We start from the raw sequence: 57671 nt of genomic DNA, 5'->3' as shown, positions 1-57671 counted from the left end.
ATCAACCTGCGTGAAGGCTACCGCGCGCTGATCGGTGCCCTCGAACGCGACCCGAGCGCCCTGCAGCGCGAACCGCTGCGTTACGCCCTGGCCATGCTCGGCCTTGAGCGTCAGCTGGCCAAGCGCAACGACATGCTCGACGTGATCGGCAAGCGTCTGCCGCAGATCCAGTCCCAGGTCGAACACTTCGGCCCGGCCCACGAAAACGTGATCGCCGCCTGCGGGGCGCTGTATCAGGACACCCTGAGCACCCTGCGCCAACGCATCCAGGTGCACGGCGACATGCGCAACCTGCAACAACCGAGCAATGCCTCGAAAATTCGTGCCCTGCTACTGGCCGGCATCCGTTCGGCCCGCCTGTGGCGGCAATTGGGCGGTCATCGCTGGCAGCTGGTGATCAGCCGCCGCAAATTGCTCAAAGAGCTTTACCCGTTGATGCGTAACGAATAACCCGCATCGACAGCACCGAACTCAGCAATACGCGTAATACGCCGGTCAGTTGGCGACGGACCGGCGGATTTTTTCATGTATGATACGCGCCCCATTTCGTTGCCCGACTGTCCGAGAACACCCCATGCAGCTCTCTTCGCTCACTGCGGTTTCCCCTGTTGACGGCCGCTACGCCGGCAAAACCCAGGCCCTGCGCCCGATTTTCAGCGAGTACGGCCTGATCCGTGCCCGCGTTCTGGTTGAAGTGCGCTGGCTCCAGCGCCTGGCCGCTCACCCTGCCATCAGCGAAGTGCCGGCGTTCTCCGCCGAAGCCAACGCAGTGCTCAACACCCTGGCGGAAAATTTCTCTCTGGAGCACGCCGAGCGCGTCAAAGAGATCGAGCGCACCACCAACCACGACGTCAAGGCCATCGAATACCTGCTCAAAGAGCAAGCGGCCAAGCTGCCGGAACTGGCCAAGGTCAGCGAGTTCATCCACTTTGCCTGCACCAGCGAGGACATCAACAACCTGTCCCACGCCCTGATGCTGCGCGAAGGCCGTGATGACGTGATGCTGCCGTTGATGCGCCAGACCGCCAACGCCATCCGCGAACTGGCGATCCGCTTCGCCGACGTACCGATGCTGTCGCGCACCCACGGTCAACCGGCCTCGCCGACCACCCTGGGCAAAGAACTGGCGAACGTGGTTTACCGCCTGGAGCGCCAGATCGCTCAAGTCGCTGCCGTTCCGCTGCTGGGCAAGATCAACGGCGCTGTCGGCAACTACAACGCCCACTTGTCGGCCTACCCCGAGATCGACTGGGAAGCCAACGCCCGCGCCTTCATCGAAGACGAGCTGGGCCTGGGCTTCAACCCCTACACCACGCAGATCGAACCGCACGACTACATTGCCGAGCTGTTCGACGCGATCGCGCGCTTCAACACCATCCTGATCGACTTCGACCGCGACATCTGGGGCTATATCTCCCTGGGTTATTTCAAGCAGCGCACCATCGCTGGCGAAATCGGCTCGTCGACCATGCCGCACAAAGTCAACCCGATCGACTTCGAGAACTCCGAAGGCAACCTGGGCATCGCCAACGCACTGTTCCAACACCTGGCGAGCAAGCTGCCAATCTCCCGCTGGCAGCGCGACCTGACCGACTCCACCGTACTGCGCAACCTCGGTGTCGGCTTCGCCCACAGCGTGATCGCGTACGAAGCCAGCCTGAAAGGCATCAGCAAACTGGAGCTCAACGAGCAGAAGATTGCCGCTGACCTGAACGCTTGCTGGGAAGTGTTGGCCGAGCCGATCCAGACCGTGATGCGTCGCTACAACATCGAAAACCCGTACGAAAAACTGAAAGAACTGACCCGCGGCAAGGGCATCAGCCCTGAAGCGCTGCAGACTTTCATCGACGGCCTGGACATGCCAGCCGCCGCCAAGGCTGAGCTGAAACTGCTCACCCCGGCCAACTACATCGGCAACGCTGTAGAGCAAGCCAAGCGTATCTGATCGACCGCTCGACCCCTTTAAGACGCCCGGCCGCGCCGGGCGTTTTTATTCCCGTCTGAAAAGTGCATTTTTTCAATAGGTTACACATGAATCCTGATATTCCTCTTCAACTTCTGGGTGGCATCACGGCACGGGAATTCCTGCGCGACTACTGGCAGAAAAAGCCGCTGTTGATCCGTCAGGCCATTCCTGATTTCGAAAGCCCGATCGACGCCGACGAACTGGCCGGCCTGGCGCTGGAAGAAGAAGTCGAATCGCGACTGATCATCGAGAATGGCGAGCGCCCATGGGAACTGCGTCGCGGCCCGTTCGCCGAAGATGAATTCAGCAAGCTGCCTGAAACCGACTGGACCCTGCTGGTGCAAGCCGTGGATCAGTTCGTCCCGGAAGTCAGCGAACTGCTGGAAAACTTCCGCTTTCTGCCGAGCTGGCGCATCGACGACGTGATGATCAGCTACGCCGCGCCGGGTGGCAGCGTTGGTCCGCACTTCGACAACTACGACGTGTTCCTGCTGCAAGGCCACGGCAAGCGCAACTGGAAGATCGGCCAGATGTGCAACACCGAGAGCCCGATGCTGACCCACGCCGACCTGCGGATCCTCTCCGAATTCGAAGCCACCGACGAATGGGTGCTGGAACCGGGCGACATGCTCTACCTGCCGCCACGCCTGGCCCATTGCGGCGTCGCCGTTGATGAGTGCATGACCTACTCCGTCGGTTTCCGCGCACCAAGCGCCGCTGAAGTGCTGACCCACTTCACTGACTTCCTCAGCCAGTTCCTGTCGGACGAAGAACGCTACACCGACGCCGACGCCGTGCCGACTGCCGACCCTCACCAGATCCAGCGCGACGCACTCGACCGCTTGAAAGGCCTGCTGGCCGAGCACATGAGCGACGAGCGCCTGCTGCTGACCTGGTTCGGCCAGTTCATGACCGAGCCACGCTACCCGGAACTGGTGGTGGGCCCAGAAGACGTCGAAGAAGAGGACTTCATGTCCGCCCTGGAGCAAGGCGCGATCCTGATTCGCAACCCGAGCGCACGCCTGGCGTGGTCCGAAGTCGATGACGACCTGCTGCTGTTCGCCAGCGGCCAGAGCCGTTATCTGCCGGGCAAACTGCGCGAACTGCTGAAGATGATCTGCGCCGCCGACTCGCTGCACGCCGATAACCTTGGCGAATGGCTGAGCGACGAAGACGGCCGCGGCCTGCTGTGCGAACTGGTCAAGCAAGGAAGCCTGGGGTTTGCCGATGAATAAGATTCACGTACGTGTCGCAGACTGGCAAAAGGATAACGCCGAGATCCGGCGCATTCGTGAAGCGGTGTTCGTCGCCGAGCAATCCGTTCCGCCAGAACTGGAATGGGATGCCGATGACATCGATGCAGTGCATTTCCTCGCTTACGAAGGCGACTTTCCGATTGGCACCGCCCGCTTGCTGCCCGATGGGCACGTCGGCCGGGTGTCGGTACTCAAGGACTGGCGCGGCCTGAAAGTCGGCGATGCGCTGATGCAAGCGGTCATCGGTGAAGCCGAAGAGCGCGGCTTGAAGCAGCAGATGCTCAGCGCCCAGGTACAAGCCACGGCATTCTATGAGCGCCTGGGCTTTCACATGGTCAGTGAGGAGTTCCTGGAAGCCGGAATTCCGCATGTGGACATGGTTCGGCACTCAGCCTGATACCTTGTGGCGAGGGGGCTTGCCCCCTCGCCACAAAAGCTGCATGTAAACACCACAGAACGCCCCGATATCACACGATGCCGGGGCGTTTTGCTGTCTACCATTCAACTTGCCCCATCCCGGGCCGACAAACTGACAATATCAACACTTGTAGGAGCAGCCGGTCGACGCTCGATTGCTCGCGATGGTCGTCAACGATAATGCGTGAAGTCTGACACCCCGCGGCGCTCTCAAGTCCATCGCGAGCAATCGAGCGTCGACCGGCTGCTCCTACACAAATCACAATGGCGGAGATAACGGATATGTCCCTACGCACCCTGCTCACCACGCTGCTGGTGACCTGCAGTTTTTCGGTCTTGGCAGCCACCGAAATCGTGCCACTGAACTACCGCACCAGCGCAGATATGCTGCCCGTTGCGCAGGACTTCGTCGGCAAGGACGGCCAGGTCAGCGCCTACGGCAATCAGCTGATCGTCAACGCCGATCAGCGCAAGATCGACGAACTTAAAGCCCTTCTTTCGCAACTCGATACAGCACCCAAGCGCCTGCTGATCACTGTCGACACCAGCGACAACAACTTCCAGGGCGACCAGAGTTACTCGGTGAACGGTGCCAAGCCCAGCCAGACCCGCATCATCAACTACAGCACCGACAGTCGCGACGGCGGCATTCAGCAAGTGCAGGCCAGCGAAGGCGCACCAGCACTGATCCAGGTCGGCCAGAGCGTACCGATCACCAGCAGCCAGAGCGACTCCTATGGCGGCTACCGCAACCAGACTGAATACCGCAACGTCACCCAGGGCTTCTACGTCACCGCAAACGTCACCGGTGACATCGTTCACTTGTCGATCAGTACCAACCGTGACCGCATGAGCCAGGAACGTCCCGATGTAGTGAATGTACAAAGCACCGACACAACCGTCACCGGCCACCTCGGTGAGTGGATCCTGCTGGCCGGGGTCAATGGCCAGACCCAGGCCGACAAACAGGGCCTGACCCGCAGCTACTCGACCCAGAGCCGCAACGACATGACTTTGCGGGTGAAAGTCGACACCCTGGACTAAAGCACCAAAAACTGACTGACGAGTCGTATTAGACCAAAGATGTAGTGCCACAAAAAAAGCACTACAAAACGTTTGACGAGCCAAAAAAGCGAAGGCATGATGGCCTCGCTCCCGCTAATCAGAGGCCCTGGCAAGGGCCTTCGAGGCGATGTTCGCACCTACCCCCGCGAACCGCTTCGTGTCTGTACCGCCCACAAGGTGTGTTTGACGAGGTTGTCGACTGGAACGAAGTTGTCCCGAGGGACGGAAGCGTAATAGGTAACCCGGCACCACACTGATGTTCGCACCAAGGCCCACGACGCCCGAATGCGCCCGCAGTTCGCCTTTACCTGCTCACTTCCCCTCGAGCCGATCGTTCATCCCGTCGCCCTCCCCGCCGAATCCGACTTGACCGCTTAAGCTTCTGGTCAGCGAGCGCAGGAATTTTCCACCGCAGAACAACTTTTCATAAAGACGCGACGAGGTTTATCTCCCATGGCACTGACACGCGAACAGCAAATTGCAGCCCTCGAAAAAGACTGGGCTGAAAACCCGCGCTGGAAAGGCGTGACACGCACTTACTCCGCTGCTGACGTCGTCCGCCTGCGTGGCTCGGTTCAACCTGAGCACACCTTTGCAAAAATGGGCGCCGAGAAGCTGTGGAACCTGGTCACCCAGGGTGCCAAGCCGGCCTTCCGTCCTGAGAAAGATTTCGTCAACTGCATGGGCGCCCTGACCGGCGGCCAGGCTGTACAACAAGTCAAAGCCGGTATCCAGGCGATCTACCTGTCGGGCTGGCAAGTGGCTGCGGACAACAACTCCGCCGAATCGATGTACCCGGACCAGTCGCTGTACCCGGTGGACTCGGTTCCTACCGTGGTCAAGCGCATCAACAACTCGTTCCGTCGTGCCGACCAGATCCAGTGGAAAGCCGGCAAGAACCCGGGCGATGACGGCTACATCGACTACTTCGCACCGATCGTGGCTGACGCCGAAGCCGGTTTCGGCGGCGTTCTGAACGCTTACGAACTGATGAAGAGCATGATCGAAGCAGGCGCCGCCGGCGTTCACTTCGAAGACCAACTGGCTTCCGTGAAAAAATGCGGCCACATGGGCGGCAAGGTACTGGTTCCTACCCAGGAAGCCGTACAGAAGCTGACCGCTGCCCGTCTGGCAGCTGACGTTGCCGGTACTCCGACCATCATCCTGGCCCGTACCGACGCCAACGCCGCCGACCTGCTGACGTCCGACTGCGACCCGTACGACCAGCCGTTCGTGACTGGCGAACGTACCCAGGAAGGTTTCTACAAGGTGCGCGCCGGTCTCGACCAGGCCATCGCTCGCGGCCTGGCCTACGCTCCGTACGCCGACCTGATCTGGTGCGAAACCGCCAAGCCAGACCTGGACGAGGCGCGTCGCTTCGCTGAAGCGATCAAGAAGGAATACCCGGACCAACTGCTGTCGTACAACTGCTCGCCTTCCTTCAACTGGAAGAAAAACCTGGACGACGCGACCATCGCCAAGTTCCAGCGCGAACTGTCCGCCATGGGCTACAAGCACCAGTTCATCACCCTGGCCGGCATTCACAACATGTGGCACAGCATGTTCAACCTGGCGCACGACTACGCCCGCAACGACATGACTGCCTACGTGAAGCTGCAAGAGCAGGAATTCGCTGACGCCGCCAAGGGGTACACCTTCGTGGCGCACCAGCAGGAAGTGGGCACCGGCTACTTCGACGACATGACCACCGTGATCCAGGGTGGCTCGTCTTCGGTAACCGCACTGACCGGTTCGACTGAAGAAGAACAGTTCCACTGATCTGACTGACCTGAGTCAACAGCCGTTGCGGGCCTGATAGAAAGCTAACCGCAGCGCTGCACATCTGACGCCCCGACTGGTTCGGGGCGTTTTTTTGCCTGCGATTTCACAAACACTGCAAAACCCTGTGGGAGCGAGCTTGCTCGCGATAGCGACCCTTCAGACAAAGATGATGTGCCTGACACGCCGCCATCGCGAGCAAGCTCGCTCCCACAGGGGAAAGCGGCGACTTGAAAATCATTGATCAAGAGCGCCACCAGCGTCAGAAAAATCCGCTAAAACGCACTCCGCCGCTACTTGCAGTAACGCTCATATAAGACAACTTCCCGAGTATCCGAAGGACAAGCAGTTTAAAAACCACCACAAACAATATTGATTATCATTTAGCCTCAACTATGTTCGTTACATTCCCTACAAAACATAATTGACGAAATGCCGGCTAATGCCCGAGCCGCAAGGCCTGTGGGAGTTTTGAGGCTCGCTATGTCCTTATTCCTATAATAAATTTCGCTACAGGAATTTTACTTGCCGGGTGTTTAGCCATAAAATCAGCGGGATTGATTGCTGCGACATATCGTCACTGCTTTTGTTTCTTTTCAAGCTCAGAGACCTTTGCTCTCTGTTAAGGATTACCAGCATGCCCGAAGCGACAGGACTCATGGCCCATAACTGGGGCTTTGCCATTTTCCTTCTAGGCGTCGTCGGCCTCTGTGCCTTCATGCTGGGCGTCTCCAGCCTCCTTGGGTCAAAAGCCTGGGGCCGCAGCAAAAACGAACCGTTCGAGTCCGGCATGCTACCTACAGGTGGCGCCCGCTTGCGGCTCTCAGCCAAATTCTATCTGGTCGCGATGCTCTTCGTGATCTTCGATATCGAAGCCCTCTTTCTCTTTGCCTGGTCTGTGTCCGTCCGCGAAAGCGGCTGGACCGGATTCGTCGAAGCTCTCGTTTTCATAGCAATTCTGTTGGCAGGCCTTGTCTACCTATTCCGAGTGGGCGCCCTTGACTGGGCTCCGGAAGCTCGGCGCAAGCGGCAAGCGAAGCTGAAACAATGAGGCTTTGGCAATGCAATACAATCTCACCAGGATCGACCCCGATGCTCCTAACGAGCAGTATCCGATTGGCCAGCGGGAAACCGTTTCCGATCCGTTAGAAGATCAAGTCCACAAAAACATTTTCATGGGCAAGCTCGAAGACGTGCTTAACGGCACGATCAACTGGGGGCGCAAGAACTCCCTGTGGCCGTATAACTTCGGTCTTTCGTGCTGCTACGTGGAAATGACCACCGCCTTCACGGCGCCCCACGACATCGCGCGCTTTGGCGCCGAGGTTATCCGGGCATCGCCGCGTCAGGCGGATTTCATGGTTATCGCCGGTACCTGCTTCATCAAGATGGCGCCGATCATTCAGCGTCTCTACGAGCAAATGCTCGAGCCTAAATGGGTCATCTCCATGGGTTCGTGCGCCAACTCCGGTGGCATGTACGACATCTACTCCGTCGTTCAAGGGGTGGACAAGTTCCTGCCCGTGGACGTCTACGTGCCTGGCTGCCCGCCCCGCCCTGAAGCTTTCCTGCAAGGCCTGATGCTGTTGCAGGAGTCGATTGGCCAGGAGCGTCGCCCACTTTCCTGGGTCGTTGGCGATCAAGGCGTGTACCGCGCCGAGATGCCTTCCGAAAAGGAAAAGCGCCGCGAACAGCGTATTCAGGTAACCAACCTGCGCAGCCCCGACGAAGTCTGATCCAGATCTGCTTCTTAAAAAGAACGAGAACCTGGCTTCATTCTTTACGTTGACCGAAAGCGATAAATAACCATGACTACAGGCAGTGCTCTGTACATCCCGCCTTACAAGGCAGACGACCAGGATGTGGTCGTCGAACTGAACAACCGTTTTGGCCCGGAGGCGTTCACCGCCCAGCCGACCCGCACCGGCATGCCGGTGCTTTGGGTTGCCCGCGCCAGACTCGTCGAAGTGCTGACGTTCCTGCGTAACCTGCCCAAGCCGTACGTCATGCTCTATGACCTGCACGGCGTGGATGAGCGTCTGCGCACCAAGCGTCAAGGGCTGCCGAACGGCGTCGAGTTCTCCGTGTTCTATCACTTGATGTCGATCGAACGTAATAGTGACGTAATGATCAAGGTCGCCTTGTCCGAGAGCGACCTCAGCTTGCCGACCGTCACCAGCATCTGGCCGAACGCCAACTGGTACGAGCGTGAAGTCTGGGACATGTTCGGCATCGACTTCAAAGGCCACCCCCACCTGTCGCGCATCATGATGCCGCCGACCTGGGAAGGTCACCCGCTGCGCAAGGACTTCCCGGCCCGCGCCACCGAGTTCGACCCGTTCACCCTGAACCTGGCCAAGCAGCAGCTCGAGGAAGAGTCCGCGCGCTTCAAGCCGGAAGACTGGGGCATGAAGCGTTCCGGCCCGAACGAGGACTACATGTTCCTCAACCTCGGCCCGAACCACCCTTCCGCGCACGGTGCGTTCCGCATCATCCTGCAGCTGGACGGCGAAGAGATCGTCGACTGCGTACCGGACGTCGGCTACCACCACCGTGGTGCCGAGAAAATGGCCGAGCGTCAGTCCTGGCACAGCTTCATCCCGTACACCGACCGTATCGACTACCTCGGCGGCGTGATGAACAACCTGCCGTACGTGCTCTCGGTCGAGAAGCTGGCCGGCATCAAAGTGCCGGAGAAGGTCGACGTCATCCGCATCATGATGGCCGAGTTCTTCCGGATCACCAGCCACCTGCTGTTCCTGGGTACCTACATCCAGGACGTCGGTGCCATGACCCCGGTGTTCTTCACTTTCACCGACCGCCAGCGCGCGTACACGGTGATCGAAGCCATTACCGGTTTCCGCCTGCACCCGGCCTGGTACCGCATCGGTGGCGTTGCCCACGACCTGCCGCGCGGCTGGGAAAAACTGGTCAAGGATTTCGTCGAGTGGATGCCCAAGCGTCTGGACGAATACCAGAAAGCCGCACTGGACAACAGCATCCTGCGTGGCCGGACCATCGGCGTCGCCGACTACAACACCAAAGAGGCCCTGGAATGGGGGGTCACCGGTGCAGGCCTGCGTTCGACCGGTTGCGATTTCGACCTGCGTAAAGCGCGCCCGTACTCGGGCTACGAGAACTTCGAGTTCGAAGTGCCGCTGGCCGCCAATGGCGATGCCTACGACCGCTGCATCGTGCGTGTCGAGGAGATGCGCCAGAGCATCAGGATCATCGACCAGTGCCTGCGCAACATGCCGGAAGGCCCGTACAAGGCGGATCACCCGCTGACCACGCCGCCGCCGAAAGAGCGCACGCTGCAGCACATCGAAACCTTGATCACGCACTTCCTGCAAGTTTCGTGGGGCCCGGTCATGCCGGCCAACGAATCCTTCCAGATGATCGAAGCGACCAAGGGCATCAACAGTTATTACCTGACGAGCGATGGCGGCACCATGAGCTACCGCACCCGGATTCGTACCCCAAGCTTCCCGCACCTGCAGCAGATCCCTTCGGTGATCAAAGGCAGCATGGTCGCGGACTTGATTGCGTACCTGGGTAGTATCGATTTCGTTATGGCCGACGTGGACCGCTAAGCATGAACAGCACGCTTATCCAGACAGACCGTTTCACCTTGAGTGAAACCGAGCGCTCGGCCATCGAGCACGAGTTGCATCACTACGAAGACCCGCGCGCGGCGTCGATCGAAGCCCTGAAGATCGTCCAGAAGGAACGCGGCTGGGTGCCGGACGGCGCCTTGTACGCCATCGGCGAGATCCTCGGCATCCCGGCCAGCGACGTTGAAGGTGTGGCCACTTTCTATAGCCAGATCTTCCGTCAGCCGGTCGGCCGCCACATCATTCGCGTCTGCGACAGCATGGTCTGCTACATCGGCGGCCACGAGTCCGTGGTCAGCGAAATCCAGAGCAAGCTGGGCATCAGCCTGGGCCAGACCACCACCGATGGTCGTTTCACCCTGCTGCCGGTCTGCTGCCTCGGCAACTGCGACAAGGCGCCGGCGTTGATGATCGACGACGACACCTTCGGTGATGTGCAGCCAGCCGGCGTTGCCAAATTGCTCGAGGGCTACGTATGACCCTGACTTCCTTCGGTCCTGCCAACCGCATCAAGCGTTCGGCCGAGACTCACCCGCTCACCTGGCGTCTGCGTGACGACGGCGAAGCCGTCTGGCTCGACGAGTACCAGGCCAAGAACGGTTATGCCGCTGCGCGCAAGGCCTTCGCCGACATGGCCCAGGACGACATCGTCCAGACCGTGAAAGATTCCGGCCTCAAGGGTCGCGGCGGTGCAGGCTTCCCCACTGGCGTTAAGTGGGGCCTGATGCCCAAGGACGAATCCATCAACATCCGCTACCTGCTGTGCAACGCGGATGAAATGGAGCCGAACACCTGGAAAGACCGCATGCTGATGGAGCAACTGCCCCATCTGCTGATCGAAGGCATGCTGATCAGTGCCCGCGCCCTGAAAACCTACCGTGGCTACATCTTCCTGCGTGGCGAGTACACCACCGCCGCCAGGCACCTGAACCGTGCCGTGGAAGAAGCCAAGGCTGCTGGCCTGCTGGGCAAGAACATCCTGGGTTCGGGTTTTGATTTCGAGCTGTTCGTCCACACCGGCGCCGGGCGTTACATCTGCGGTGAAGAAACCGCGCTGATCAACTCCCTCGAAGGCCGCCGCGCCAACCCGCGCTCCAAGCCGCCCTTCCCGGCCGCCGTTGGCGTGTGGGGCAAGCCGACTTGCGTGAACAACGTCGAGACCCTGTGCAACGTCCCGGCAATCATTGCCGACGGCGTGGACTGGTACAAATCGCTGGCTCGCGAAGGCAGCGAAGACATGGGCACCAAGCTCATGGGCTTCTCCGGCAAGGTCAAGAATCCGGGCCTGTGGGAACTGCCGTTCGGCGTCACCGGTCGCGAGCTGTTCGAAGACTACGCCGGCGGCATGCGCGACGGTTACAAGCTCAAGTGCTGGCAGCCTGGCGGCGCCGGTACCGGCTTCCTGTTGCCGGAACACCTGGACGCACAAATGTACGCCGGCGGCATCGCCAAAGTCGGCACCCGTATGGGTACCGGCCTGGCCATGGCGGTGGACGACAGCGTCAACATGGTGTCTTTGCTGCGCAACATGGAAGAGTTCTTCTCCCGCGAGTCCTGTGGCTTCTGCACTCCGTGCCGTGACGGTCTGCCATGGAGCGTCAAGCTGCTGCGCGCGATCGAGAACGGTGAAGGGCAAGCCGGCGACATCGAGACCCTGCTGGGTCTGGTCGGTTTCCTCGGCCCGGGCAAGACCTTCTGTGCTCACGCACCGGGCGCCGTGGAGCCGTTGGGCAGCGCAATCAAATACTTCCGTCCAGAGTTCGAAGCCGGTATCGCGCCTGTCAGCGCCACCGTCCCGCCTCTGGCAAGGCCGATCCTGGTCGGCGCGTAAACGCTTAAAAAAGGCGAAGGGTCCGTGCCCTTCGCTTTTCGTGTGATGACGCCTTTAACGGCTGTGTTGATTCACGCGGATAACAAGATTCCATTAGCCACGCCCGCTGACACCGGGCCAACGAAGAACTTTGAACCATGGCCACTATCCACGTAGACGGCAAAGAGCTCGAAGTCGATGGGGCAGACAACCTGTTACAGGCATGTCTGTCGCTAGGCCTCGATATCCCTTATTTCTGCTGGCACCCTGCCCTTGGCAGCGTTGGCGCTTGCCGCCAGTGCGCGGTCAAGCAGTACACCGACGAGAACGACACCCGTGGTCGTATCGTCATGTCCTGCATGACCCCTGCCACCGACGGCACCTGGATCTCCATCGAAGATGAAGAGTCCAAGGCCTTCCGCGCCAGTGTTGTTGAATGGTTGATGACCAACCACCCTCACGACTGCCCGGTCTGTGAAGAAGGCGGTCACTGCCACCTGCAAGACATGACGGTCATGACCGGCCACAACGAACGCCGTTACCGCTTCACCAAGCGTACCCACCAGAACCAGCAACTGGGCCCATTCATTTCCCACGAAATGAACCGCTGCATCGCTTGCTACCGCTGCGTGCGCTTCTATAAGGATTACGCCGGCGGCACCGACCTCGGTGTATTCGGCGCCCACGACAACGTGTACTTCGGTCGCGTTGAAGACGGCACCCTGGAAAGCGAGTTCTCCGGCAACCTCACCGAGGTCTGCCCGACCGGTGTGTTCACCGACAAGACTCACTCCGAGCGCTACAACCGCAAGTGGGACATGCAGTTCTCGCCGAGCATCTGCCATGGCTGCTCCAGCGGTTGCAACATTTCCCCGGGCGAGCGTTACGGCGAACTGCGTCGCATCGAAAACCGCTACAACGGTTCGGTGAACCAGTACTTCCTGTGCGACCGTGGCCGTTTTGGCTATGGCTACGTCAACCGCGAAGACCGCCCGCGTCAGCCACTGCTGGCCAACGGCACCAAGCTGAGCCTCGACGAAGCGCTGGATAAAGCCGCCGACCTGCTGCGCGGCCGCAACATCGTCGGTATCGGTTCGCCCCGCGCCAGCCTCGAAAGCAACTATGCGTTGCGCGAACTGGTGGGCGCCGAGCACTTCTACTCCGGTATCGAAGCTGCCGAGCTGGAGCGCATCCGTCTGGTCCTGCAAGTGCTGAAAGACAGCCCGCTGCCAGTGCCGAACATGCGCGACATCGAAGACCACGACGCCGTGTTCGTTCTCGGTGAAGACCTGACCCAGACCGCTGCACGCATGGCCCTGTCCCTGCGTCAATCGGTCAAGGGCAAGGCCGAAGACATGGCCGACGCCATGCGCGTCCAGCCTTGGCTCGACGCCGCCGTGAAGAACATCGGCCAGCACGCGCTGAACCCGCTGTTCATCGCGAGCCTGGCTGAAACCAAGCTCGACGACATCGCCGAAGAATGCGTTCACGCAGCTCCCGACGACCTGGCCCGCATCGGTTTCGCCGTGGCTCACGCCCTCGACGCCAGCGCACCGGCCGTTGAAGGCCTGGACACTGAAGCCCTCGAGCTGGCCAAGCGCATCGCCGACGCCCTGCTCGCAGCCAAGCGCCCGCTGATCATCGCCGGTACTTCCCTGGGCTCCAAAGCCCTGATCGAAGCGGCCGCGAACATCGCCAAAGCGTTGAAGCTGCGCGAGAAGAACGGTTCCATCAGCCTGATCGTGCCAGAGGCCAACAGCCTCGGCCTGGCCATGCTCGGTGGCGAATCGGTTGACGCTGCGCTGCAAGCCGTGATCTCTGGTCGTGCCGACGCCATCGTCGTGCTGGAAAACGATCTGTACACCCGTACCGACAAGGCCCGTGTCGATGCCGCCCTGAGCGCCGCCAAAGTGCTGATCGTCGCCGACCATCAGAAGACTGCCACCAGCGATCGCGCGCACCTGGTTCTGCCAGCCGCCAGCTTCGCTGAAGGCGACGGTACCCTGGTCAGCCAGGAAGGCCGCGCCCAGCGCTTCTTCCAGGTGTTCGATCCGAAGTACATGGACGCGAGCATCCTGGTTCACGAAGGCTGGCGCTGGCTGCATGCCCTGCGCGCGACCCTGCTGAACCAGCCGATCGACTGGACCCAACTGGACCACGTCACCGCCGCCGTCGCTTCCAGCACTTCGATCCTGAACCGCATCGTCGATGCCGCACCGTCCGCCTCGTTCCGCATCAAGGGCATGAAACTGGCCCGTGAACCGCTGCGTTACTCCGGTCGTACCGCCATGCGTGCCGACATCAACGTGCACGAACCGCGCACCCCGCAGGACAAGGACACCGCGTTCGCCTTCTCCATGGAAGGTTACTCGGGCTCGGCCGAACCGCGTCAGCAAGTGCCGTTCGCCTGGTCTCCGGGCTGGAACTCGCCGCAAGCCTGGAACAAGTTCCAGGACGAAGTCGGTGGTCACATCCGCGCTGGCGACCCGGGCACCCGCCTGATCGAAACCAGCGGTGACTCACTGAACTGGTTCGCCAGTGTTCCGCGCGCGTTCAACCCGACCCAGGGCACCTGGCAGGTTGTGCCGTTCTTCCACCTGTTCGGCAGCGAAGAGAACTCTTCGAAAGCCGCTCCGGTGCAGGAACGCATCCCCGCTGCTTATGTTGCACTGGCCAAGTCTGAAGCCGACCGTTTGGGTGTCAACGACGGCGCCATGCTGAGCTTGAACGTCGCCGGCCAGACCCTGCGTCTGCCGCTGCGCATCAACGAAGAGCTGGGCGCCGGTCTGGTGGCATTGCCTGCGGGCATCGCCGGCATTCCGCCAGCCATCTTTGGCCAATCCGTCGACGGTCTGCAGGAGGCAGCGCAATGACCTTGTTCACTCCTGAGGTGATCGACATCATCATCGCGGTCCTCAAGGCCGTGGTGATTCTGCTCGCCGTGGTGGTTTGCGGCGCCCTGCTGAGCTGGGTCGAGCGTCGTCTGCTCGCCCTCTGGCAGGACCGTTACGGTCCAAACCGCGTCGGCCCGTTCGGTGCGTTCCAGATCGCCGCCGACATGATCAAGATGTTCTTCAAGGAAGACTGGACCCCGCCGTTCGCCGACAAAGTGATCTTCACTTTGGCGCCGGTCGTGGCCATGAGCGCCTTGCTGATTGCCTTCGCGATCATCCCGATCACCCCGACCTGGGGTGTCGCGGACATCAACATCGGCATCCTGTTCTTCTTCGCCATGGCCGGTCTGTCGGTCTACGCGGTGCTGTTCGCCGGCTGGTCGAGCAATAACAAGTTCGCCCTGTTGGGCAGTTTGCGGGCCTCGGCACAAACCGTGTCGTACGAAGTGTTCATGGGCCTGTCGCTGATGGGCATCGTGATCCAGGTCGGCTCGTTCAACATGCGCGACATCGTTGAATATCAAGCGCAGAACCTGTGGTTCGTCATTCCGCAGATCTTCGGTTTCCTGACCTTCTTCATCGCTGGCGTCGCCGTGACTCACCGTCACCCGTTCGACCAGCCGGAAGCGGAACAGGAACTGGCCGACGGTTACCACATTGAATACGCCGGCATGAAATGGGGCATGTTCTTCGTCGGCGAGTACATCGGCATCGTGTTGATTTCAGCGCTGCTGGTGACCTTGTTCTTCGGTGGCTGGCACGGTCCGTTCGGCATCCTGCCGCAGATCCCGTTCATCTGGTTCGCGTTGAAAACCGCGTTCTTCATCATGTTCTTCATCCTGCTGCGCGCCTCGATTCCGCGCCCACGGTATGACCAAGTGATGGATTTCAGCTGGAAGTTCTGCCTGCCACTGACCCTCGTCAACATGCTGGTGACCGCTGCGATCGTGTTGCTCAACACGCCCGCCGTCGCGGCTCAGTGAGGATAGAATCATGAAGTACATTTTTGACATCGTGCATGGCTTCTACACCCAGCTTCGCAGCCTGGTGATGATTTTCGGCCACGCCTTCCGCAAGCGCGACACGCTGCAGTACCCGGAAGAACCGGTCTACCTGCCGCCGCGCTACCGTGGGCGTATCGTGCTGACCCGCGACCCCGACGGCGAAGAGCGTTGCGTAGCGTGCAACCTGTGCGCCGTGGCCTGCCCGGTCGGTTGCATCTCGCTGCAGAAAGCTGAAACCGAAGACGGTCGCTGGTACCCGGACTTCTTCCGCATCAACTTCTCGCGCTGCATCTTTTGCGGCCTCTGCGAGGAAGCCTGCCCGACCACCGCGATCCAGCTGACGCCGGATTTCGAAATGGCCGAGTTCAAACGTCAGGACCTGGTTTACGAGAAAGAAGATCTACTGATCTCCGGCCCCGGCAAAAACCCTGATTACAACTTCTATCGTGTTGCTGGTATGGCGATTGCCGGGAAGCCGAAAGGCTCCGCGCAGAATGAAGCCCAGCCGATCAACGTGAAGAGCTTGCTGCCTTAAGGAAGAAAGATGGAATTCGCTTTCTATTTCGCATCGGGTATCGCTGTGGTGTCCACGCTTCGCGTGATCACCAACACCAACCCTGTGCACGCCCTGCTCTACCTGATCATTTCGCTGATCGCCGTGGCGATGACGTTCTTCGCCCTCGGCGCACCGTTCGCCGGTGTCCTGGAAGTGATCGCCTACGCTGGCGCCATCATGGTGCTGTTCGTGTTCGTGGTGATGATGCTGAACCTGGGCCCGGCCTCGGTTCAGCAAGAGCGCGTCTGGCTCAAGCCCGGCATTTGGGGCGGCCCGGTCCTCCTCGCCGCGCTGCTGCTGGTGGAACTGCTGTACGTGCTGTTCTCCCACCAGACCGGTGAAGCCATCGGCCACACCACCGTAGACGCCAAGGCCGTGGGCATCAGCCTGTTCGGTCCTTACCTGCTGGTGGTCGAACTCGCCTCGATGCTGCTGCTCGCCGCAGCCGTCACGGCGTTCCACTTGGGCCGCAACGAAGCCAAGGAGCAATGACGATGCCTGCTATCCCTATGGAGCATGGTCTGGCGGTCGCCGGCATCCTGTTCTGCCTCGGCCTGGTCGGCCTGATGGTCCGCCGCAACATCCTCTTCGTGCTGATGAGCCTGGAGGTCATGATGAATGCCTCCGCTTTGGCGTTCATCGTTGCCGGTAGCCGCTGGGCGCAGCCGGATGGACAGATCATGTTCATCCTGGTGATCAGCCTGGCAGCCGCCGAGGCCAGTATTGGCCTGGCGATCCTGCTGCAACTGTATCGCCGCTTCCACACGCTCGATATCGACGCTGCCAGTGAGATGCGCGGATGAACCTACTCTTTCTGACTTTCGTATTCCCTCTCATTGGTTTCCTGCTGCTGTCGTTTTCACGCGGCCGCATTTCGGAAAACCTGGCCGCGCTGATCGGCGTCGGCTCCATCGGTCTGTCGGCGATCGTTACCGCCTACGTGATCTGGCAGTTCAACGTCGCCCCGCCGGAAGGCGGCCACTACACCCAGGTGTTGTGGCAGTGGATGGCGGTGGAAGGCTTCACGCCGAACTTCGCCCTGTACCTGGACGGCCTGTCGCTGACCATGCTCGGCGTGGTGGTTGGCGTCGGCTTCCTGATCCACCTGTTCGCGTCCTGGTACATGCGCGGTGAAGACGGCTACTCGCGCTTCTTCGCGTACACCAACCTGTTCATCGCCAGCATGCTGTTCCTGGTGCTGGGCGATAACCTGTTGTTCCTGTACTTCGGCTGGGAAGGCGTGGGCCTGTGCTCGTACCTGTTGATCGGTTTCTACTACAGCAACCGTAACAACGGTAACGCCGCACTCAAGGCCTTCATCGTGACCCGTATCGGTGACGTGTTCATGGCCATCGGCCTGTTCATTCTGTTTGCCCAGCTGGGTACGCTGAACGTTCAGGAACTGCTGGTGCTGGCGCCGCAGAAATTCCAGGCCGGCGACTTCTGGATGGTCATGGCCACCCTGATGCTGCTGGGCGGCGCTGTCGGTAAATCCGCGCAACTGCCGCTGCAAACCTGGCTGGCGGACGCGATGGCCGGCCCGACTCCGGTTTCGGCACTGATCCACGCCGCAACCATGGTGACCGCGGGCGTCTACCTGATCGCCCGTACCCACGGCCTGTTCACCCTGGCGCCGGAAATCCTGCATCTGGTAGGTATCGTCGGTGGCGTGACCCTGGTCCTGGCTGGTTTTGCAGCCCTGGTTCAGACCGACATCAAGCGTATCCTCGCCTACTCGACCATGAGCCAGATCGGCTACATGTTCCTGGCCCTGGGCGTTGGTGCCTGGGATGGCGCGATCTTCCACCTGATGACCCACGCCTTCTTCAAGGCCCTGCTGTTCCTTGCGTCCGGTTCGGTGATCGTTGCCTGCCACCACGAGCAGAATATCTTCAAGATGGGCGGTCTGTGGAAAAAGCTGCCACTGGCCTACGCCAGCTTCATCGTCGGCGGCGCGGCCCTGGCGGCCCTGCCACTGGTCACCGCGGGCTTCTACTCCAAGGACGAAATCCTCTGGGAAGCGTTCGCCAGCGGCAACAACGGTCTGCTTTACGCCGGTCTGGTCGGCGCGTTCATGACTTCGCTGTACACCTTCCGCCTGATCTTCATCGCGTTCCACGGTGAAGTGAAGACCGAAGCCCACGCCGGTCACGGCATCGCCCACTGGCTGCCACTGTCGGTGCTGATCGTATTGTCCACCGCCATCGGTGCGATGATCGTTCCACCGCTGCACGGCGTACTGCCGCAAAGCGTCGGCCATGCCGGCGGCGAAGCCAAGCACAGCCTGGAAATCGCTTCGGGCGCCATCGCCCTGTCCGGTATCCTGCTGGCCGCGCTGCTGTTCCTCGGCAAGCGTCGCTTCGTCACCGCCATCGCCAACAGCGGCATCGGCCGTTTCCTTTCGGCCTGGTGGTTCGCTGCCTGGGGCTTCGACTGGATCTACGACAAACTGTTCGTCAAGCCGTACCTGGCGATCAGCCACATCCTGCGCAAAGACCCGCTCGACCAGACCATCGGTCTGATCCCGCGCATGGCCAAAGGCGGTCACACCGCCCTGAGCCGTACCGAGACCGGTCAACTGCGTTGGTATGCCGCCTCGATGGCTGCTGGTGCCGTGCTGGTCATCGGCGCCGTCGTGCTGGTAGCGGTCTGATATGAACCTTGCGAATTTGCGAAAGGAAACGAACCCGTCATGATTCTGCCTTGGCTAATCCTGATCCCCTTCATCGGCGGCCTGCTGTGCTGGATGGGTGAGCGCTTCGGCTCTACCCTCCCGCGCTGGATTGCGCTGATCACCATGTCCCTGTTGCTCTCCCTCGGCCTCTGGCTGTGGGCCAACGGTGATTATTCATTTGCACCAAAGCCTGGCGCCGATCCGACCTGGGCGCTTGAGTTCAAGCACGTCTGGATCCAGCGCTTCGGCATCAACGTGCACCTGGCCCTCGACGGCCTGTCGCTGTTGATGATCATGCTGACCGGCCTGCTGGGTGTGCTCTCGGTACTCTGTTCGTGGAAAGAGATCCAGCGTCACGTGGGCTTCTTCCACCTGAACCTGATGTGGATCCTGGGCGGTGTCGTCGGCGTGTTCCTCGCCCTCGACCTGTTCATGTTCTTCTTCTTCTGGGAAATGATGCTGGTGCCGATGTACTTCCTCATCGCGCTCTGGGGTCACAGTTCTTCGGACGGCAAGAAAACCCGGATCTACGCGGCGACCAAGTTCTTCATCTTCACTCAGGCTTCCGGCCTGATCATGCTGGTGGCGATCCTGGGTCTGGTACTGGTCAACTTCAACGACACCGGCGTGATTACCTTCAACTACGCCGATCTGTTGAAGACGAAGATGTCGATGACCACCGAGTACATCCTGATGCTCGGTTTCTTCATCGCCTTCGCGGTCAAGCTGCCGGTCGTACCGTTCCACTCCTGGTTGCCTGACGCTCACGCCCAGGCGCCGACCGCAGGTTCCGTCGACCTCGCCGGTATCTTGCTGAAGACCGCTGCTTACGGCCTGCTGCGTTTCGCCCTGCCGCTGTTCCCGAATGCTTCGGCCGAGTTCGCGCCGTTTGCGATGGCCCTGGGTCTGATCGGGATCTTCTACGGTGCGTTCCTGGCGTTCGCGCAAACCGACATCAAGCGTCTGATCGCCTTCTCGTCCGTTTCCCACATGGGCTTCGTACTGATCGGCATCTATTCGGGCAGCCAACTGGCGCTGCAGGGTGCGGTGATGCAGATGTTGGCCCACGGCCTGTCCGCGGCGGCACTCTTTATCCTGAGTGGCCAGCTGTACGAACGCACCCACACCCGCGACATGCGCGAGATGGGTGGCCTGTGGTCGAAGATCGCCTACCTGCCGGCCCTCAGCCTGTTCTTCGCAGCCGCGTCCCTGGGCTTGCCGGCGACCGGTAACTTCGTCGGTGAGTTCCTGATCCTGATCGGCACCTTCCCGATCGCTCCATGGGTCACCATCATCGCCACGTCCGGTCTGGTGTTCGGTTCGGTCTACTCGCTGATCATGATCCACCGCGCCTACTTCGGTCCGGCCAAATCGGACGCGGTGTTGCATGGCATGGACGGTCGCGAACTGGTCATGGTGGTCGGTCTGGCCGCGCTGCTGATTTACATCGGCGTGTACCCACAACCGTTCCTCGATACTTCTGCCGCTACGATGCATGGCGTGCAGCAGTGGCTCGGCACCGCCTTCACTCAACTCGCTTCGGCCCGGTAAGAGCGCTATGGAATTCACGACTCAACACTTTATCGCGCTAGCGCCGCTGTTGATTACCAGCGCCACGATTATCGTGGTGATGCTGGCGATCGCCTGGCGCCGCAACCACTCCCAGACCTTCCTGCTGTCCGTGGCGGGTCTGAACCTGGCTTTGCTGTCGATCCTGCCGGCCCTGAAAGTCGCGCCCCTGGCCGTGACGCCGTTGCTGCAGATCGACACCTTCGCCTGCCTGTACATGGCGTTGATCCTGGTCGCCACCCTCGCCTGTGTCACCCTCGCCCACGCCTACCTTGGCGATGGCGGCACGGGTTACCCGGGCAACCGTGAAGAACTGTACCTGCTGATCCTGATGGCCGCCGCCGGTGGCCTGGTGCTGGTCAGCGCGCAGCACCTGGCCGGCTTGTTCGTCGGCCTGGAACTGCTGTCGGTGCCGGTCTACGGTCTGGTGGCCTATGCCTTCTTCAACAAGCGCTCGCTGGAAGCCGGTATCAAGTACATGGTGCTGTCGGCGGCCGGTTCCGCGTTCCTGTTGTTCGGCATGGCCCTGCTCTACGCTGACGCCGGTTCCCTGAGCTTTGTCGGTATCGGCCAGGCGCTGGCGGCTACTGGCCTGCCAAGCTCGCTGGCACAACTGGGCCTGGGCATGATGCTGATCGGCCTGGCGTTCAAGCTGTCGCTGGTGCCCTTCCACCTCTGGACTCCAGACGTCTACGAAGGTGCTCCGGCACCGGTCGCCGCGTTCCTGGCGACCGCTTCGAAAGTGGCGGTGTTCGCGGTGATGGTGCGTCTGTTCCAGATCTCGCCAGCGGCGAGCAGCGGCGTGCTGAGCAACGTGCTGACCATCATCGCCATCGCGTCGATCCTGTTCGGTAACCTGCTGGCCCTGACCCAGAGCAACCTCAAGCGTCTGCTGGGTTACTCGTCCATCGCCCACTTCGGTTACCTGCTGATCGCCCTGGTGGCGAGCAAAGGCCTGGCCGTGGAAGCCATCGGCGTGTACCTGGTCACCTACGTGATCACCAGCCTCGGCGCGTTCGGCGTGATCACCCTGATGTCTTCGCCGTACAAAGGCCGTGACGCAGATGCCCTGTACGAATACCGCGGCCTGTTCTGGCGCCGTCCGTACCTGACCGCCGTACTCACCGTGATGATGCTGTCCCTGGCCGGTATCCCCCTGACCGCGGGCTTCATCGGCAAGTTCTACATCATCGCCACCGGTGTCGAGTCGCATCAGTGGTGGCTGGTCGGCTCGCTGGTTCTGGGCAGCGCCATCGGCGTGTTCTACTACCTGCGTGTCATGGTCACCCTGTACCTGATCGAACCGAACCTGCGTCGCGTCGACGCTCAAATGCACTGGGAACAACGTGCAGGTGGCGTGATGCTGCTGGCCATCGCCCTGGTCGCGTTCTTCCTGGGCGTGTATCCGCAGCCTCTGCTGAACCTGGTTCAGCAATCGGGTCTGGCGGGTTGATCGCTTAGAGTCATTCGGTAGTAAACGGAAACGGCACCTTCGGGTGCCGTTTTTGCGTTTGGGAATTCAAAAGCAAAGATCGCAGCCTGCGGCAGCTCCTACACAAGTAGCGTTCACCCAATCAATTGCGGTTGTACACCTCTCAGGTAGGAGCTGCCGCAGACTGCGATCTTTTGATTCTCTGGCCAACAATGTTGTCCTGATGAGAGTTGTTGAACTTGAAAAGTCTGTTGCCTGGGATGACCTCTTCGCGAGCAGGCTCGCTTGTATGCTAGGACTTGAAGGGAGGTGGAGGGACAAGGCTCGACTCTGACTGTTAGCGCAGTACAGATCCGTGGGAGATTTCGCCCCTCCTCTTTTCACCCAAGCGCCGATAAAGAATGCATCTGGCTAGACCGATGATAGAACAAGCCTGCGCCTCATTAAGTCCCAAGCGTATCAAGTTACGCACCGGCACGTAGAGGGCTGCTTCCATTGACGCCAGACGACGCAACGAAGCTTGTGACGCACCCAGCGGTCCAGCTCCTCAAGTGGCCGTTTGCTTTGGCTCAGCTTGAAGTAGCTCGCCCAACCGCGCAGCACGGGGTTTATCCGTTCGATAATATTCGCCATCTTGTGGCCCCGCGCTTTACGTAACAGGTCTCTGAGTCGGTCGCGCAAGCGACCCAGGCCCATCGTCGCCACTCTCAATCTCGGTTGCTGATGCCAGCTCATCCCGTAACCCAAGTAATCACACACCCAAGACCCGGCAACTCAGCTCTTATCCCGGTTCAGCGTCAGTTTCCGGCGCTGATTCAGGAAGCGCTCAACACTCCTTATCACTCGTTCGCCAGCACGAGGGCTGCGCACATAGATGTTCGCATCGTCGGCATAACAGAAAAAACGATCGCCCCGTCGTTCCTCTACGAGCAGCTAAAACCACAGAACGCGGACTTCCTCAGAGTTGTCGCAATCCCGGTCCCTTGTGAAAAAGCATCGTACTGCCAAACAAGGTGAGCAATGAGCCGGGCCGTGATGGTAGCGCTCTGCCCGGATATCTGCCGAAAGTTTGCTCGTTTATACCGCTCGTCGATACTGTCAACATTGACAGGTAGACGTTGTATTTCCTCTTCTATTCAATTGGCCTAGAACGTTGTAGTAGCAGTTTGAACGAGGGTCGTTATAAAGGGTCGGGTAGCAGACTACGAGATCCCTGACTCTCGCAAACTTTAAATTAATTCGGACAGGACATTTTAATCATGAATGGTACAAACTCGAATGTAACGCAAGCCGATATTCCTGGTGGTGCATACCCTACGACAGCAGGGGCCGCCAAGACCATTAGCTACTTGTTGTTCGAACAGCAACAATTTCAAGGCAAGGAGAATGCCGTTGCCCGGCTTTATAACAACCGGCGGCAGGTATCAGAATTTCTGATCACCCTTGAAGCCCGAGATGAGCACGGACAGGTTACCGTCGTTCCCGATGGAACTCTGGTTGAGATCGTTCCTTTCTCCACTCTTCAAGGGCGCTGGCCTGCAGCAACTGGCCCTCATGAAAAGGGCTATTTACCTTTTGATGAAAGTTTTACTTTTGATGAGACTGATTCAGCAGAATCGCAAGCGTTGCGTTGTTCTCCGGGGGAGGTTTTTCCGAATAATTTTTTGCCTATGACGAAACCGGAGCTGCACACTATTCAATCTTCGGAGGCATCACTGATCCAACGAAAAACATTTAAACGATACCTGACCAATGATGGAAATCCAGGGGGGATTCAAGATCGTTTCTCTGTGCGTGTCCGCTTGCCTGGCAGTAGTGCTTACTACACAAGTAACAATGAAGATATCCCTTATGGTGGTACTGGGCAGAATGGGCGTTTTTATAGCTCCGTCTATCTGAGGTCGGTGGCGCAACCTTATTACACTTATGGAAATGGCGGGCTAGTAGAAGATATTGAAGAAGTGCGTTACCACAACGAATTCTGGTACACCTATAACCATTACATTGGATTCAAGTTACCAGGCACGACAAGGCCTATTGCGATGAAGCATGTGGAATTCGCTTCTGAGTGGAATCGCTGGAGTGTATATGATATTCGCCACGGGTCAGGGAAAGCTTATTATTCCCTTTTGGTCGGGATTCGCTCACCGGAATATCCGAATGGCCTAAGTTTCGGGTATCCAGGCAACTGGAACGATCAAGCGATACAGTGGCTGAAAGAAAATGGATATATCAAGCCTAGCTCCGACCGATTGGTTCTCGTGGTTTCGGGAGTGGTACCTACAGCGAATACGTACACAGACAGCTCAACTTCTGTAATCACCACTTATGACGTATATGGCAATTCCCAAAAAATTAAAACAAGTGCAAGACTGCTTGACCCGGCAAACGACAGCACGAAGTACGAACTTAGAATTGAAGAAGCTCCTGCGATTGAGTCTCAATATTTTATTGGGTAGTGAGCCGTTATCTGTTTCAGTCAGGGCAACTTCTTACGAAGGTCAAGTTAAATGTCTAAACAAAAAATCAACTCTTCCAACTCTTGGCTAAGCAAATTCGAAATAGGTTTGGCCTCCTCGTCACCCCAACTATACCCCAATGCCCGCCAACAACTACTGGTGACATTGAGTGTTGACCCCAGGACAGGGCAGACCATTTCTGAAGAAGAGCTGGAGAGTCTGCGCATTACGACACGCAAGAATGATCTTTTCCCATTGTTACCGGGTAGTGATGACGGCGGCGAGTGGTTCTATAACGAGAGAAAGAATCTATACCACCCTTATCCAGCGACCGTTTCTCATCCATCGCCCGATCAGGAAAGGTCGGGTGAGATCGATTTTTTTCAAAAAGACTTCTATGTCATGAGTCGTGCTCCGGCGGGCACTTCGGTCCGGCTATATGCCCAAATTACCCGACAAACAACAGACGGACCTGTCACTTACAATACTGCAATCGACCCTACCTATAAAAGTTATGTCGATATCAGGACTGCTGAGATCCCCAGGTTTAATACCCCCGAAAACTATAGCTTTAATCGGGACCTGGTCGCGGGCAACCCAAACGGTGATTTGTTTACCTGGGAATATCAACTGGCTGGAAAGAATGTGCAGATGCCCGTGGTTGAACTGCTCTCGGTTTCGAGTATGAACCCGGCGGGAATGATTCAGTGGGTTGATCGCGACGACAGAGTCACGCGAGCTTCCCATGTGGGTTACGCCGCACCGGGAGAGTCGGATTTTAATTACAACACGGCGATTGTACTTGGCCAGGAGTTCTCCCCCACCGTCAAGGTTGCCCGTCCTAGAGCGGGTCATGTGATCGTGGTGCTGCAAGGGGGGAACAATATCCCCTACCACAGTCAAAGTGCGATCAACCAGGGAGGCCCCTGTCGGTTGCATGCCATCGACATGTACGGCAATGAGCATGTGTTGAACATCGCATTTAAAGATCTGACGCCTGCCGGCCGCTTGGAGTTGGTGCTGTTCTAACTTAGATAACCCATTGGCAGCGTCTCATCATCAGGAGTTTCGAACATGGATAGTGCTTCTTCAACCCGTTTGGCAACCGGTGGTCTCTACACTCAAGCCGGTAATTTCTTGAGCCACGTCAGCAACGGCATTGATGCCCGTACCGGTCAAATGACGCTGCACATCGCCCTGCCGGAAATCCAGGCTAATCATCTGGCCGGCCCTTCAGTGTCGTTCAGATTGCTGTTCAGCCCGTTGTCTTCTCATACAGATTATGGATTCGGACGTGGATGGATGTTGGCGATGTCTGAACTGGACCTGCCTGCCGGGCGTTTGCATTTGGCGACAGGGGAAAGCTTCTGCCTCGACCGCCAGGCTTCTGCTTTCACAGACCAGGGTCAGTTGGTATTCACCGACCAAAAGCTATTGAACTTTCGCGTGCTGCAGGAAGGGCCGGACGGTCGCCGTTTTCGCGTCGAGTACAAGGATGGCGAGACGCAATGGCTGGTCATGCAGGACAACAGTGGCTTGGCTTTGCCACAAGAAATACGCTCTGCCGAGGGGCGTCAGGTATTTCTGGACTGGCTGCCCCATGGCAGTGGACGTTATGTCCTGTCCGAAATTCGCGATGAACAGCGCGCAGTGCTGCGAGTTGTCCGGGACGTCGTCGACGAGTCTCAGATTCAACTCTTTCCAGATGAGGCCGGAAAAAGCGTCTATACGCTCTACTTGAGTGGTGATCAGCTCAGCACGATGATCCTGCCGGACAACGATAGCCGGTGGACTTTCAGCTATGAGCAGTTCGACGGGTTGTTGTTTCCCGTCAGAATGACCGGACCGTTGGGCAGCGAGGATGAGGTGTGGTACGCCACGGGCACGGAAGGCCATCAACTTCCGCCGGGCGCACCTTTAGCGTCCCTCCCCCGGGTGACAGCTCACCGCCATGATCCTGGGGCCGGCCAACCAGCGGTTTCGCGAACCTATACCTGGTTGGGCAGCACTAATTTCCTGGGCTATGGAGCCGACCTGCCAGGAGGCTGGCGTGATGGGGAGGACAATCTCTACCGCACCGAATCTTATACCTATAGCGGGCTGGAGACATTGCACAGCGATACCGGCCAAGTACTGTCGGAGATTGAGCGTACCTGGAACCGTTTCCATCTGCTGACTCAAGAGCGTGTGATGCGTGTCGGCAAGACGGTTACGATCACCACGGACTATGGCGATGATCCCGCCCTGGGCTGGGAGGCTCAACCGGCATGGTGCCAGCTACCGATTCAAGTCACGACCCGTTATGAGGACGCGCAGGGTGCTCGAGAAGAAATATCTCGTACTACTTACGACGATTACGGCAACACGCTTGAGCAGTGCCATGCCGATGGCCGAATCGAGCGTTGGGTTTATTATCCGTTGGGCAGCGTAGGCGGCGTGGCGGATACCGGGATGTTTGTCCGCTGGCTGCAAAGCCATACCTTGACACCGACGCCCATGGCGTCTGGCGACACAGGCGGCGCGCCAATAACGCAAACGCAGTACTGTTATGAACCGCTGCCGCGTCGCCGACCCGATGATCGTCTGCTGTGGGTCGTCGTTTCAGAAGAAGCGTTTACTATCACCGTCGACGGCCCGAACCCGATTGGTCGCACCACCCAGTGTTATGAAACAGCTATCGACAGTCCGTTCTTTGCCCAAGTGACTCAAGCACAGACGACACACAAAGAATTCATCACCACCACCGATTACAGCCGGACCCTGACCGCCACGGCGCTGACGACCCAAACCAGGATAACCGGCCATGACGGTACCAGTGCGTCGACCGATTACGTCACCCGGGACAGTCTCTCGGGGCTGACGCTGAGCGATCGCGAAGAGAGCGTGGAAACCGTTTATGAATATGACGCCTTGGGGCGGGTGGTTCGCAGCACGGTTGCTCCCGGCACCGATTATGAAGCCAGCGCCACGTGTCGCTATGTGCTGGCGGGCCGTTATCGCCAGCAGGCCGTCATGGCGGAAGAAACCGACCTGACTGGCCAGCAGCGGCGTATCTATCTCGACGGCGCAGGACGCAGGGTGCGGGAGGAGCGGCGCGACGACTTGGTCACCGGCCAGGAGTTTCGGGAAACCTGGCGTGGCCTTTACAACCCCGAGGGACAACTGCTCCAGGAAACCGTCCAGGACTGGTTCCCCGGGCTGGAACGGCCGTTGAGCCTCACCACCGCCTATGAGTTCGACGGTTGGGGGCAAGTGAGCAAGATCAGACGGCCCAATGGCACGCTCGAACACAGCCAGGCCAACCCTGTCACGCTTATAAGCGACGTCTGGCGAGAAAGCCGTGATGGCGTCGCCGCTGCCAAGACTCGGATCTTACGCAACGTTGCCGGCGACGTGCTCAATATGACCCTGCTTGCTCCCGACAATGAAATACTGCGCAATGAGGCCTGGACCCATGATGGGTTGCATCGCCCCATATCCCATGAAGTCAGCGTGCCGGGTGAGGCTTGCGTGCATACGCAAACCCGGTATGACGTGTACGGGCGTGTGATCAGTCGTCTGTTGGAGGACGATAGCGAAGTGATTTGGGAATATGCCCAGCACAGCGATGCCGATCATCCGGTAAGCGTTACGTTGACGCCTGTCGGTTGTACACCCTTGTCACTCGGGGAGCAGAGCTTTGATGGTATCGGTCGTCCAGTGCGCCGAACAATCGGCGACCGGCAAGAGTGTCTCAACTACCGCAAAGATCAGAAACTGCCCGCTTCTCGCACCAGCAGCAGTGGCCGCACTATGGCGTACAGCTACGAGCCGTTGCTTGAGAATCAGTTGATTCAACTGTCGCCCGGTGATGGCAGCCAGGGCAGTAGCTACCAGTATGACTTCAAGTCGGGCCAGATGACGCAAGCGCTGGGGCCATTAGGCAAGCTGACCTGGCAGTACTCCAACAATGGACGTTTACTCTCCGAGCACTTGAGCCTGAACAGCGAGGAGCACAGTGTTTACTGGCTTTGCTCGCTGGAGGGGCGGCTGGAGACGTTTACTGATTGCAATGGTACTGAACACCACACGGTTTACGACGCCTGCGGCCGTCCGGAACGCCAGACACTGGGTTCTATTGAACTGCAGACCACCTATGACACTTTCGGCCGCGTCAGCCAGTACTTAACTCAGGATCAAGGACACGCCCTCAAGCAAACCATCCAGTACGATGAGTTTGACCGGGAAGTTTCACGAACTTGGATCAGCAGTACCCCCGCCTCTCAACGACAACTGACCCAGACACTGACATGGACTGGCCGCGACCAAATGGCGAGCCGCCGCTGGGAAGAAGAAAACCGCCTGCTCAGCGAAGAAGTATTTCGCTATGATGCTCGCGCCAGGCTGATCGAGGTCACGGTGACTGGCCCTGAAGGGCCCAAAGACCCACGCACCGGCCAACCCATCAACAAACAAGCCTTTTCCCTCAACGCCCTGGATGGTTACGAGCAAGTCATCACGACCTATATGGACGGCAATTGCGATCAGATGGACTTCACTTACGATGCCGCCGCCCCTGACCGCCCCATTACCATCACCCATACCTACCCGGCTCTCCAGACACTGATGTTGGAGTATGACGCCGATGGGCGATTGTTGCGCGACGGCCTCGGTCGCGCGCTGCAGTGGGACGAAGAGGGACGGCTCAGTCGAGTCACCGGCGACACCGGTCAACGCGATTATCAATACGACCCCATGGGTCGAATCACCCAGACCACGCAAAACGGGGCCGAGACGCTCTGGTTCTATCATGGTGATCGGCTGATAAGCACCCGAGGCCCAGGCTTGGGCGACACCTTGTCGTTATTGCGTCATGAGGCGTCCATGTTTGCTCAGAACAAAGTGTCCCAGGCCGTACGCGAGGTAATGCTGACAGGTTGCGATGGCCAAGGCACGGTCCGGGTTGAAAACGATCAGCAGACTAGTCGGGTGAACTACACCGCTCACGGGGCGGATGATGGCAGCGGCAAAAGCCTGGTGGGTTACGCCGGCGAGCCACGTGGCCTGGTAGAGGCTGGCTATTTGCTGGGCAGCTATAGGCCCTACGATCCTAACCTCATGCTATTCCTCGCACCCGACAATGAAAGCCCCTTTGGTGCTGGCGGGCTCAACCGTTACGCTTATTGCGCGGGTGATCCGCTCAATCGGATCGACCCGGACGGACACAGCTTCTGGAAATGGCTCGTGGCTGGGATTGGGTTAGCGGTTGGCATACTCGCGACGGCGGCTTCTTTTGGCGCTGCAGCGTCCGCCGTGGCCGGGATGATGGCTGGTGGATTGGCCACTCTGACGTCCAGCGGTGCATTGGCAGTGACGTCGGTGGCACTGGGTGTGGTGGCGACCACCACCGGGGTTGCCTCGTTTATTCTGGAGGCCACGGGTAATGCAGATGCGGCGTCCATACTGGGGATGGTGTCCCTTGCCACAGGATTAGCTTCAGGAGTCACAGCATTGGCGCCTGCCGCCTCGAAGACTCTCTCGAAGTTAGGTCAGTTCGTGGGGCGTTGGCAGAAAAAACTGCAGTCGGCAGGTGGTGTGCCCAGGCTGGGTGGGCAGGCAGGCAGGCTCAGGACCGGGCCGAGTGCAACCTTAAGCGGAATGCCGGAGCATGTGCTGGGGAACATCGGCAGGCACTTGCCTGGTAGGGACCTGGTCAACTTTTCTGTTACCTCACAACAAATGAACCAGGCAGCCAACGCTTCCTCTCGCCCCGCACTGCACGCGTTACCGGTCGCCCCCGAAGGTGCTCCGAATTACGTCAATGCAGTAAGACGTATCTGGGCCGGGGACGAACCTGGGGTTTTCCCCTCCAGTCTTCGCCAGCAGGGCATCAATCCTAGAGCGGTTGTCGAGGCAGTTCCTCCTCCTCGTCGGGCTGACGGCACGGCTGATTATGTCAGCTTCGAATGGATGCGGGCTTCTCGTCGTGATCGCGATTACCTGAATGCGCTTAATGAACGAAACTCTTGGTATTTACTTGAGCGTGCAGCACGACAACAATCAAGAGGCCGTCGTTACAGCTTCTGATTAAAGGCATGGCACCGATCACTTCTCTAACCTTCCCCAGTCGCTTCCTAATCAGCGACTAGGGGGGGAATCCCTGAATACAGCGGAACGACTGCGTACGGCTTCGCATCATTCGCTTGACATATCCGATTGGCAGTGACCGTGCAGTCTTTAATAAACGCGGCAATAGCTAATTTGATCTTGGCAACGGTCTCCGGTGGCCCCCTGTGAAAGCTTGGTGGGCGAACAAAGGGGGCAGCGGAATAGCCATTTCATTAGTGACCGAGGATACCCTCAGATTTTGTGTACGACACAAAACCTGAGGGCGAGCTTGCTCGCGATGACGGTGGTACAGCCCCCTCCAAAACGGCACCTTCCGGTGCCGTTCGCCTTTCAAATTACAATCACTTTACTTACGCGCCGCCTCCCACGATTTCAGCAGTTCGTTGTAGCTCACGGTCTCGCCCTTAGGCTTCTCGTTCGCCAGTTTCGGCTTCGGTGCGCCCGGCTGGTCGAACCAGTATTGCGCGTCGCGCTCGGGGTTCATTTTCGGCGCGCAGGTGGCTTGTGCCTTCGAGCGTTCCAGACGGGTCATGATCGCGTCCTGATCCTTGGCCAGGCCGTCCAGCGCTTGTTGCGGGGTTTTCTCGCCGCTCGCTGCTTCGGCGATGTGGCTCCACCACAGTTGCGCCAGGCGTGGGTAGTCCGGCACGTTGGTCCCGGTCGGGGTCCATTGCACGCGGGCCGGGCTGCGGTAGAACTCCACCAGGCCACCGAGTTTCGGCGCCAGGTCGGTCATGGCTTGCGAGTTGATGTCCGATTCGCGGATCGGCGTCAGGCCGACGATGGTTTTCTTCAGCGACACGGTTTTCGAGGTCACGAACTGCGCGTAGAGCCAGGCCGCGAGTTTTTGCTTCTCAGGCGTGGACTTCATGAAGGTCCAGGAGCCGGCGTCCTGATAACCGAGTTTCATGCCCTCCTCCCAATACGGACCTTTCGGCGAAGGCGCCATGCGCCATTTCGGCGTGCCGTCGGCGTTCATCACCGCCAGGCCCGGTTTGGTCATGTCGGCAGTGAACGCGGTGTACCAGAAGATCTGCTGGGCGATGTTGCCCTGGGAGGGCACGGGACCCGATTCGGAGAAGGTCATGCCCGCCGCTTCCGGTGGCGCGTATTTTTTCATCCAGTCAACGTATTTGGTGGTCGCATACACTGCTGCCGGGCCGTTGGTGTCGCCACCACGGGTCACGCTGGAGCCGACCGGATGACAATCCTCGACGCGGATGCCCCACTCGTCCACCGGCAAGCCGTTGGGGATGCCTTTATCGCCAGCACCGGCCATGGAGAACCAGGCATCGGTGAAGCGCCAGCCCAGGGACGGGTCTTTCTTGCCGTAGTCCATGTGCCCGTAGACGCGTTTGCCGTCGATTTCCTTGACGTCTTCGCTGAAGAATTTGGCGATGTCTTCATAGGCTGACCAGTTCACCGGCACGCCGAGCTCGTAACCGTACTTTTCCTTGAACCTGGCTTTCAGTTCCGGACGCTCGAACCAGTCGGCGCGGAACCAGTAGAGGTTGGCGAACTGCTGGTCAGGCAGTTGATAGATCTTGCCGTCCGGTGCGGTGGTGAAGGAAATACCGATGAAATCCTTGATGTCCAGGGTCGGCGAGGTGAAGTCCTTGCCTTCATTGGCCATCAGGTCGGTGATCGATTCGGTCTTGCCATAGCGGAAGTGCGTGCCGATCAGGTCCGAGTCGTTGACCCAACCGTCATAGATGCTCTTGTCCGATTGCATCACGGTCTGCAGTTTTTCCACCACGTCGCCTTCCTGCAGCAAGTCGTGGGTCAGCTTGATCCCGGTGATCTCGGTGAAGGCCTTGGCCAGCACCTTGGACTCGTATTCGTGGGTGGCGATGGTTTCCGACACCACCTTGATGTTCATCCCGCGAAATGGCTCCGCCGCCTTGATGAACCACTTCAGCTCTTCCAGTTGTTGTTCGGCCGTGAGAGTGGACGGTTTGAATTCACTGCCGATCCATTTTTTCGCGGCATCTTCGTAGGCATCGGCCCAGGCCGAAGCGCTCAAACCGCTGAGTGCCAGCATGGCTGCCAATGAAATGCTATGTCGCAGCTTATTGTTTTTGTCGAACATAGAGACCTCCTGTTTAAGTTTCGGAGCAACATTGCCGAGCGATTCGACTAGCCCCAACGCATCACAGCCAACAGCCACACCAGGGACATCGCGAAGGCGACCCAGATGCTCCAGTCGGTGACGCCGATTACCAGCAAGTGCAGGTAGGCGCTGCCGAGAAGACCGATAAACAAGCGATCGCCACGGGTGGTGGCAATCGGCAGAAAACCACGCCGAAGGATGCTCGGCGAACGTAATTCCCAAGTGGTCATGACCACCAGGACCAGGGCAATCACGCTGAAGAATGCCGCCGTGGGGGTGGTCCAGCTCATCCATTCCATCATCAGTTCCTCATACCCGGCCCAGGGCAAAGCCCTTGGCCACGTGGTTGCGCACGAACCAGATCACCAGCATGCCCGGCAGGATGGTCAACACCCCCGCCGCCGCCAGCACGCCCCAGTCGATACCGGATGCGGAGACCGTGCGGGTCATCACCGCGGCGATCGGTTTGGCGTTCACCGACGTGAGGGTTCGCGCCAACAGCAGTTCGACCCAGGAAAACATGAAGCAGAAGAACGCTGTGACGCCTATGCCGGAGCCAATCAGCGGGATGAAAATCTTCACGAAGAACTTGGGAAAACTGTAGCCATCGATGTAGGCGGTTTCGTCGATTTCCTTGGGCACGCCGGACATGAAGCCTTCGAGAATCCAAACGGCCAGCGGCACGTTGAACAGGCAATGGGCCAGGGCCACGGCGATGTGAGTGTCGAACAGCCCGATCGAGGAATACAGCTGGAAGAACGGCAACAGGAACACCGCCGGCGGCGCCATGCGGTTGGTCAGCAGCCAGAAGAACAGGTGCTTGTCGCCGAGGAATCGGTAACGCGAAAACGCATAGGCCGCCGGTAGCGCCACGGTCAGGGAAATGATCGTGTTCAGGCTCACGTAGTACGCCGAGTTGATGTAGCCGGTGTACCAGCTCGGATCGGTGAAGATCACCTTGTAGTTGGCCAGGGTGAAATCCTGTGGGAAAAGCGTCAGGCCGCCGAGGATTTCGGTGTTGCTCTTGAAGGACATGTTCAGCAGCCAGTAGATCGGCACCAGCAGGAACAGGATGTAGATCAGCAGCGGAATAAGCTTTCTCTTGCTCATGGCCGGGCCTCAGCGGTTGGCGTCGGAATGAGTCATGGCGGTATAGAACAGCCAAGACACCAACAGGATGATCAGGAAGTACACCAGCGAGAAGGCCGCTGCCGGCCCCAGGTCGAATTGCCCTACGGCCATCTGGGTCAAGGTCTGACTGAGGAAGGTCGTGGCATTGCCAGGACCGCCGCCTGTGAGCACGAAGGGTTCGGTGTAGATCATGAAACTGTCCATGAAGCGCAGCATCACCGCGATCAGCAGCACGCTCTTGAGCTTGGGCAACTGGATATGCCGGAACACCGCCCAGGCCGAGGCACGGTCGATCCGCGCCGCCTGGTAATACACATCCGGAATCGCTCGCAGGCCAGAGAAGCACAACAGCGCCACCAGCGAGGTCCAGTGCCAGACGTCCATGATCAGTACCGTGACCCAGGCGTCCATGGTGTTCGCCGCATAGTTGTAGCTGATGCCCATGGCCTTGAGACTCGCCCCCAGCAGGCCGATATCGGCGCGGCCGAAGATCTGCCAGATGGTGCCGACCACGTTCCATGGGATCAGCAACGGGATCGCCAGCACGATCAGCACCACCGAAGACCAGCGGCCCTTGGTCGGCATGGTCAGGGCAATGGCGATGCCCAGTGGAATTTCGATCAGCAGCACACAGGCGGAATAGATGAACTGACGCAGCAACGAGTCATGCAGCCTCGGGTCGAGCAGTACCTGCTTGTACCAGTCGGCACCGACGAAATAGCGGCTGGACTGGTCGAAAATATCCTGCACCGAATAGTTGACCACGGTCATCATCGGGACCACCGCACTGAACGCCACCAGCAGAAACACCGGCAACACCAGCCACCAGGCCTTGTTGTTCTGCACCTTGTTCATGGCTGCACCCCTTGGTTGGCATTGGCCTCGAGCAGAAATTCATCGGCGTAGACCATCAGCCACTGCGCCGGAAAGCTGATGTAGGCCGTGCCTTGCGGCACCGGTTTGTCTTCGGCCAGGCGCACTTTCAGGGGCGCGCCATCGAGGTCGAGGCTCATGATCTTGTAAGTACCCAGGTCTTCGACGTGTACGACCTGTGCCCGCAACGCGTCATCAAAGGCTTCGTCCCACACATGGACGAACTCCGGACGAATGCCGACCTTCAGGGTTTTCCACTCCGATTCAGCAATACGCTGCTGCATCGCCACGGACAGCGGCAGATGGGTCGAGGCAAAACCGACACCGCCCGGTTGCGGCTGCACGTCGATCAGGTTCATCCCCGGACTGCCAATGAAGTAGCCGACAAAGGTGTGGCTCGGGCGCTCGAACAATTCCCTTGGCGTGCCGAACTGCACGATCTGCCCGCCGTACATCACCGCAATCTTGTCGGCGAAGGTCGAGGCCTCCAGCTGATCGTGGGTGACGTAGACCATGGTGATGTTGAACTGCTCGTGGATCTGCTTGAGCTTGCGTCGCAGCTTCCACTTCAGGTGCGGGTCGATCACCGTCAGCGGCTCGTCGAACAGGATCGCCGACACGTCATCGCGCACCAGCCCGCGGCCCATGGAGACTTTCTGTTTTTCGTCGGCGGTGAGGTTGCGAGCTTTCTTGTACAGCAGTGCCTGGAGGTCGAGGACTTCAGCGATTTCCTGCACTTTGCTGTAAATTTTCGCTTCCACCATGCCTTGATTGCGCAACGGGAAAGCCAGGTTGTCGAACACCGTCATGGTGTCGTAGACCACCGGAAACTGGAAAACCTGGGCGATGTTGCGCTTCTCCGGGGTCAGGTCGTTGACCGCTTTGCCGTCGAACAGCACATGGCCCTGGGACGGGCTGAGCAGCCCGGAAATGATGTTGAGCAAGGTCGACTTGCCGCAACCCGATGGTCCGAGCAAGGCGTAGGCGCCGCCCTGCTCCCAGATGTGATCCATCTCGCGGATCGCATAGTCCTCTGGTCCCGTCGGGGTCTTGGTGTAGCTGTGGGCGAGGTTCTGCAAACGGATTTCGGCCATCAGGCAACCCTCGTGACACGCCGGCCCGGCGCCTGGACGAGGCGCCCCTGCGTATCGAACACAAACAGTTTATGGGTCGGGATGTAGATGCGGATCGGCGCATCGACGTCGTACTCGTGAACGCCTGGCAAGTGCAGCACCAGCAGGAAGTGCTCGTTGCGCACGTGCAGGAAGGTTTCCGAACCGCTGATTTCCGCGACTTCGACGGTCACCGCCAATTCCAGGTCATCGTCGTTGCTCGGCACCAGCGAGATATGGCTGGGCCGCACACCAAAGCGGAACTCGCCCTCGCCCACCGGGCGCAGATCGACGTTCAGCGGGAAGTGCACGAAGTTGGCGAAACTCACTTCGTTGCCGGCAATGCGCCCCGGCATCAAATTGATCGGCGGCTCGGAGAACAGCTCGGCCGCCAGCACCGATTGCGGTTGGTGATAAACCGACGAGGACTGGCCGCTCTGGATCACCCGGCCTTCATGAAGAATGGTCGTGGTACCGCCCAGAGCCAGGGCTTCATTGGGTTCGGTGGTGGCGTAGATGGCAATGGTGTGGCGCGCCTTGAACAGCTCGCGCATTTCCTGGCGCAGCTCTTCGCGCAACTTGTAGTCGAGGTTGACCAGTGGCTCGTCGAACAGGATCAGCTCGGCGTCCTTGACCAGCGCCCGGGCCATCGCCGTGCGCTGTTGCTGGCCGCCGGAGAGCTCGAGGGGATGGCGCTGGAGGAATTTCTCGATGCGCAGCATCTTCGCGGTTTCCAGCACCTTGCTCTGGATCAGCTCGCTGGATACACCGGCCTGGCGCAGCGGCGAGGCGATGTTCTCGAAGACGGTCATCGTCGGATAGTTGATGAACTGCTGATAGACCATCGACACGTTACGCAGGCGCACCGGGCGCTGGGTGACATCGACGCCGTTCATCAGGATGCGGCCGCTGTCGGGCTTGTCCAGACCGGCCATCAAGCGCATCAGGCTGGTTTTGCCGGACAAGGTTCGACCCAGCAAAACGTTGAAGGAACCGGGTTCAAAACTCAGGTTGGCATCGTCGATCCAGATCTGGCCCTCGACGGTGCGGCTGACGTGCTCCAGGGTGAGTGACATGGCTCGGCCTTTTTATTATTGGAGTCAAGCAACCGGAGCTCTAAAGCGACAAACATGCCAGAAATCACAAGCTGTTGATTCAACTTGAAATTATTGAAAAACACAGTCAATCGACGTTCGTTGCTGAACACAAATGAACAATCAGAAATGAACAATTGAACAGTTCACCCATTGACAGTGAACAATAGTGAACAACACTCTACGGACTGTTCACGACCCCCCTGTAGGAGCGAGCTTGCTCCGGGCGGCGTTCAGACGATGTACTTGAGAGCGACGCGTTTATGCAGGCAGCCCTCATCTCCGTTAACGTCCATCGCGAGCAAGCTCGCTCCTACAGGGACCGTGTTTAGTTGAAGCCACCATAACAACAATAAAAGCTTGCCCAGAGATCGACTGCCATGGTCGCACCCGCATCGCCGTTGTCCCACGACGCTATCATCCAGGACTCCTGGTCCCGTTGCCGCGCGTTCGGCCTCAGTCATCAGAGCACGCCCGCATTCGACCAATTGCCGGCCGCGGGCATCGCGCAACTGCTGGAGAGCCAGCATTCACTGGTGCAAACCACCCATCAGGAAGTGCTGCCCTACTACGAGAACATCCTGAGCAACTCCAATTGCCTGATCATGCTCGCCGACCATCAGGGCCAGGTGCTCACGTCGTGGGGAACCCAGCGCTTTATCGAACCCAAACTGGCCCGGGGATTCAGCGCCGGCGCCAGCTGGATGGAACGCTGCACCGGCACCAACGCCATTGGCACCGCCCTGGCCTGTGAACAAGCGGTGCACATCGAGCACGATGAACATTTCCTCAAGGCCAACCGCTTCATGACCGGCTCCGCCGCGCCGATATTCGATGCCGAGCGCAAGGTGATCGCGGTGCTGGACGTGTCCAGTGACAGTTACCTGCCGCCCTCCCACACCCTGGGCATGGTCAAGATGATGAGCCAGACCGTGGAAAACCGGCTGATCCTCAACCTGTTCCATGGCCAGCATTTCCAGCTGACGTTCAATACCGGCCTGAACAACTTCGACAGTCAGTGGGCTGGCTTGCTGATCTTCGATGAAACCGGCCAGGTGCTGTCGGCCAATCGCCGGGCCGACAATCTGCTGGGCATCAGCCTGTCGCGGGTCAGTATCGAGAGCCTGTTCAGGGTCTCGCTGCTGGAACTGCTCAACCAGCCGGAAGGCCTGCCCTTCGCCCTGCAAACCTCTGGGCGCAACCGCTTCCAGTGCCTGTTGAAGCGGCCCAAACAGGCATCAATTCAACCTCGAGTGTTCACCGAGCCGGTTGTAGCTGCACCCGCAGCCATCAGCCTCAACACCCTGCATTTCGGCGACAGCCGCGTGGAAAAAGCCGTACGCCAGGCCGAACGCCTGCTGGAAAAAGACATCCCGCTGTTGATCCACGGCGAAACCGGGGTCGGCAAGGAAGTCTTCGTCAAAGCCCTGCACCACGCCAGCTCGCGCAGCAAACAAGCGCTCATCGCCGTCAACTGTGCAGCGATCCCCGCCGAACTGGTGGAATCCGAGTTGTTCGGTTATGAGAAAGGCGCGTTCACCGGGGCCAACCAGAAGGGCAGCATCGGCCTGATCCGCAAGGCCGACAAAGGCACGCTGTTCCTCGACGAAATCGGTGACATGCCACTGCCAACGCAAGCGCGCCTGTTGCGCGTGTTGCAGGAGCGTTGCGTGCAGCCGGTGGGCAGCAGCGAGTTGTTCCCTGTGGACTTGCGCATCATTTCAGCGACCAATCGCTCGTTGCGCGAACAGGTACAACTGGGGCGGTTTCGTGAAGACCTGTATTACCGCATCGGCGGCCTGACCCTGGAACTGCCACCATTAAGAGAACGCAGCGACAAAGAAGCGCTTTTTAAACGCCTGTGGGAACAGCATCGCGAACCCAGCCAATGGGCTGGGCTGAGCCGCGAGGTATTGGAGCTGTTCGACCGCCACCCGTGGCCGGGAAATTTGCGCCAGGTCAGCAGTGTGATGCAGGTGGCACTGGCGATGGCCGAGGAACAGCCGATAAGGCCGGAGCATTTGCCGGATGATTTTTTTGTCGATCTGGAGATGGAGCCGGTCGATACGCCGGAACCGTTGGCCGTGGATCTGAATGATGCCGAGGATTTGAATCGGCAGTTGCAGGCAGTTGGGGGGAATATTTCGTATCTGGCGCGGCGGTTAGGGGTGAGCAGGAATACCCTTTACAAACGATTGCGCCAGGCTGAATGACAGGTAAGCCGCACTGGCAGTGTCTGGCTTGAGACCATCGCGAGCAGGCTCGCTCCCACAGGGGATCTGCGTCGCACACAAAATTCAAACATTACGAAAATCCAATGTGGGAGCGAGCCTGCTCGCGATGGCGTCAGCCCTGTCAACACAAGTCTGGAGTCCAACTCCATAAACAAAACCCGCACAAGGCGGGTTTTGTTTTTAAGCATTACAGCAATCAGTCAGCCAGACGCCAGGTCGTGCCGCCCTTGCCGTCTTCCAGCACCACGCCCATGGCGGTGAGCTGGTCGCGGATGCGGTCGGATTCGGCCCAGTCCTTGCCGGCACGTGCCGCCAGGCGCGCTGCAATCAGCGCCTCGACTTCGGCTGCATCCACACGGCCTTCGGCGCCGGCCTGCAGGAAGTCATCGGCTTCGAGCTGCAACACACCCAGCACGCTGGCCAATTCCTTCAGACGGGCTGCCAGGCCGGCCGCTGCATCGAGATCACTCTCGCGCAGGCGGTTGATCTCGCGGACCATTTCGAACAACACCGCGCAAGCTTCCGGCGTGCCGAAGTCGTCGTTCATCACCTGGGTGAAGCGCTCGACGAAGGCTTCGCCGCCCGCCGGCGCCACGCTCGGCAGACCTTTCAACGCATGGTAGAAACGCTCCAGGGCGCCCTTGGCGTCCTTGAGGTTGTCTTCCGAGTAGTTGATGGCGCTGCGGTAGTGGCTCGACACCAGCAGGTAACGCACGACTTCCGGGTGGTACTTGTCGAGCACGTCGCGAATGGTGAAGAAGTTGTTCAAGGACTTGGACATCTTCTCGCCATTGATGCGGATCATGCCGCAATGCATCCACGCGTTGGCGTAGGTCTTGCCGGTGGCCGCTTCGCTCTGGGCGATTTCGTTTTCGTGGTGCGGGAACTCGAGGTCGCTGCCGCCGCCATGAATGTCGAAAGTCTCGCCGAGGCAGCAGGTGGACATCACCGAGCACTCGATGTGCCAGCCCGGACGCCCGGCGCCCCATGGTGATTCCCAACTCGGCTCGCCCGGTTTTGCGGCTTTCCACAATACGAAGTCCAGCGGATCCTGCTTGGACTCGTCGACTTCGATCCGTGCGCCGATGCGCAGGTCTTCGATCTTCTTGCGCGACAGCTTGCCGTAGCCCATGAACTTGCCGACGCGGTAGTACACGTCGCCATTGCCCGGGGCATAGGCGTAGCCCTTGTCGATCAGGGTCTGGATCATCGCGTGCATGCCCGGGATATGATCGGTGGCACGCGGCTCCATGTCCGGCTTCTTGATGTTCAGGCGCGCTTCATCTTCGTGCATCGCCTCGATCATGCGCTCGGTCAGCGCTTCGAACGACTCGCCGTTCTCGCGGGCCCGGTTGATGATCTTGTCGTCGATGTCGGTGATGTTGCGCACGTAGGTCAGGTCGTAGCCGCTGAAGCGCAACCAGCGCGTCACCAGGTCGAACGCGACCATGCTGCGGCCGTGGCCCAGGTGGCAGTAGTCGTACACGGTCATGCCGCACACGTACATGCGCACCTTGTTGCCATCGAGCGGCTTGAAGACTTCTTTGCTCTTGGTGAGCGTGTTGTAGATCGTAAGCACGTTTAATCCTTGAATCACTGGCCCCACGAATCACGCAAGGTCACGGTACGGTTGAATACCGGCTGACCTGGTTTCGAGTCCTTGATATCCGCGACGAAGTAACCTTCGCGCTCGAACTGGAAACGGTCTTCCGGCTGTGCATTGCCCAGCGAGGGTTCAGCACGACAACCAGTGAGAACTTGCAGCGAGTCAGGGTTGATGTTGTCCAGGAAACTGGCGCTGTCTTCAGCTTTCTCAGGATTGGCCGAGCGGAACAGACGATCGTACAGGCGCACTTCGCATTCGACGCTGGCCGCAGCCGGCACCCAGTGCACCACGCCTTTGACCTTGCGGCCTTCAGGGTTCTTGCCCAGGGTGTCCGGATCGTACGAGCAGCGCAGTTCGACGATATTGCCATCGGCGTCCTTGATCGCTTCGTCGGCACGGATCACGTAGCTGCCGCGCAGACGCACTTCGCCGTTCGGCTCCAGGCGCTTGTAGCCTTTTGGCGGCTCTTCCATGAAGTCTTCACGGTCGATATAGATCTCACGGGCGAATGGCAGAACGCGCATGCCCATGTCTTCTTTCGGATGGCACGGCAGTTCGAGGTTCTCGACCTGGCCTTCCGGGTAGTTGGTGATCACGACTTTCAGCGGACGCAACACGCACATGGCGCGCGGGGCGCTATGGTCGAGGTCGTCGCGGATGCTGAATTCGAGCATGCCGAAGTCGACCACGCCGTCGGAACGGTTGGTGCCGATCATTTCGCAGAAGTTGCGGATCGATTTCGGCGTGTAGCCACGGCGGCGGAAGCCCGACAGCGTGGACATGCGCGGGTCGTCCCAGCCATTGACGTGACCTTCGTCCACAAGCTGCTTGAGCTTGCGCTTGCTGGTGATGGTGTAGTTCAGGTTCAGGCGGCTGAACTCGTACTGGCGCGGGTGCGCCGGCACCGGCAGGTTGTCGAGGAACCAGTCGTACAGCGGACGATGGCTTTCGAACTCCAGGGTGCAGATCGAGTGGGTAATGCCTTCGATGGCGTCCGACTGACCGTGGGTGAAGTCGTAGTTCGGATAAATGCACCACTTGTCACCGGTCTGGTGGTGATGGGCATGTCGGATGCGGTACATGATCGGGTCGCGCAGGTTCATGTTCGGCGAGGCCATGTCGATCTTGGCCCGCAGCACGCGTGCGCCGTCCTTGAACTCGCCAGCCTTCATGCGGGCGAACAGGTCGAGGTTCTCTTCAACCGAGCGGTCGCGGAACGGACTGTTCTTGCCCGGCTCGGTCAGGCTGCCACGGTATTCCTTGGCCTGCTCAGGGGTCAGGTCGTCGACATAGGCCTTGCCGGCCTTGATCAGCTCTACCGCCCAGTCATGCAACTGGTCGAAATACTGCGAGGCGTAGCGCACTTCACCGGACCACTCGAAGCCCAGCCATTTGACGTCGCTTTCGATCGCGTCGATGTATTCCTGGTCTTCCTTGGCCGGGTTGGTGTCGTCGAAACGCAGGTGCGTGACGCCGCCGAACTCCTGGGCCAGGCCGAAGTTCACACAGATCGACTTGGCGTGACCGATGTGCAGGTAGCCGTTGGGTTCAGGCGGGAAACGGGTGACGATTTGCGTGTGCTTGCCCGAGTCCAGGTCTGCCTGGATGATCGGCCGCAGGAAGTTGACCGGCACGGCTGGGCCGGTCTTGGCATTCGAGGTAGGGTCGACAGTGGGCTTGCTCATAGGATCCTTGAACGTACAAGTGCGTGGCCGTAATGAAGGCCGGACAAAACAAAGCCGCTATCATAGCCGATGCCGTCAAGTACCTGACAGAGCGCACTCTGTAAACCGTCGCATTTAATAGGCCGCAAATGAAAAAACAGCCTCGAAATTCGCGTCTGGCAGGCTAAACTGCGCACCTTGGCCAAAACAGGCTGAACCGGTGGCGGGACATGAGGTTCCAACACCACGAATTCCTTATAAAGAGTAACGATCATGACCCAAGTCAAACTGACTACCAACCATGGCGACATCGTCCTTGAACTGAACGCCGACAAAGCCCCGATCACCGTGGCCAACTTCGTCGAATACGTCAAAGCCGGTCACTACGAAAACACCGTTTTCCACCGCGTCATCGGTAACTTCATGATCCAGGGCGGCGGTTTCGAGCCAGGCATGAAAGAAAAGAAAGACAAGCGTCCAAGCATCCAGAACGAAGCTGACAACGGCCTTTCCAACGACAAGTACACCGTTGCCATGGCCCGCACCATGGAGCCGCATTCGGCTTCCGCGCAGTTCTTCATCAACGTGGCGGACAACAGCTTCCTCAACCACAGCGGCAAGAACGTGCAGGGCTGGGGCTACGCGGTATTCGGCAAAGTGACCGCCGGCACCGACGTTGTCGACAAGATCAAAGGCGTGGCCACCACGTCCAAGTCCGGCCACCAGGACGTTCCGGCAGACGACGTGATCATCGAGAAAGCCGAGATCATTGAGTGATATTGCTGATTTCAGACTTGCATCTGGAAGAGGAGCGCCCGGACATCACCCGGGCGTTTCTGGATTTGCTCGCCGGACGCGCCCGCTCGGCAAGTGCGTTGTACATTCTGGGCGACTTCTTCGAGGTGTGGATTGGCGACGACGCCATGACACCCTTCCAGCGTTCCATCTGCCAGGCCCTGCGCGACCTCAGCGACAGCGGCACGGCCATTTTTCTGATGCACGGCAATCGCGACTTCCTGCTCGGCAAGGCGTTCTGCAAACAGGCCGGCTGCACCTTGTTGAAAGATCCGAGTGTCGTGCAACTCAACGGCGAGCCGGTGCTGCTGATGCACGGCGACAGCCTCTGCACCCGTGACGTGGGTTATATGAAGTTGCGGCGTTACCTGCGCAACCCGATCACCCTGTTCATCCTGCGGCACTTACCGCTGAGCACCCGGCATAAACTGGCGCGCAAGTTGCGCAGTGAAAGTCGAAGCCAGGTACGGATGAAGGCCAATGACATCGTCGATGTCACACCCGAAGAGATCCCGCGGATCATGCAGCAATACGGCGTGAAGACCTTGATCCACGGGCATACCCACCGTCCCGCGATTCATAAGTTGCAGCTTGGCGAGCAAGCGGCCAGGCGCATTGTGCTGGGGGATTGGGATCGTCAAGGGTGGGCGTTGCAGGTGGATGAGCAGGGGTTTGCGCTGGCGCCCTTTGATTTCACGCCGCCACCGCAGTTGGCAGCCCCCGCGAACTGAAGGCTGCAGGAGATCCCTGTGGGAGCGAGCTTGCTCGCGATAGCGGATTAACATTCAACATCTTTGTTGACTGATCCACCGCCATCGCGAGCAAGCTCGCTCCCACATGGGTTCCACGGTGTTTGTCAGTGCCCTGCGGAGGCCGCAGGCCCGGCCTTGGCCGTAAACGGCGGCTTGGCCAGCCACACGATCAGGATCAGCCCCATGAACATCCAGCCCAGCAAGGTGAAGTAATCCACCGTGGACATGATGTACGCCTGGCTGATCACCGTCTGCTCCAGCTGCGTATAGGCCTTGGCCCCTGCCCCGCCCAGGTTGGTCAGTGCTTCGCGGGTCGCCGGATCGAACGGGGTGATGCTTTCGGTCAGGTAGGCGTGGTGCTGGTCGGCGCGGCGAATCCAGATCCAGGTGGTCAACGACGCCGCAAAGCTGCCGCCCAGGGTCCGCAAGAACGTCGCCAGCCCCGAGCCGTCGGCGATCTGGCTCGGCGGCAGGTCCGACAGCAGGATGGTCAGGGTCGGCATGAAGAACAGCGCCACGCCGATCCCCATGAACAACTGCACCATGGCGATATGCTGGAAGTCGACTTCATTGGTGAAGCCTGCGCGCATGAAACAGCTCAGGCCGATGGCCAGGAACGCCCCGCCCGCCAGCACGCGCATGTCGAATCGCGGCGCGTACTTGCCGACAAACGGCGACAGCAGCACCGGCAGGATCCCCAGCGGTGCCACGGCAAAACCGGCCCAGGTCGCGGTGTAGCCCAAGCGTGTCTGCAGCCACTGCGGCAGGATCAGGTTGATCCCGAAGAACCCGGCGTACCCCAGAATCAACACGATGGTGCCGTAACGGAAGTTGCGATGGGCAAACAGGCGCAGGTTGACCACCGGATGTTCGTCGGTCATTTCCCAGATCACGAAGAACGCCAGGGCCACCACCGAAATCACCGAACCGATCACGATGAAAGCGGACTCGAACCAGTCGGCATCGTTGCCCTTATCGAGCACGATCTGCAGCGCCCCGACTCCGATGATCAGCGCGATCAAACCCACGTAATCCATCGGTTGGCGGCTGGTGACCACCGGGCGTTTTTTCATCTGTTGGGTCACCACCCAAGCGGCGAACAGGCCGATCGGCACGTTGATGAAAAAAATCCACGGCCAGCTGTAGCTGTCGGTGATCCAGCCGCCCAGGATCGGCCCGGCAATCGGCGCGACCACCGTGACCATCGCCAGCAGCGCCAGGGCCATCCCCCGTTTCGCCGGGGGGTAAACTGCAATCAGCAGGGTCTGGGTCATCGGGTACAGCGGCCCCGCCACTACACCTTGCAGTACCCGGAAGCCCACCAGTTCCGGCATGGACGTGGAAATACCGCACAAAAACGAAGCGAGCACGAACAGCAGTGTCGCCCAGACAAACAGCTTCACCTCGCCGAAACGACGACTGAGCCAACCGGTCAACGGCAAGGCGATGGCGTTGCTCACCGCAAACGAGGTGATGACCCAGGTGCCCTGCTCCGAACTCACGCCCAGGTTGCCGGAGATCGTCGGCAACGCCACGTTGGCGATGGTGGTGTCGAGCACTTGCATGAAGGTCGCCAGCGACAGGCCGATGGTGCTGAGCAGCAGGCTGGGCGGCGTGAAAGACGCGTTATTGCTCATCGCGAATCCTTTGGAGCTGATTTTTTTGGAGCAGGATTGGCACTGCGCCTGTTATAGACGCGGCTGACCTTGTGGGAGCGAGCTTGCTCGCGATAGCGGACTGGCATTCAACATCAATGTCGACTGAACCGACGCTATCGCGAGCAAGCTCGCTCCCACAGAGGTCGGGTTGATAGCGAATTGGCATATCAGCGTTGCACGGTCTTGCTGACCGCGGCGCTGTTGTCGTGGATCAACTGGGTGATCATCGCGTCGGCCTCAGCCAACTGACGGTCGTAGACATTGGTGCTGAACGAAGCCTTCTGCGGCGATTGTTGCGCCAGCACCGGCCCGCTCTGGTCGCGCAGGTTCACATCGACCATGGTCGACAGACCGACCCGCAACGGGTGCCTGGCCAGTTCTTCGGCGTTGACGTGGATCCGCACCGGCACGCGCTGCACGATCTTGATCCAGTTGCCGGTGGCGTTCTGCGCTGGCAGCAAGGCAAATGCGCTGCCGGTCCCGGCGCCGAGGCTGTCGATGGTGCCGCTGTACTTTACGTCGCTGCCGTAGAGGTCGGTTTCGATCTCCACCGGCTGACCGATTCGCATGTCACGCAGCTGGGTTTCCTTGAAGTTGGCGTCGATCCACAGCTGATCCAGCGGAATCACCGCCATCAGCGCGGTACCCGGTTGCACGCGCTGGCCAAGCTGTACGGTACGTTTGGCCACGTAACCGGTCACCGGTGCGATCAAGGTGCTGCGGGCATTGTTCAGGTAGGCCTGACGCAGTTGTGCGGCGGCGGCCATCACGTCCGGGTGCGACGAAACCACGGTGTCATCGACCAGCGCACTGGTGGTCTTGAGCTTTTGTTCGGCGTTGGCCAGGGCGTTTTGCGCCGAGGTCAGGTCGTCGCGGGCGTGGGACAGCTCTTCCTGGGAAATCGCCCCGCCAGCGGCGAGGTTCTTGCGTCGGTTGAAGTTGTCCTGGGCCTTTTGCACTTCGGCTTTCTGGGCGTTGACCTGGGCTTTCATGCCATCCACATCGCTGTACAAGCCGCGCACCTGACGCACGGTGCGGGCCAGATTGGCCTGGGCGTTTTGCAAACCGATTTCGGCATCGTTCGGGTCGAAGTTCACCAGCACCTGGCCTTCATGGACCAGATCGCCGTCATCAGCGCCAATGCTGACCACGGTGCCGGTGAGCAGCGGCGTGATTTCCACCACGTTGCCGTTCACATAGGCGTCGTCGGTGCTTTCGCTCCAGCGCCCATAAAACTCGTGGTAGGCCCAGACACCCGCGCCGCTGAGCGCGACGGCGGCAGCCAGTACCAACAGCATGAATTTGCGCTTGCCCGAGTTGGGGTTGCCCTGGGTGTTTTCAGGAGGTTGAGTTGTATCGGCAGTGGCCATGACAAGTACCTTGAATTAGTGGGTCAGCGTGGCTGGCGTGGCGTTGGCCGAGGCAATGGCCTCAGGCTGGAATCCGCCGCCCAGCGCCTGCATCAACTGGATCGACAGGTCAATCTGCTCGGCATTCAGGTTGGCCAACTGACGCTGGGCCTGGAGCAATTGCTGCTCGATGCTGAGCACGTCCAGGTAGTTGCCGATGCCGGAACCGTAACGCTGGACCACGGTGTTGTAGGAATCCTGGGCGATGTCGGTGGCGTGTTGCTGGGCAGCGATCTGCCGACCGATATCACGCAACTGGTTGATGCTGTCACTGACATCCCCCAGCGCCTTCACCAGGCTTTTGTTGTACTGCGCCACGGCGAGGTCGTAATCGGCGTCACGCGAATCGAGGTCGGCACGCAGGCGGCCACCGTCGAAAATCGGCACAGAGATCGTTGGTGCAATGTTGAAGAAGCGGCTGGCCGAACCAAACATCGCATCGCCCAACAGGGATTCGGCACCGGCAGCGGCGCTGAGGTTCAGGTTGGGATAGAACCGGGTCTTGCCGGCATCGATGTTTTTGCTCGCCGCCTCGACCCGCCAGCGCGCGGCCACCAGGTCCGGGCGACGCCCGAGCAACTCGGCCGGCAGCACTGAAGGTAGCGCTACCGCACTCGGTTGCAGAATGTTCGGACGGGCGATTTCATTGCCACGGTCCGGACCTTTGCCGAGCAGCACCGCAAGCGCGATTTTCGAGCTGTTCAGGCGTTTTTCGGCGTCGATCAGGTTGGCCTGGGAAGTGGCTTCCAGGCTTTCGGTCTGCTGGAACTGGTATTGGCTGTCGATCCCGGCAGCCAGGCGCCGCTGGCTCAGCTCGAGCATTTGTCGGGTGCGCTTGAGGTCTTCGCTGGACAGGTCATAGACGATGTGCGCCTGCCCCAGATCGCTGTAGGCCCGGGCGACATCGGCGGCCAGGGTCAGTTGCGCAGCCTGCTGGTCGACTTCGGCGGCACGGGCCTGGCCGAGGGCCGCTTCCCAGGCATCGCGCTGACCGCCCCACAGGTCGAAGTCGTAATTGAAACTGGTGCTGATGTTACGCACGGTGGCGTACGCGTCACCCTGCCCGCGCGCGTCCTGGTCCCGGGCCAGGCGCGAGCGGCTGACACCGGCGCTGGCATCCAGGGTCGGCATCCGCTCGGCGTCGGCGGCGTAGGCCGCAGCGCTGGCCTGATGGGCACGGGCGTCGGCGATCTGCATGTCCGGGCTGTCACGCAGGGCCTCGCGGATCAGGCCGTCGAGTTGCGGGTCGCCGAGGCTTTTCCACCAGTCGATTTTCGGCCAGGCGACTGGCGACAGGGTCACGCCGCCAAGGGATTGCCCGGCCTTGAGGCTCTTTGCATCGAGGTTGACGCCTTCGGTTTTCAGGCCGCTGTAACTGGCGCAACCGGCCAGGGTCATGGCCAACAACACCAGGCTCAGGCCGGCACGCAAGGGGTTACTGCTCATTTGTCACCTACCCGCAGCAGGGTGATCGCGTCACCGGCTGCCACCAGAATTTTCTTCAGGATCAGCTCCAGGGTTTTCAATTCTTCTGGAGTGATTGCACCGGCCAGTTCATTCATGGCTTCGGCGCCGATGTGCGGCAACAGCCCGGCGAGCTTCTGCCCTTCTTCCGTAAGCACAAGCTGCACCTGACGGCGATCCGCCTCGGAGCGTTGGCGAGCGAGGAAACCCTTCTGTTCCAGACGATCGAGCATGCGCGTCATCGAGCCGCTGTCCAGGGACAAGTGACGGCACAACTCGCCCGGCGAATCGACGCCGAACTGGGCCATGATGATCAACACCTTGAACTGCGCGGCGGTGATGCCGTGGGGTTCCATGTGAGTGTCGATGATCCGGTCCTTGAGCAGTGCGGCACGTCCGAGCAGCAGGCCGAGATGGCAATTGTGGAAATCGTCTGGAGAGAAATGTTTCATCTGACCACCAGTTAGCTGCCTAGGCAGTGAATGTATGTCGAGATGTTACTGCCTAGGCAGCGAATGTCAACGCAATAGTTAGCAGGCTTGGTAAATAGTTGACCAGCGGTGTCGGTTTTTGTTGCGGCCACACTGACGCCATCGCGAGCAAGCTCGCTCCCACAAGGTCCAGTGCGATCCTTGTGGGAGCGAGCTTGCTCGCGATGGGAGCGACTCGGTTTTGGAGGGAGCGAGGCTTAGAAATCCCGCTTGTAGAAGATGTCCAGCGAACTGGCCACGCCACCCGCGGCTTCGAGGTAGACCTTCTTGCTCAGCTTGTAGCGCAAGGCAATGGTGTTGGCCGGTTCGAACACACCGACGCCATAGCGCAGGCTGAGCTTCTCGGAAATATTGCCGCTGGCCACCACACTCGTGGCAGTACCGCTGCCCTGGGTGTCGAGCTGGAAGTCCTGGATGCCCAGGTTCTTGGCCAGGCCACTGGTCACTCCGGAACTGCCCATCAAGCCCAGACCGAGGGCCGCCTGGGCGAGCATGTTGTTGTCTTCGCCATTGCTGCTCAGCGGACGCCCGAGCACCAGATAGGACAGGGCCTGCTCCTGGCTCATGGCCGGTTCGGAAAAGATCTGTGTGGTCGGCTGCTCGGCGCTGCCACTCAGGCGAATGCCGGCGATGATGTCGTCGGTCTTGCGAATGGCCTCGATGTCCAGGTACGGCTGATCGATGGGCCCGGCAAACAGCAAGCGTGCCCGGCGCACCGAAAGCCGCTGGCCGTAGGCGCGGTATCGGCCATCGTTCAGCCACAGCTCGCCACGGGTGTCCATGTTGTCACCGATGTGCACATGCCCCTGCACATTCGCGGTCAAGCCAAACCCGGCGAAGCTCAACTTGTCCTCGCCGACCAGCACTTCGATGTCCATCTTCATCGCCAGCGGCGGCTTACCCTCCTCGGTTTGCTGACCGACGATCACCGTGTCATCGGAGACCTTGACCGTCGACGGCGGCAATTCGCGAATGGTGATTTCGCCCCTGGGTACCAGCACTTTGCCGGCGATGGCCAACTCGCCATCCTTCATCGAGATTTTCAGATCCGGTGCGACCTCAAGCTTGGCGTAAGGCTCAACGGTGACCGGCAACTGCGAGCCCTTGAGCGCCAGGTCCACCATCAGCGCTTGCCCCCAGGCGATGTTGCCGTTCAGGCTGCCCTGCCCAACCTTGCCGCTGTTCCAGCCACCGTTGATCGATACGTTTTCGCCGGCGATCAGCGCTTGAACGTGAAGGTTTTGCAGCTCCATCGGCAGTTCAGGTCCGGCAACCACGCCGTCGCTGAGTTGCAGGCTGCCATTGATCTGTGGCGCCAACAGCCCACCGGAAATCGTGCCACTGCCATTGAGGCGCCCAGCCAGCTTTTCGACCATTGGCAAAAACGGCCGCGCCACCGACAGATCCAGCCCGCTCAAGCGGAACGAGCCGCTCAACGGTTTGTTCTTCGGCAACGGATTGAGTTGCGCCTGCACCATCAGCTCACCGAGTTTGCCACCGACGAAATTGAGCTCGGTGTCGATGCGTTTGGGCGTGAGTTTGCTGGTGAGTTTCAGAGTCTGGTACGGGAAGTCCAGCCACTGCTCCTTGTCCTTGATGCGCAACGTGCCCCCGCCGGCATCGACGCTGACCTGGCCGTTCGGGCCACTGGCCGGCAGGTCCAGTTGCAGGTCGGCGTTGAGACGGCCCTGCCAGGCAAAATCCTTCGGCAACCATTGCGCGAGGCTGTCGATAGGGAACTGCTTGAGGTGATAACGCAGCTTCGGCTCGGGCATCAGGCGCGAGTCGTCTCCACACAGGCTGGCCTGGCCGGATGCCCAGCAATGGGCGCCAAAATTGATTTTGCCGTCCGCCAGGCGTTCGAGTTTCGCCGGCCCTTGCAGCTTCCAGTCCTGGCCACCGGCCTGGATATCACCGCTGGCCAGGCGCCCGCGCCAATTGCCCTTGTCCAGCGCACCGTCCAGTCCCAGCGCCAGTTTCAGCTTCGGTCCTTGCAGATCGAGGCTCAGCTTCTGGTTTTTGATGTCACCCTGGCCGCTGGCGGTCAACGTTCCCAGCGAGGTGTCACCGGCCCGGATGCCACTGCCCTTGAGATCGATTTTCGCCCGTTGCGCACTGTCCAGCGTGGCGTCCAGGTTCAGGCTTTGCAGGCGACTGTCCTGGAAAGCCAGTTGCGAGCCTTGCAGGTCAAGCTTGCCTTGGGGCGCTTTGAGTGTGCCGGCGACATCCACGCGGCCATTGAGCTGGCCGCGCAGCTCTGGCCAGAGCTGGGCCAGGCGCGGCAGCTTGAGATCGATCTGGCCGGCGAGTTTCTGTTGCAGGCTGCCTTTGCCGCTGATGCTGTTATCGCCGAGACGAACTTGCAGGGCATTGAGGTTCCATTGCTCGCCACGGCCATCGGTTTTGGCCTGTATCACTGCCGGTTGACCGCGCAGTTTGCCCTTGAGGTCCAGGTCGGCATTGAGGCTGAGCACTTCGTTCTTCATCTCGCCCTGGCTGCGCAACGGCCCGGCCAACGTGCCCGGCAGCTCCGCGACCCAGTACGCAGGGTTGATCGCCGACAGGTCCAGCGCGGTGTCCCAGGCAATGCCGTCGGCGAATTGCAGGTTCAGGTGCCCTTCAGCCTTGCCCTGCCCGGCCTGGAGTTGAATCTGTTGCAGGTAGATTTTCGTCAGGTCGCCGGCGAACGGGCTGGCCAGGGTGAAGGCGCCGGCCGGTCCATCCGCCGCCGCGGCGAAATGACCAAGGTACTTGCCGTCGGTGTAGGAGATTTCGCCGGTGAACGTGCGAAGCGCTACTTGCGGTTCGTCGATGAGCGGATAAAGCCTGTGCCACGGAAAGTCCAGCCAGTCGATCTTCGCCTCAGCGCTCAAGCCCTCGCTCCAATCCAGCTGCCCTGTGAGCTTGAGGCTTTGCTTGTCGTTGGCGGTCAGGTCCAGCGCGGCGATCTGCGCGCCCCTGGCGTCGACCTTGCCTTGCAGCGCCAGGGCGACCGGCCCTTGCTCGGCGGGCAGCGTGGCTTTGCCGAGCAGCGCGTAGCCGTTCTTCAAGTCGCCAGCCCCCGTGAGCTCAAGCTGATTGAGTTGCAGGGTGTCCGGCAGATCGGCACCGGGCTTGAAGCCATCGGCGGTGATCCGCACTTTGGCCGGCAGGTTTTCCACCAGCGGTTGCAGTTCGCCGCTCAGTTGCCCGTTGAGGTAACCGCTGCTGTCGGCTTTCAGGTTCAGAGTCTTGAGCAGGTCGCCGTCGACTTTCAGCGCCAGCGCCAAGGGCTCAGGCGTCGACAACAGGGTCAGCTTGCCTTCGGCACTGAGGGGCCAGTTACCTGAGGGTTGCAGCAGGCCGGACAGGTTCAGGCTCAGGTCATCGCGCTGCAACGCCACCGAATCGATCCTCAAACCAGCCGCCGTCCAGTGCGCCGCCAGTTGCAAGCCCTTGAGCGCTTCGCTGCCGTTGAACAACAGGCTGCCGACCTTGATCTCCCCCAGTTCCAGGGCCAACGGTAACTCGAGCTCCGGGAGCGTGATCGGGCCGCTGTCTGGCTCTTCGGCACCGGGCGGGAACGTCAGGCTGACCTGATCGGCCTGCAATTGCTCGATGCACAAGGCCCTGCGGGACAGGCACAACGGCGACCAGGCAAAAATCACCTTGCTCAGTTCAACCCGATTATCGCCCTGTTGCCACAACACCCGGTCGGCACTCCACTGCCCGCCCAGCCGGCCCTGGAAGTTGTCCAGGGTCAAACCCGGCACGAAGCCCAACGCCCAGCGGCTGCCCGTCGCCGTGCTCAGCACCGTGGCCAGCGTCAGGACAACCAGCATCAACAGCGCCGCTATCGCCAGCAGCGTTACTTTCAAACCACGCTTCACAGCTCAGGCCCCATGGAAAAGTGCAGTCGAATGCCGCCATCGTCGTCCAGCGCGTGGGCCAGGTCGAGGCGGATCGGCCCCACCGGCGAGACCCAGCGCACGCCGATACCGACCCCGGTCTTGAGGTTAGGCAGTTCGAGTGTATTGAAGGCGTTGCCCTGATCGACAAAGGTCGCGATCCGCCATTTTTCGGCGACGGAATACTGATATTCCGCACTGGCGGCGACCATGTAGCGACCACCGATGCGGTCGCCGTCGGAGTTTTCCGGGGACAGGCTCTGATAGTCGTAACCGCGCACGCTCTGATCGCCACCGGCGAAGAAGCGCAGCGATGGCGGCACCGATTTGAAGCCGTTGGTGGCACTGCCGCCGACCTGCACCCGCCCGAGGAAGCGGTGATTATCGAACACTGTGGTCAAGCCTTTGACCAGCGCCGTGCCGTACAGCAGGTTGCTGTCGGAACCCAAACCTTCCTTGGCCACTTTGGATTCGAATTGCAGCCGATAGCCGTTATGCGGATCGATGCGGTTGTCGCTTTTCAGGTACGAATAATTCACGCCGGGCATCAGCAGGTTACTGAGTCCGGAGTCATCGCCAAGTTGGTAATCCTCGCGCTGCCACTTCAGCGACACCACCCGTTGCCAGCCGCTGGGCAATTTGCTGTGCCACTCGGGGCCGAGGGTCAGCAGCTTACTGTGGGTGTCGGTGCCGGCGATGTCCTCATTCTGATAACCGCCGGCAAAACGCAGTTTGTCGGTCAGTGGCGGGTCCAGTGGAATGTCGTAGAACAGCCCGACGTTTTGCCGCGGCGCGGAGACTTCGGTCTCCCAGCCATAACTGTGCCCTTGGGCGTTGACCCAGTGTCGGGTCCAGTTGGCCTTGGCACGTGGGCCGACGTCCGTGGAGAAACCCAGGCCCAGGCCCATGGTCCGCGGCTTGCGGGTTTCGAGCTTGACGTCCACCGGGATCGCATCGTCCCTGGACGCCTTGGGTGCCGCATCCACGCGCACGCCTTCGAAGTAGCCGCTCGATTGCAGGTTCTGATTGAGTTCGGCGATCAATTCCGAGTCATACGGCTCGCCGGCCTTGAATGGCACCATGCGTTGCAGCAGCTCGTCGTCGAATGGCGTATCACCCTCGAAATTGACCTTGCCCAAGGTATAGCGCGGGCCACTTTCATAGATCAGTTCGATATCGGCGACGCCGGCTCGCGGGTCGACCGACAATTTTGAACGGGTGAATCGGCCGCTGAAGAAGCCATAGCGCGAAGCCTGATTCTGGATCAGGCGCTTGGCGTCCTCGTAATGACCATGATTGAGCACAGCGCCGGGCTTGAGCGCGTCGCTTTTGGGGACTCGAAAGGTTTTGAGGGAGGCTGCCGGGCCGTCGACGCGTATCGTCACATTGCGCAGATGCACCGGCTCGCCAGGATCGATGGTCAACACCAGACGTGGTGTCTTGCCACCCTTCACCTCGCTGTCGATGTGCGGCTGGTAATAACCCAAGGCCTGGGAGGCCTTGCGCGCCTGCTCTTCGGCGCCGCGGCTGAAGCGCAGCAACGCCTCTTCATCGCGATCGCCGAGGCTGCCGATATAGCCTTCGATATTGGCCTTCAGCTCATCATTGGACGGTTTGATCCGTACATCCAATTCACTTTGTGCCAGCGCCGCACAGCTGGTCATCAGCATCAGAACGCCACTGGTAATTCTTCCTGGAAACTTCATAGGCGCGGATGCTATCACGAGCTTGAGAGCCTGATAGAGCCTGACATGCCCGGAAAGTTCGCCGTTCAAGCCGTTGCAGTATGTAACACCTGAGGATTGGGGTGAAAAAACACGTGCTCGCGGATCGGTCCTACGGCAACTTCACCGATTTCCTCATAGCCCTGGCGCTTATAGAACTCCAGATAGCGCGGATTGCCGGTGTCGAGGATCACGCCCTGTGAGTTTTCATCCACCGCGCACCAGTTGTGCACGGCCTGCAACAACTGCTCGCCGAAATGTTTGCCCTGAAATTGCGGATGCACGCCCAGCAATGGCAGGACGTGCACCGAATCGTTCGGCACACAGGCCTCCACGGCGGCGTGATATTCGAGGTAGCGACGGGTGCAGCGGAATCCCGTACTGAGCACCATGCGCAGGCGCCAGGCCCAACTTTCGGTGACACCAAGACGACGTTGCGGCGGCGCGATCAGGGCGATGCCGATCAGGCGGTCGTTGACCAACAGGCCGATGGCCGGCAGGTCCTGGAGAAAATGCTGGGTCACCAGTTCGCGCACGGTGGCGCGAACCCGCTGTTCGTAACCGGGGCGTTCGGCTTCGAACAAATAGCCGAAAGTCGGCTCGTGTCGATAAGCCTGGTACAGCAGCGAACGCGCTTCGCGGGCGTAGCCGCTGTCGAGCATGTGAATATCGGCGATGGCGGTCGAAGTTTCGGGCATGACGGTTGATCTCCCCGGCACAGCTCGGGTGGCTGCACGCTTGTTGTTACGAGCTGATCGACGCTGACACAGCTCCTTACAGATCCGCACTCAGTGTAGGCAATGAAATCGCCTTCGTCGGAACGCCACCCGGAGCAAGCCCGCTCCCACAAAAGCAAGGTCGGCTCATCACCTGTGGGAGCGGGCTTGCTCGCGAAGGGGCCATCACTGCCCATACACAACTGCCTGACAAAAACGAATCCCCTCACCCCACACTGGCCCGATTCCCACATGTCAGCTAGCATCGCCCTTTTGCCAGGACTGCCGACCATGAAGATCGTCTCCTTCAACATCAACGGGCTGCGCGCCCGTCCCCATCAGCTGGCGGCGCTGATCGAAAAGCACCAACCCGATGTGATCGGCTTGCAGGAAACCAAGGTCCACGACGATCAGTTCCCGCTGGCCGAGCTGCAGGCCCTGGGTTATCACGTGTATTTCCACGGGCAAAAAGGCCACTACGGCGTCGCCCTGCTCTCGCGCCAGGAGCCGCTGGCCCTGCATAAAGGTTTCGCCACCGACGACGAAGACGCCCAACGACGCTTCATCTGGGGCACCTTCGCCGACGCCAATGGTGTGCCGGTGACCATCATGAACGGTTATTTCCCGCAGGGCGAAAACCGCGACCACCCGACCAAATTCCCGGCCAAGGAACGCTTCTACAGCGATTTGCAGCAACTGCTGGAAAGCCAGTTCGAGAACCACCAGCCACTGGTGGTGATGGGCGATGTGAACATCTCCCCGGAAGACTGCGATATCGGCATCGGCCCGGACAACATGAAGCGCTGGCTGAAAACCGGCAAATGCAGCTTCCTGCCGGAAGAGCGCGAGTGGATGGCCCGCTTGAAGAACTGGGGCCTGGTCGACAGTTTCCGTCACCTGAACCCGGACGTGACCGACACCTTCAGCTGGTTCGACTACCGCAGCCGCGGCTTCGAAGACGAACCCAAGCGTGGCCTGCGCATCGACCTGATCCTCGCCTCCCAGGGCTTGCTGCCACGGGTGAAGGCCGCAGGGGTGGACTACGAACTGCGCGGCATGGAAAAACCTTCGGACCATGCGCCGATCTGGCTTGAATTGAGCTGATTCAGAACCAGCCACAATCCCCTGTAGGAGCGAGCCTGCTCGCGATAGCGGTGGTTCAGTGACAATGAAGTCGACTGACACTCCCTCATCGCGAGCAAGCTCGCTCCCACAGGGGACCACCACTGCCAACTGTCATTTTTCGGAAACCTTACTGACTTAATCTCCCGACACCTCCTTTGGCTATGTAAGGTGCCGGCATGATGCTGCGCGTGCTGTTCCTGTTGATGCTGTGCATGGGCTTGCCGCAGGCGGCCCCGGCCGGCGACTTGCCGACACCCGAGCACGTCCCGGTGCTGCGCATTCAGGGTTCCAACACCATCGGTGCGGCATTGGGACCGGCGCTGGTCGAGGGTCTGATGAGTGAACAAGGTCTGCGCAAGATCCACCGCGAAACCCCGGACACCGCCAATGAACAGCGCATCGTCGGCGAAACCGTTCAGGGCCGGCGGGTCGTGGTGGAGGTGGCGGCCCATGGTTCCAGCACCGGTTTCACTGCGCTAAAAGCAACCAGCGCCGACCTGGCCGCCTCCTCGCGCCCGATCAAGGACAGCGAACTGGCCAGCCTCGAATCCCTCGGTGACCTGAAAAGCCCGAGCGCCGAACAGGTCATTGCCATCGATGGCCTGGCGATCATCCTGCATCCGGACAATCCGCTGAACCAACTCGACACCGTGCAACTGGCACGCATATTCAGTGGCGAGGTAAAAACCTGGGAAGACATCGGTGGCCGCGGCGGCCCCATTCATCTGTATGCGCGAGATGATCAGTCCGGGACCTACGACACCTTCAAGGAACTGGTCCTCAGTGGCCGCGGGAAAACCCTGAGCAGCACCGCGAAACGCTTCGAGTCCAGCGAGCAACTGTCCGATGCGGTCAGCGCCGACCCGCAAGGCATCGGATTTATCGGATTGCCCTATGTGCGCCAGGCCAAAGCCGTGGCCATTGTCGACGGGCAATCCCAAGCCATGTTGCCGCTCAACAGCCTGATTGCCACAGAAGACTATCCGCTGTCCCGTCGGTTGTTCTTCTATCTGCCACCCAACGGGAAAAATCCCTGGGCCCAAGCGCTGGTGGCCTACGCCCAAAGCAGCAAAGGGCAGGCGATTGTCGCCGCCAACGGGTTTGTCGCCCAGACCGTCCAGGCCATGGCCGTCACCCCCAATGCGTTGATGCCCGAGGGATACCAGTCGCTCAGTCGTCATGCCCAGCGGTTGTCGGTGAATTTTCGCTTCGAAGAAGGCAGT

General features: G+C 59.8%; 42 protein-coding genes and 1 pseudogene (2 of these 43 cut by a window edge). 27 read left to right on the top strand and 16 right to left on the bottom strand.

What is annotated here, in order from left to right; genetic code table 11:
- The 19 genes from hflD to nuoN all read left to right on the top strand — a co-directional run.
- A protein-coding gene (gene hflD / locus ACM6IK_RS23175; RefSeq protein WP_108217855.1) for a high frequency lysogenization protein HflD crosses the window boundary here: on the top strand, positions 1-450 show its 3' portion. It extends 174 nt beyond the left edge of the window; only the last 450 of its 624 coding nucleotides appear in the window; the start codon falls outside the window, past its left edge; it ends in the stop codon at positions 448-450.
- Between the two features lie 124 nt (positions 451-574).
- Positions 575-1945, top strand: a complete 1371-nt coding sequence (purB, locus tag ACM6IK_RS23170; protein ID WP_223444758.1) for an adenylosuccinate lyase — start codon at positions 575-577, stop codon at positions 1943-1945.
- An 86-nt stretch (positions 1946-2031) separates the two neighbouring features.
- Complete coding sequence (locus tag ACM6IK_RS23165) at positions 2032-3201, top strand: JmjC domain-containing protein (RefSeq protein ID WP_414876160.1); 1170 nt, start codon at positions 2032-2034, stop codon at positions 3199-3201.
- On the top strand, positions 3194-3619 hold the full coding sequence (locus tag ACM6IK_RS23160) for a GNAT family N-acetyltransferase (RefSeq protein WP_095966499.1): 426 nt from the start codon (positions 3194-3196) through the stop codon (positions 3617-3619). Before ACM6IK_RS23165 ends, ACM6IK_RS23160 begins: the two co-directional genes overlap by 8 nt.
- A gap of 302 nt (positions 3620-3921) precedes the next feature.
- Complete coding sequence (locus tag ACM6IK_RS23155) at positions 3922-4683, top strand: secretin N-terminal domain-containing protein (protein WP_414876159.1); 762 nt, start codon at positions 3922-3924, stop codon at positions 4681-4683.
- A gap of 474 nt (positions 4684-5157) precedes the next feature.
- Positions 5158-6483, top strand: a complete 1326-nt coding sequence (aceA, locus tag ACM6IK_RS23150) for an isocitrate lyase (RefSeq protein ID WP_046817165.1) — start codon at positions 5158-5160, stop codon at positions 6481-6483.
- A 637-nt stretch (positions 6484-7120) separates the two neighbouring features.
- The gene (locus ACM6IK_RS23145; RefSeq protein WP_003223812.1) at positions 7121-7534 is read left to right on the top strand and encodes an NADH-quinone oxidoreductase subunit A; all 414 of its coding nucleotides are present in this window, start codon (positions 7121-7123) and stop codon (positions 7532-7534) included.
- A gap of 10 nt (positions 7535-7544) precedes the next feature.
- Positions 7545-8219, top strand: coding sequence for a NuoB/complex I 20 kDa subunit family protein (locus ACM6IK_RS23140; protein WP_007970441.1), 675 nt, complete (start codon positions 7545-7547; stop codon positions 8217-8219).
- A gap of 72 nt (positions 8220-8291) precedes the next feature.
- Entirely contained in the window at positions 8292-10076 is a 1785-nt protein-coding gene (gene nuoC / locus ACM6IK_RS23135) for an NADH-quinone oxidoreductase subunit C/D (protein ID WP_414876158.1), read from the top strand.
- A gap of 2 nt (positions 10077-10078) precedes the next feature.
- Positions 10079-10576, top strand: a complete 498-nt coding sequence (nuoE, locus tag ACM6IK_RS23130; RefSeq protein WP_108217849.1) for an NADH-quinone oxidoreductase subunit NuoE — start codon at positions 10079-10081, stop codon at positions 10574-10576.
- Positions 10573-11928, top strand: coding sequence for an NADH-quinone oxidoreductase subunit NuoF (gene nuoF, locus ACM6IK_RS23125; RefSeq protein ID WP_414876157.1), 1356 nt, complete (start codon positions 10573-10575; stop codon positions 11926-11928). The genes nuoE and nuoF overlap by 4 nt, the downstream gene beginning before the upstream one ends.
- 137 nt (positions 11929-12065) lie before the next feature.
- Positions 12066-14780, top strand: coding sequence for an NADH-quinone oxidoreductase subunit NuoG (gene nuoG / locus ACM6IK_RS23120; protein WP_414876156.1), 2715 nt, complete (start codon positions 12066-12068; stop codon positions 14778-14780).
- The gene (gene nuoH / locus ACM6IK_RS23115; protein WP_046037838.1) at positions 14777-15784 is read left to right on the top strand and encodes an NADH-quinone oxidoreductase subunit NuoH; all 1008 of its coding nucleotides are present in this window, start codon (positions 14777-14779) and stop codon (positions 15782-15784) included. The genes nuoG and nuoH overlap by 4 nt, the downstream gene beginning before the upstream one ends.
- A gap of 10 nt (positions 15785-15794) precedes the next feature.
- Entirely contained in the window at positions 15795-16340 is a 546-nt protein-coding gene (nuoI, locus tag ACM6IK_RS23110) for an NADH-quinone oxidoreductase subunit NuoI (RefSeq protein ID WP_015094374.1), read from the top strand.
- 9 nt (positions 16341-16349) lie between these two features.
- Entirely contained in the window at positions 16350-16853 is a 504-nt protein-coding gene (gene nuoJ / locus ACM6IK_RS23105) for an NADH-quinone oxidoreductase subunit J (RefSeq protein ID WP_053161453.1), read from the top strand.
- A gap of 2 nt (positions 16854-16855) precedes the next feature.
- Positions 16856-17164 (top strand): NADH-quinone oxidoreductase subunit NuoK, encoded by a 309-nt coding sequence (gene nuoK, locus ACM6IK_RS23100; RefSeq protein ID WP_007946416.1) that lies wholly within the window; start codon positions 16856-16858, stop codon positions 17162-17164.
- Complete coding sequence (nuoL, locus tag ACM6IK_RS23095) at positions 17161-19014, top strand: NADH-quinone oxidoreductase subunit L (RefSeq protein WP_414876155.1); 1854 nt, start codon at positions 17161-17163, stop codon at positions 19012-19014. The genes nuoK and nuoL overlap by 4 nt, the downstream gene beginning before the upstream one ends.
- Before the next feature lie 39 nt (positions 19015-19053).
- Complete coding sequence (gene nuoM / locus ACM6IK_RS23090) at positions 19054-20586, top strand: NADH-quinone oxidoreductase subunit M (protein ID WP_414876154.1); 1533 nt, start codon at positions 19054-19056, stop codon at positions 20584-20586.
- A 7-nt stretch (positions 20587-20593) separates the two neighbouring features.
- On the top strand, positions 20594-22057 hold the full coding sequence (gene nuoN / locus ACM6IK_RS23085) for an NADH-quinone oxidoreductase subunit NuoN (RefSeq protein WP_414876153.1): 1464 nt from the start codon (positions 20594-20596) through the stop codon (positions 22055-22057).
- A 316-nt stretch (positions 22058-22373) separates the two neighbouring features.
- Here nuoN and ACM6IK_RS23080 read toward each other — a convergent pair.
- A pseudogene (locus ACM6IK_RS23080) lies at positions 22374-22957 on the bottom strand (group II intron maturase-specific domain-containing protein); the annotation flags it as partial.
- Positions 22958-23295: 338 nt separating this feature from the next.
- Between ACM6IK_RS23080 and ACM6IK_RS23075 the strand changes: the two are divergent.
- Genes ACM6IK_RS23075 through ACM6IK_RS23065 form a run of 3 tightly spaced genes read left to right on the top strand, consistent with a single transcriptional unit; the run spans position 23296 to position 30561 of the window.
- Complete coding sequence (locus tag ACM6IK_RS23075) at positions 23296-24495, top strand: hypothetical protein (RefSeq protein WP_414876152.1); 1200 nt, start codon at positions 23296-23298, stop codon at positions 24493-24495.
- A gap of 51 nt (positions 24496-24546) precedes the next feature.
- On the top strand, positions 24547-25524 hold the full coding sequence (locus ACM6IK_RS23070; RefSeq protein WP_414876151.1) for a hypothetical protein: 978 nt from the start codon (positions 24547-24549) through the stop codon (positions 25522-25524).
- A gap of 45 nt (positions 25525-25569) precedes the next feature.
- Positions 25570-30561 (top strand): RHS repeat-associated core domain-containing protein, encoded by a 4992-nt coding sequence (locus tag ACM6IK_RS23065; RefSeq protein ID WP_414876150.1) that lies wholly within the window; start codon positions 25570-25572, stop codon positions 30559-30561.
- A gap of 388 nt (positions 30562-30949) precedes the next feature.
- Here the strand turns inward: ACM6IK_RS23065 and ACM6IK_RS23060 are convergent, their stop codons facing one another.
- The 6 genes from ACM6IK_RS23060 to ACM6IK_RS23035 are packed head-to-tail and all read right to left on the bottom strand — an operon-like array spanning position 30950 to position 36905.
- Positions 30950-32692 carry a carbohydrate ABC transporter substrate-binding protein gene (locus ACM6IK_RS23060; protein WP_414876149.1) on the bottom strand — a complete coding sequence of 581 codons (1743 nt, stop codon included), beginning with the start codon at positions 32690-32692 and terminating at the stop codon, positions 30950-30952.
- Positions 32693-32739: 47 nt separating this feature from the next.
- On the bottom strand, positions 32740-33012 hold the full coding sequence (locus tag ACM6IK_RS23055; RefSeq protein WP_108219175.1) for a DUF2160 domain-containing protein: 273 nt from the start codon (positions 33010-33012) through the stop codon (positions 32740-32742).
- A 10-nt stretch (positions 33013-33022) separates the two neighbouring features.
- A complete protein-coding gene (locus tag ACM6IK_RS23050) occupies positions 33023-33823 on the bottom strand; it encodes a carbohydrate ABC transporter permease (protein WP_108219064.1) in 801 nt (266 codons plus the stop codon).
- 9 nt (positions 33824-33832) lie between these two features.
- Positions 33833-34699, bottom strand: coding sequence for a carbohydrate ABC transporter permease (locus tag ACM6IK_RS23045; RefSeq protein WP_108219065.1), 867 nt, complete (start codon positions 34697-34699; stop codon positions 33833-33835).
- Positions 34696-35811, bottom strand: a complete 1116-nt coding sequence (locus tag ACM6IK_RS23040; RefSeq protein WP_414876148.1) for an ABC transporter ATP-binding protein — start codon at positions 35809-35811, stop codon at positions 34696-34698. Before ACM6IK_RS23040 ends, ACM6IK_RS23045 begins: the two co-directional genes overlap by 4 nt.
- Entirely contained in the window at positions 35811-36905 is a 1095-nt protein-coding gene (locus ACM6IK_RS23035) for an ABC transporter ATP-binding protein (protein WP_108219067.1), read from the bottom strand. The genes ACM6IK_RS23040 and ACM6IK_RS23035 overlap by 1 nt, the downstream gene beginning before the upstream one ends.
- Positions 36906-37303: 398 nt before the next feature.
- Between ACM6IK_RS23035 and ACM6IK_RS23030 the strand changes: the two genes are divergently transcribed.
- Entirely contained in the window at positions 37304-39136 is a 1833-nt protein-coding gene (locus ACM6IK_RS23030; RefSeq protein WP_414876147.1) for a sigma-54-dependent Fis family transcriptional regulator, read from the top strand.
- 217 nt (positions 39137-39353) lie between these two features.
- On the opposite strand, the gene cysS is transcribed toward ACM6IK_RS23030, so the two are convergent.
- Both cysS and ACM6IK_RS23020 read right to left on the bottom strand, forming a co-directional pair.
- Positions 39354-40736 carry a cysteine--tRNA ligase gene (cysS, locus tag ACM6IK_RS23025; RefSeq protein WP_414876146.1) on the bottom strand — a complete coding sequence of 461 codons (1383 nt, stop codon included), beginning with the start codon at positions 40734-40736 and terminating at the stop codon, positions 39354-39356.
- Positions 40737-40750: 14 nt separating this feature from the next.
- The gene (locus ACM6IK_RS23020; RefSeq protein WP_108219070.1) at positions 40751-42448 is read right to left on the bottom strand and encodes a glutamine--tRNA ligase/YqeY domain fusion protein; all 1698 of its coding nucleotides are present in this window, start codon (positions 42446-42448) and stop codon (positions 40751-40753) included.
- Positions 42449-42700: 252 nt separating this feature from the next.
- Between ACM6IK_RS23020 and ACM6IK_RS23015 the strand changes: the two genes are divergently transcribed.
- Positions 42701-43204 (top strand): peptidylprolyl isomerase, encoded by a 504-nt coding sequence (locus ACM6IK_RS23015; RefSeq protein ID WP_046037821.1) that lies wholly within the window; start codon positions 42701-42703, stop codon positions 43202-43204.
- Positions 43201-43953: a UDP-2,3-diacylglucosamine diphosphatase gene (gene lpxH / locus ACM6IK_RS23010; protein WP_414876145.1), complete on the top strand. Its 753-nt coding sequence runs from the start codon at positions 43201-43203 to the stop codon at positions 43951-43953. Before ACM6IK_RS23015 ends, lpxH begins: the two co-directional genes overlap by 4 nt.
- Before the next feature lie 125 nt (positions 43954-44078).
- On the opposite strand, the gene ACM6IK_RS23005 is transcribed toward lpxH, so the two are convergent.
- The 7 genes from ACM6IK_RS23005 to ACM6IK_RS22975 all read right to left on the bottom strand — a co-directional run bounded on the left by ACM6IK_RS23005 (position 44079) and on the right by ACM6IK_RS22975 (position 55305).
- Positions 44079-45611 carry a DHA2 family efflux MFS transporter permease subunit gene (locus ACM6IK_RS23005; protein ID WP_414876144.1) on the bottom strand — a complete coding sequence of 511 codons (1533 nt, stop codon included), beginning with the start codon at positions 45609-45611 and terminating at the stop codon, positions 44079-44081.
- Between the two features lie 188 nt (positions 45612-45799).
- Positions 45800-47002, bottom strand: a complete 1203-nt coding sequence (locus ACM6IK_RS23000) for an efflux RND transporter periplasmic adaptor subunit (RefSeq protein WP_414876143.1) — start codon at positions 47000-47002, stop codon at positions 45800-45802.
- A gap of 15 nt (positions 47003-47017) precedes the next feature.
- The gene (locus ACM6IK_RS22995; RefSeq protein WP_414876142.1) at positions 47018-48487 is read right to left on the bottom strand and encodes an efflux transporter outer membrane subunit; all 1470 of its coding nucleotides are present in this window, start codon (positions 48485-48487) and stop codon (positions 47018-47020) included.
- Positions 48484-48957, bottom strand: a complete 474-nt coding sequence (locus tag ACM6IK_RS22990; protein ID WP_218430457.1) for a MarR family winged helix-turn-helix transcriptional regulator — start codon at positions 48955-48957, stop codon at positions 48484-48486. The genes ACM6IK_RS22995 and ACM6IK_RS22990 overlap by 4 nt, the downstream gene beginning before the upstream one ends.
- Positions 48958-49193: 236 nt before the next feature.
- Positions 49194-52865, bottom strand: a complete 3672-nt coding sequence (locus tag ACM6IK_RS22985) for a translocation/assembly module TamB domain-containing protein (RefSeq protein WP_414876141.1) — start codon at positions 52863-52865, stop codon at positions 49194-49196.
- The gene (locus ACM6IK_RS22980) at positions 52862-54589 is read right to left on the bottom strand and encodes an autotransporter assembly complex protein TamA (protein ID WP_414876140.1); all 1728 of its coding nucleotides are present in this window, start codon (positions 54587-54589) and stop codon (positions 52862-52864) included. The genes ACM6IK_RS22985 and ACM6IK_RS22980 overlap by 4 nt, the downstream gene beginning before the upstream one ends.
- Before the next feature lie 65 nt (positions 54590-54654).
- Positions 54655-55305, bottom strand: a complete 651-nt coding sequence (locus ACM6IK_RS22975; protein ID WP_103395455.1) for a GNAT family N-acetyltransferase — start codon at positions 55303-55305, stop codon at positions 54655-54657.
- Between the two features lie 309 nt (positions 55306-55614).
- On the opposite strand from ACM6IK_RS22975, the gene xthA reads away from it, so the two are divergent.
- Both xthA and ACM6IK_RS22965 read left to right on the top strand, forming a co-directional pair.
- Complete coding sequence (gene xthA / locus ACM6IK_RS22970) at positions 55615-56427, top strand: exodeoxyribonuclease III (RefSeq protein ID WP_414876139.1); 813 nt, start codon at positions 55615-55617, stop codon at positions 56425-56427.
- A 197-nt stretch (positions 56428-56624) separates the two neighbouring features.
- Positions 56625-57671: the 5' portion of a substrate-binding domain-containing protein gene (locus ACM6IK_RS22965; RefSeq protein WP_414876138.1), read on the top strand. It continues 294 nt past the right edge of the window; only the first 1047 of its 1341 coding nucleotides appear in the window; the start codon lies at positions 56625-56627; its stop codon lies beyond the right edge, outside the window.

The organism is Pseudomonas sp. IT-196MI5, assembly GCF_949767415.1.
Lineage (GTDB): Bacteria > Pseudomonadota > Gammaproteobacteria > Pseudomonadales > Pseudomonadaceae > Aquipseudomonas.
The sequence above is the reverse complement of the archived record's forward strand: the minus strand, read 5'-3'. Positions and strand labels throughout refer to the sequence as shown.

Coding starts and splice junctions, on each gene's coding strand:
- ACM6IK_RS22990 (WP_218430457.1), bottom strand. CDS start 48,957: ATGAAACATTTCTCTCCAGACGATTTCCACAATTGCCATCTCGGCCTG.
- aceA (WP_046817165.1), top strand. CDS start 5,158: ATGGCACTGACACGCGAACAGCAAATTGCAGCCCTCGAAAAAGACTGG.
- ACM6IK_RS23165 (WP_414876160.1), top strand. CDS start 2,032: ATGAATCCTGATATTCCTCTTCAACTTCTGGGTGGCATCACGGCACGG.
- nuoC (WP_414876158.1), top strand. CDS start 8,292: ATGACTACAGGCAGTGCTCTGTACATCCCGCCTTACAAGGCAGACGAC.
- ACM6IK_RS23140 (WP_007970441.1), top strand. CDS start 7,545: ATGCAATACAATCTCACCAGGATCGACCCCGATGCTCCTAACGAGCAG.
- ACM6IK_RS23075 (WP_414876152.1), top strand. CDS start 23,296: ATGAATGGTACAAACTCGAATGTAACGCAAGCCGATATTCCTGGTGGT.
- ACM6IK_RS23160 (WP_095966499.1), top strand. CDS start 3,194: ATGAATAAGATTCACGTACGTGTCGCAGACTGGCAAAAGGATAACGCC.
- ACM6IK_RS23045 (WP_108219065.1), bottom strand. CDS start 34,699: ATGAACAAGGTGCAGAACAACAAGGCCTGGTGGCTGGTGTTGCCGGTG.
- ACM6IK_RS23005 (WP_414876144.1), bottom strand. CDS start 45,611: ATGAGCAATAACGCGTCTTTCACGCCGCCCAGCCTGCTGCTCAGCACC.
- ACM6IK_RS23070 (WP_414876151.1), top strand. CDS start 24,547: ATGTCTAAACAAAAAATCAACTCTTCCAACTCTTGGCTAAGCAAATTC.
- ACM6IK_RS22995 (WP_414876142.1), bottom strand. CDS start 48,487: ATGAGCAGTAACCCCTTGCGTGCCGGCCTGAGCCTGGTGTTGTTGGCC.
- xthA (WP_414876139.1), top strand. CDS start 55,615: ATGAAGATCGTCTCCTTCAACATCAACGGGCTGCGCGCCCGTCCCCAT.
- nuoK (WP_007946416.1), top strand. CDS start 16,856: ATGCCTGCTATCCCTATGGAGCATGGTCTGGCGGTCGCCGGCATCCTG.
- ACM6IK_RS23000 (WP_414876143.1), bottom strand. CDS start 47,002: ATGGCCACTGCCGATACAACTCAACCTCCTGAAAACACCCAGGGCAAC.
- ACM6IK_RS22980 (WP_414876140.1), bottom strand. CDS start 54,589: ATGAAGTTTCCAGGAAGAATTACCAGTGGCGTTCTGATGCTGATGACC.
- nuoE (WP_108217849.1), top strand. CDS start 10,079: ATGAACAGCACGCTTATCCAGACAGACCGTTTCACCTTGAGTGAAACC.
- ACM6IK_RS23035 (WP_108219067.1), bottom strand. CDS start 36,905: ATGTCACTCACCCTGGAGCACGTCAGCCGCACCGTCGAGGGCCAGATC.
- nuoI (WP_015094374.1), top strand. CDS start 15,795: ATGAAGTACATTTTTGACATCGTGCATGGCTTCTACACCCAGCTTCGC.
- ACM6IK_RS23155 (WP_414876159.1), top strand. CDS start 3,922: ATGTCCCTACGCACCCTGCTCACCACGCTGCTGGTGACCTGCAGTTTT.
- ACM6IK_RS23065 (WP_414876150.1), top strand. CDS start 25,570: ATGGATAGTGCTTCTTCAACCCGTTTGGCAACCGGTGGTCTCTACACT.
- ACM6IK_RS23060 (WP_414876149.1), bottom strand. CDS start 32,692: ATGTTCGACAAAAACAATAAGCTGCGACATAGCATTTCATTGGCAGCC.
- ACM6IK_RS23030 (WP_414876147.1), top strand. CDS start 37,304: ATGGTCGCACCCGCATCGCCGTTGTCCCACGACGCTATCATCCAGGAC.
- ACM6IK_RS23040 (WP_414876148.1), bottom strand. CDS start 35,811: ATGGCCGAAATCCGTTTGCAGAACCTCGCCCACAGCTACACCAAGACC.
- ACM6IK_RS22975 (WP_103395455.1), bottom strand. CDS start 55,305: ATGCCCGAAACTTCGACCGCCATCGCCGATATTCACATGCTCGACAGC.
- nuoN (WP_414876153.1), top strand. CDS start 20,594: ATGGAATTCACGACTCAACACTTTATCGCGCTAGCGCCGCTGTTGATT.
- nuoH (WP_046037838.1), top strand. CDS start 14,777: ATGACCTTGTTCACTCCTGAGGTGATCGACATCATCATCGCGGTCCTC.
- ACM6IK_RS23015 (WP_046037821.1), top strand. CDS start 42,701: ATGACCCAAGTCAAACTGACTACCAACCATGGCGACATCGTCCTTGAA.
- ACM6IK_RS23020 (WP_108219070.1), bottom strand. CDS start 42,448: ATGAGCAAGCCCACTGTCGACCCTACCTCGAATGCCAAGACCGGCCCA.
- nuoF (WP_414876157.1), top strand. CDS start 10,573: ATGACCCTGACTTCCTTCGGTCCTGCCAACCGCATCAAGCGTTCGGCC.
- ACM6IK_RS23055 (WP_108219175.1), bottom strand. CDS start 33,012: ATGGAATGGATGAGCTGGACCACCCCCACGGCGGCATTCTTCAGCGTG.
- nuoG (WP_414876156.1), top strand. CDS start 12,066: ATGGCCACTATCCACGTAGACGGCAAAGAGCTCGAAGTCGATGGGGCA.
- nuoM (WP_414876154.1), top strand. CDS start 19,054: ATGATTCTGCCTTGGCTAATCCTGATCCCCTTCATCGGCGGCCTGCTG.
- ACM6IK_RS23050 (WP_108219064.1), bottom strand. CDS start 33,823: ATGAGCAAGAGAAAGCTTATTCCGCTGCTGATCTACATCCTGTTCCTG.
- purB (WP_223444758.1), top strand. CDS start 575: ATGCAGCTCTCTTCGCTCACTGCGGTTTCCCCTGTTGACGGCCGCTAC.
- nuoJ (WP_053161453.1), top strand. CDS start 16,350: ATGGAATTCGCTTTCTATTTCGCATCGGGTATCGCTGTGGTGTCCACG.
- ACM6IK_RS23145 (WP_003223812.1), top strand. CDS start 7,121: ATGCCCGAAGCGACAGGACTCATGGCCCATAACTGGGGCTTTGCCATT.
- nuoL (WP_414876155.1), top strand. CDS start 17,161: ATGAACCTACTCTTTCTGACTTTCGTATTCCCTCTCATTGGTTTCCTG.